Source organism: Shewanella sp. 10N.286.51.B2, from assembly GCF_041469265.1.
Lineage (GTDB): Bacteria > Pseudomonadota > Gammaproteobacteria > Enterobacterales > Shewanellaceae > Shewanella.
This window is the reverse complement of sequence record NZ_JBFRKH010000016.1, coordinates 110,226-153,224: the sequence shown is the minus strand read 5'-3', so window position 1 is coordinate 153,224 and position 42,999 is coordinate 110,226. Positions and strand designations below refer to the sequence as shown.

Annotated in this window: 36 protein-coding genes; 22 read left to right on the top strand and 14 right to left on the bottom strand. The window is 42.4% G+C overall.

Features of this window, described 5'->3' with window-relative positions:
- Positions 1–246: 246 nt before the first annotated feature.
- The 3 genes from AB4140_RS05175 to fadI form a co-directional block, all read right to left on the bottom strand.
- Positions 247–435: a hypothetical protein gene (locus AB4140_RS05175; RefSeq protein WP_241901111.1), complete on the bottom strand. Its 189-nt coding sequence runs from the start codon at positions 433–435 to the stop codon at positions 247–249.
- Positions 436–698: 263 nt separating this feature from the next.
- Entirely contained in the window at positions 699–2,819 is a 2,121-nt protein-coding gene (gene fadJ / locus AB4140_RS05170) for a fatty acid oxidation complex subunit alpha FadJ (RefSeq protein ID WP_102530714.1), read from the bottom strand.
- 5 nt (positions 2,820–2,824) lie between these two features.
- The gene (fadI, locus tag AB4140_RS05165; protein WP_076537168.1) at positions 2,825–4,135 is read right to left on the bottom strand and encodes an acetyl-CoA C-acyltransferase FadI; all 1,311 of its coding nucleotides are present in this window, start codon (positions 4,133–4,135) and stop codon (positions 2,825–2,827) included.
- Between the two features lie 400 nt (positions 4,136–4,535).
- Between fadI and AB4140_RS05160 the strand changes: the two genes are divergently transcribed.
- The 14 genes from AB4140_RS05160 (at position 4,536) to AB4140_RS05095 (ending at position 21,469) form a co-directional block, all read left to right on the top strand.
- Entirely contained in the window at positions 4,536–5,492 is a 957-nt protein-coding gene (locus AB4140_RS05160) for a MoxR family ATPase (protein ID WP_102437486.1), read from the top strand.
- Between the two features lie 18 nt (positions 5,493–5,510).
- Positions 5,511–6,458 carry a DUF58 domain-containing protein gene (locus AB4140_RS05155; protein WP_241904013.1) on the top strand — a complete coding sequence of 316 codons (948 nt, stop codon included), beginning with the start codon at positions 5,511–5,513 and terminating at the stop codon, positions 6,456–6,458.
- Positions 6,459–7,010, top strand: a complete 552-nt coding sequence (locus AB4140_RS05150) for a DUF4381 domain-containing protein (protein WP_303461349.1) — start codon at positions 6,459–6,461, stop codon at positions 7,008–7,010.
- Positions 6,998–8,002, top strand: coding sequence for a VWA domain-containing protein (locus tag AB4140_RS05145; protein WP_102475692.1), 1,005 nt, complete (start codon positions 6,998–7,000; stop codon positions 8,000–8,002). The genes AB4140_RS05150 and AB4140_RS05145 overlap by 13 nt, the downstream gene beginning before the upstream one ends.
- On the top strand, positions 8,002–9,990 hold the full coding sequence (locus tag AB4140_RS05140; RefSeq protein WP_372000041.1) for a VWA domain-containing protein: 1,989 nt from the start codon (positions 8,002–8,004) through the stop codon (positions 9,988–9,990). The genes AB4140_RS05145 and AB4140_RS05140 overlap by 1 nt, the downstream gene beginning before the upstream one ends.
- Positions 9,984–11,606: a BatD family protein gene (locus AB4140_RS05135; protein ID WP_372000040.1), complete on the top strand. Its 1,623-nt coding sequence runs from the start codon at positions 9,984–9,986 to the stop codon at positions 11,604–11,606. The genes AB4140_RS05140 and AB4140_RS05135 overlap by 7 nt, the downstream gene beginning before the upstream one ends.
- Before the next feature lie 96 nt (positions 11,607–11,702).
- Positions 11,703–12,266, top strand: coding sequence for a sigma-70 family RNA polymerase sigma factor (locus tag AB4140_RS05130; RefSeq protein WP_102437495.1), 564 nt, complete (start codon positions 11,703–11,705; stop codon positions 12,264–12,266).
- Positions 12,259–12,963, top strand: coding sequence for a DUF3379 domain-containing protein (locus AB4140_RS05125; RefSeq protein WP_102437497.1), 705 nt, complete (start codon positions 12,259–12,261; stop codon positions 12,961–12,963). The genes AB4140_RS05130 and AB4140_RS05125 overlap by 8 nt, the downstream gene beginning before the upstream one ends.
- 161 nt (positions 12,964–13,124) lie before the next feature.
- On the top strand, positions 13,125–14,576 hold the full coding sequence (gene putP / locus AB4140_RS05120; RefSeq protein ID WP_372000038.1) for a sodium/proline symporter PutP: 1,452 nt from the start codon (positions 13,125–13,127) through the stop codon (positions 14,574–14,576).
- Between the two features lie 404 nt (positions 14,577–14,980).
- Positions 14,981–16,252 (top strand): OmpP1/FadL family transporter, encoded by a 1,272-nt coding sequence (locus tag AB4140_RS05115; RefSeq protein ID WP_372000037.1) that lies wholly within the window; start codon positions 14,981–14,983, stop codon positions 16,250–16,252.
- A gap of 214 nt (positions 16,253–16,466) precedes the next feature.
- A complete protein-coding gene (locus tag AB4140_RS05110; RefSeq protein ID WP_372000036.1) occupies positions 16,467–17,540 on the top strand; it encodes an efflux RND transporter periplasmic adaptor subunit in 1,074 nt (357 codons plus the stop codon).
- 3 nt (positions 17,541–17,543) lie between these two features.
- Positions 17,544–20,807 carry an efflux RND transporter permease subunit gene (locus AB4140_RS05105; protein ID WP_372000035.1) on the top strand — a complete coding sequence of 1,088 codons (3,264 nt, stop codon included), beginning with the start codon at positions 17,544–17,546 and terminating at the stop codon, positions 20,805–20,807.
- A gap of 22 nt (positions 20,808–20,829) precedes the next feature.
- A complete protein-coding gene (locus tag AB4140_RS05100) occupies positions 20,830–21,039 on the top strand; it encodes a DUF2892 domain-containing protein (protein WP_102437507.1) in 210 nt (69 codons plus the stop codon).
- A 61-nt stretch (positions 21,040–21,100) separates the two neighbouring features.
- Positions 21,101–21,469 (top strand): rhodanese-like domain-containing protein, encoded by a 369-nt coding sequence (locus tag AB4140_RS05095; protein ID WP_102437595.1) that lies wholly within the window; start codon positions 21,101–21,103, stop codon positions 21,467–21,469.
- 100 nt (positions 21,470–21,569) lie between these two features.
- Here AB4140_RS05095 and purU read toward each other — a convergent pair whose 3' ends face one another.
- The 5 genes from purU to AB4140_RS05070 form a co-directional block, all read right to left on the bottom strand.
- Positions 21,570–22,442, bottom strand: a complete 873-nt coding sequence (gene purU, locus AB4140_RS05090) for a formyltetrahydrofolate deformylase (protein ID WP_102530720.1) — start codon at positions 22,440–22,442, stop codon at positions 21,570–21,572.
- Between the two features lie 200 nt (positions 22,443–22,642).
- Positions 22,643–24,115, bottom strand: coding sequence for a PTS transporter subunit EIIC (locus AB4140_RS05085; RefSeq protein WP_372000033.1), 1,473 nt, complete (start codon positions 24,113–24,115; stop codon positions 22,643–22,645).
- Positions 24,067–24,531, bottom strand: coding sequence for a flavodoxin (locus AB4140_RS05080; protein ID WP_102520704.1), 465 nt, complete (start codon positions 24,529–24,531; stop codon positions 24,067–24,069). Before AB4140_RS05080 ends, AB4140_RS05085 begins: the two co-directional genes overlap by 49 nt.
- 440 nt (positions 24,532–24,971) lie before the next feature.
- Complete coding sequence (gene truC / locus AB4140_RS05075; protein WP_303461367.1) at positions 24,972–25,817, bottom strand: tRNA pseudouridine(65) synthase TruC; 846 nt, start codon at positions 25,815–25,817, stop codon at positions 24,972–24,974.
- Position 25,818: 1 nt separating this feature from the next.
- On the bottom strand, positions 25,819–26,136 hold the full coding sequence (locus AB4140_RS05070; RefSeq protein ID WP_102520705.1) for a YqcC family protein: 318 nt from the start codon (positions 26,134–26,136) through the stop codon (positions 25,819–25,821).
- Positions 26,137–26,255: 119 nt separating this feature from the next.
- On the opposite strand from AB4140_RS05070, the gene AB4140_RS05065 reads away from it, so the two are divergent.
- Positions 26,256–27,284, top strand: a complete 1,029-nt coding sequence (locus AB4140_RS05065; RefSeq protein ID WP_102437518.1) for a DUF3549 family protein — start codon at positions 26,256–26,258, stop codon at positions 27,282–27,284.
- On the top strand, positions 27,281–27,667 hold the full coding sequence (locus AB4140_RS05060) for a DUF3301 domain-containing protein (RefSeq protein ID WP_102437520.1): 387 nt from the start codon (positions 27,281–27,283) through the stop codon (positions 27,665–27,667). The genes AB4140_RS05065 and AB4140_RS05060 overlap by 4 nt, the downstream gene beginning before the upstream one ends.
- Before the next feature lie 1,607 nt (positions 27,668–29,274).
- On the opposite strand, the gene AB4140_RS05055 is transcribed toward AB4140_RS05060, so the two are convergent.
- Both AB4140_RS05055 and AB4140_RS05050 read right to left on the bottom strand, forming a co-directional pair.
- A complete protein-coding gene (locus AB4140_RS05055; protein ID WP_372000032.1) occupies positions 29,275–29,589 on the bottom strand; it encodes an Mpo1-like protein in 315 nt (104 codons plus the stop codon).
- On the bottom strand, positions 29,590–30,228 hold the full coding sequence (locus tag AB4140_RS05050; protein ID WP_372000045.1) for a GNAT family N-acetyltransferase: 639 nt from the start codon (positions 30,226–30,228) through the stop codon (positions 29,590–29,592). It abuts the gene before it with no gap.
- A 165-nt stretch (positions 30,229–30,393) separates the two neighbouring features.
- Between AB4140_RS05050 and AB4140_RS05045 the strand changes: the two genes are divergently transcribed.
- Entirely contained in the window at positions 30,394–30,624 is a 231-nt protein-coding gene (locus tag AB4140_RS05045) for a DUF2789 domain-containing protein (RefSeq protein ID WP_102437524.1), read from the top strand.
- Here the strand turns inward: AB4140_RS05045 and AB4140_RS05040 are convergent.
- Positions 30,621–31,007, bottom strand: a complete 387-nt coding sequence (locus AB4140_RS05040) for a DUF3192 domain-containing protein (protein WP_102475704.1) — start codon at positions 31,005–31,007, stop codon at positions 30,621–30,623. The two genes, AB4140_RS05045 and AB4140_RS05040, sit on opposite strands and share 4 nt — an antisense overlap.
- A 191-nt stretch (positions 31,008–31,198) precedes the next feature.
- On the opposite strand from AB4140_RS05040, the gene AB4140_RS05035 reads away from it, so the two are divergent.
- Both AB4140_RS05035 and AB4140_RS05030 read left to right on the top strand, forming a co-directional pair.
- Positions 31,199–31,531: a hypothetical protein gene (locus AB4140_RS05035; RefSeq protein ID WP_102437528.1), complete on the top strand. Its 333-nt coding sequence runs from the start codon at positions 31,199–31,201 to the stop codon at positions 31,529–31,531.
- Between the two features lie 44 nt (positions 31,532–31,575).
- A complete protein-coding gene (locus tag AB4140_RS05030) occupies positions 31,576–32,349 on the top strand; it encodes a Zn-ribbon-containing protein (RefSeq protein ID WP_303501539.1) in 774 nt (257 codons plus the stop codon).
- 139 nt (positions 32,350–32,488) lie between these two features.
- On the opposite strand, the gene syd is transcribed toward AB4140_RS05030, so the two are convergent.
- A complete protein-coding gene (gene syd, locus AB4140_RS05025; RefSeq protein ID WP_102520708.1) occupies positions 32,489–33,142 on the bottom strand; it encodes a SecY-interacting protein in 654 nt (217 codons plus the stop codon).
- A 121-nt stretch (positions 33,143–33,263) separates the two neighbouring features.
- Here syd and queF point away from each other — a divergent pair, with 121 nt between their 5' ends.
- Positions 33,264–34,118, top strand: a complete 855-nt coding sequence (gene queF, locus AB4140_RS05020; protein ID WP_102437534.1) for an NADPH-dependent 7-cyano-7-deazaguanine reductase QueF — start codon at positions 33,264–33,266, stop codon at positions 34,116–34,118.
- A 106-nt stretch (positions 34,119–34,224) separates the two neighbouring features.
- Here queF and AB4140_RS05015 read toward each other — a convergent pair whose 3' ends face one another.
- Entirely contained in the window at positions 34,225–35,052 is an 828-nt protein-coding gene (locus tag AB4140_RS05015; protein WP_277869087.1) for a 4'-phosphopantetheinyl transferase superfamily protein, read from the bottom strand.
- 192 nt (positions 35,053–35,244) lie between these two features.
- Positions 35,245–37,275 carry an elongation factor G gene (fusA, locus tag AB4140_RS05010; protein WP_372000031.1) on the bottom strand — a complete coding sequence of 677 codons (2,031 nt, stop codon included), beginning with the start codon at positions 37,273–37,275 and terminating at the stop codon, positions 35,245–35,247.
- Between the two features lie 519 nt (positions 37,276–37,794).
- Between fusA and AB4140_RS05005 the strand changes: the two genes are divergently transcribed.
- Both AB4140_RS05005 and AB4140_RS05000 read left to right on the top strand, forming a co-directional pair.
- Positions 37,795–38,652 (top strand): transcriptional regulator, encoded by an 858-nt coding sequence (locus tag AB4140_RS05005; protein ID WP_241901113.1) that lies wholly within the window; start codon positions 37,795–37,797, stop codon positions 38,650–38,652.
- Positions 38,649–42,999 (top strand): beta-ketoacyl synthase N-terminal-like domain-containing protein (locus tag AB4140_RS05000; RefSeq protein ID WP_372000030.1); only part of this gene is annotated, 4,351 nt, incomplete at its 3' end. The genes AB4140_RS05005 and AB4140_RS05000, both read left to right, overlap by 4 nt.

Below are 42,999 nucleotides of genomic sequence, written 5' to 3'. Positions count from 1 at the left end.
CTAGCCAGCAGCCCTTATATTAAATACACCAATTCAAGCATCGCTTAAGGAGATAAAATTATGTTTAACTCTTTATTAAAAGCACTAGGAATTGCACAGCCGCAACGTAAGAAAGTTAAATTACCTGAAGGCCTTGAGCATCTAGAGGTCATCCCAGCTAAAGCATGGTGGAACTAAGTCTTGTAGTGATATTTTACAGGCAAAGAAAAAGGGAGCATTAGCTCCCTTTTTAATACGCGGAATTTGCTAAAAGTATTGTTGCTGTTCATTACTAACCGCTAGTTTACGGGTTAATAAATATTTATGACTGTTGAACAATGGGTAAGCCAGAGGGCCCATCAACAAACCGGCAAATGACCATCTTTTTACTGCCATACCTTGAGCAAAAGCACAATTGCCAAGATAAATCGCCGATAAGATTGAAATAATAAACACTAGAAATACCACTGAAACCTCTACAATTCATTCAGTTAACATCATTTCTTAAGCTCGTAGCATTAAGTTTTTGTGTTCAATGCTAGCTTTGGTCGCATTATAACCAAGCCAAATACTCAAAGCTATGGGGATTTTTAATTGAGCCACAGTCAAAACATTCCGCAGTGTACATAAAACAGGCAAACCTCTGCCACTTTAGAATGAAAAAGCGGCACCATGTTGCCGCTTTGTTAAATGCGTAATCCTTAAAGTCTTAGTTTAGACTAATAAAAACTCGCTCCCTCATCAGCCATTTTGACTAATCTTTCACAAGGGGCAAATCTTTCGCCATGTAATTGCTGATACTGACGTAATTTTGACACTAGATTATTGATCCCCATGGTATCCATATAACGGAAAGGACCGCCTAAGAATGGCGGAAAACCAATTCCAAAAATAGCACCGATATCACCGTCTCTTGCATTGGCAATAATGCCTTCATCTAAACAACGAACAGCTTCGTTTAGCATCTGCACAACACAACGCATAGCAATATCGCTTTCACTACCACTTAACTGATTATTAATGCCTAGTACTTGATATACACTTTCATCCACTAGCTTAGCTTTGTTTTTCTTGTTGCCGTATTGGTAAAAACCTTTGCCGTTTTTACGGCCTTTACGGTCATCTGCAAGTAACTTATCAAATGCACTTGGAGCTTCAAAGCGCTCACCCAGTTCTTTAGTTAAGATCGGCGCGATCTTAGCACCAACATCAATACCTACCTCGTCTAGCAAAGTAATAGGTCCTACAGGGAAACCAAACTTAACTAACGCTTTATCTAAAAATTCAATTTTTTGCCCTTCAAGAAGCACTTGCGCAGCTTCATTCATGTATAAGGCTAAAATACGATTTACATAAAAACCGGCTCCGTCTTGAACAACAATCGGTGTCTTACCTTGCTTACGAGCAAAGGCCACTGTCGTAGCAATGGTTTCTGGAGAGGTTTTCTTGTGCGCAATCACTTCCACTAACGGCATTTTCTCAACTGGCGAGAAATAATGCAGACCAATCACATTTTCAGGTCGACTGGCCGCTTCGGCAATTTGGCTGATTGGTAATGAAGATGTGTTAGATGCAAAGATAGTATTTTCATGACATTCACGTTCTACATCTTTCACCATTTGATGTTTTAATGCTAAATCTTCAAATACTGCTTCTACTACGATATCAGCATCTTTTACGCCGCTATATTCAGTGGTTGTCGTCATTAACGCCATTAGATTATCTCTAACTGCCGGAGTCATATGACGACGCTTAACGCCTTTGGCTAACAACTTATAAGCATAAGCCAACGCATTACTTAAGCCGGTTTCATTGATATCTTTAACACGAGCAGGAATTTTAGCTTTGGTTGTCGTCACAGAGGCTATTCCGCCACCCATTAAGCCACCACCAATAACCAGTGCCTTGTTCACTTTGCGAGGTTTGCCCCCTTCTGCACCGGTTTCTTTTTTCATTTCTGTGGTTGCAAGGAATATACTACGAAGCGCTTCTGACTCTGGTGACATAATAAGTTCAGCAAAATGACTTGCTTCAACTTCTAAGCCTTTGATCATGCCTTTATTCATACCCTGCTTAACACAATCAATGATTTTAGCAGGAGCTGGATAATTACCCTGGGTTTTCTTCATCACTTGTTTAGCGGCTTGATCAAAAATAATGTCACGAGTCGTACTGGTTGATTCAAGCAACTTGTTTAAAGCAGACTTTTTAACCACTTTAGCAGCAGACTTGCCTTTTTTTGCCATGGCAACTGCAGTCTCAAGCAAAATAGACTCTGGGACAACGTCATCAACCAAGGCTATTTTCAGTGCTTGTTTCGGACGCAGCTGCTTACCTGTTAGCATCATATCGAGCGCTGTAGTAATACCGACTTTTCTTGGTAAACGTTGGGTTCCCCCGCCACCTGGTAATAACCCAAGTTGAACTTCAGGCACACCCATAATAGTTTTCTTACTGTCGCTGCACACACGCAAATGACACGCTAGCGCTAGCTCTAATCCACCACCTAAGCAGGCACCGTTAATAGCAGCAACAACCGGTATAGTGAGGTTTTCTAATTCATTAAATACCACATGCCCTTGTTGTGATAGTTCTTTGGCAGCAGCAACACTGGTACAGGCATCTAACATGGTGATGTCAGCGCCAGCAACAAAAGAGTCAGATTTTCCTGAAATAATCACTAAACCTTTAATGCTAGCGTCAGTTTTTATCTCGGTAAGAATGTCACTAATTTCTGGGCCAAATTCTGCTTTTAAGGTGTTCATGGTTTCACCAGGAACATCCATAGTCAAAACCGCAATACCGTCTTCACGGCGTTGTAAATTAAATGTCTTTTCCATCAGAATTACTCCACTTCTACTATCATTGCAGCGCCAAGACCACCTGCTGCGCAGGCTGTGGCTAAACCGGTTCCACCACCACGGCGTTTAAGTTCACGACATACTTGAGTGATCAAACGCGTACCCGTAGCCGCAAATGGATGCCCATAAGCTAATGAACCACCTAGTACGTTAAATTTACTCATATCGATTTCACCAATCGCACGATTTTGGCCTAACTTTTCTGCAGCAAACTTTTTAGAGCCAAACATTTGCATGTTGGCTAAGGTTTGCGCTGCAAATGCTTCATGCATTTCAATTAAGGTTAAATCTTCTAACTGCATACCAGCACGCTTTAGTGCTAGCGGCGTAGCATAAGATGGCCCCATTAACATATCTTGCCAAACATCAATGGCAGTAAAGGCATAGCTCTTAATGTAACCAATAGGCTGATAACCTAATGCTTTGGCACGGCCTTCACTCATTAAGATAATTGCTGATGCGCCATCAGTTAGCGGCGTACTGTTGGCTGCGGTAACTGAACCATGTTTGCGATCAAAAGCTGGACGTAATTTCGCGTAAGACTCTAAAACTGAGTTTTCACGAATGTTGTTATCACGATCAATAAACTGCTTATAAGGAGGCACATGAGCCGTCATCACTTCATCGCGTAAATTACCTGAGTTCCAAGTTTCTGTTGCCAGAGTATGTGAGCGATGAGCCAGTGCATCTTGATCGGCGCGGCTAATTGAATAGGTCTTAGCCATTTGCTCAGCCGTTTGCCCCATTGACAAACCGGTAGAATATTCTGCAACCGCTGGCGGTACCGGCATTAAGTCTTTTAAACCCAAACGACGTGCAATGGCAAATTTTTGTTTAAAGGTACGGGCCTTATTTAAGTCCACTAGCGCATGAGCCAGCTTTTTTGACACGCCAATCGGTAAAACAGAAGATGAATCTGCGCCGCCAGCAATACCAATTTCAACATTACCAGTCATGATTGACTCAGCCACATTCACTGCCGATTGAAAACTTGTCGCACAAGCACGAGTGACACTGTAAGCATCCGTTGATACATCCATGCCAGTGCCTAATACGATTTCACGAGCAATATTTGGCGCAGCAGGCATTTGCACAACTTGACCATAAACTAATTGCTCAATGGTTTTTGGGTCTAACTCTGAGCGAGAAAGCAATTCATTAACCACCATTTTGCCCATATCTAAAGCTGAAACGCCATGAAATGCGGTGGCTTGTTTGGCAAAAGGCGTTCGTAAACCCGCTACAATTGCAATGCGCTCGCCGCGGGCATTGGTTACTTGTTGTCTATCACTCATTGTTCACCCTCTTTTAATTGTTTAGCCTTTATAGGCTTTTCAGTGAAAATCCATTTTGTCAGCGTTATCTGGTCTGACCATAAAAGTGTGATCTGATTCTAACTTTTAATTAGCAAGTTTAAAACACCCGTATGAAAATAACCTGACAATTTCCAACAAAATTAACAACCCAATTGAGATTTATATATTAAATACAGAAGGTTAAACTTTAGAGCATTAGCTTTATTAATATATTTAAGTATCGATTAAAGCTAGCTAACGCACCTTTAGTTGCAGCTAATGAACACCACGAATAAATAAAAATGAAATTCTGTTAATGCTACTAGCCAAAGGCCAATAAAATTCATTAACATAGAGTGAATTAGATAACGTTTTTTAGACAACAAATTTGAGTATCATCATGCCTTTGAGTCGATTTCATTCTTTACGCGCTTATTTAGATAATGTCATTTTGGGACAACCGGTTTTAACTGAAAATATGCTCATCGCACTTATTGCCGATGGTCATTTACTGGTTGAAGGCCCTCCAGGTTTAGCCAAAACCCGTGCAGTAAAAGCATTATGTGATGGCGTTGAAGGCGACTTTCATCGCATCCAGTTCACGCCTGATTTATTACCAGCGGATTTGACCGGCACCGATATCTATCGCGCTCAAACGGGTACCTTTGAATTTGAAGCGGGGCCGATTTTCCATAACTTAATCCTTGCCGATGAAATTAACCGCGCTCCAGCGAAGGTACAATCCGCATTACTTGAAGCCATGGCTGAAGGACAAGTGACCGTAGGTAAACACAGTTACCCGCTGCCAAAACTCTTTTTAGTGATGGCAACCCAAAACCCACTTGAAAACGAAGGGACTTACCCGCTACCTGAAGCGCAATTAGATCGCTTCTTAATGCACTTAAATTTAGATTACCCAAGTGCCGATACCGAGCGTCAGATTTTGCGTCAGTCTCGTAACGAAGCACTGACTCATCAGTTACCGACCATCGAGCCTGTGGTACAAGCAGATGTATTTTCTGCCCGTGAACAAGCGATGGAACTGTACTTAGCTGAGCCCCTTGAAAGCTATATCGTAGAAATTATTATGGCCACTCGTCAGCCAGAGCGTTATAGCCCAGAACTAGCCAAGTGGCTTGAATACGGCGTGAGTCCCCGCGCTTCAATTTCATTAGAGCGCTGCGCGCGAGCCAGAGCCTGGTTACATCAACGCGATTTTGTCTCACCTGAAGATATTCAAGCTGTGGCGCCTAATGTTTTACGCCACCGTCTACTGTTGAGTTATCAGGCACAGGCAGAAGGGATTAGTGCAGATCACGTCATAAATCATATTTTAAGCCAAGTGGCTGTACCTTAATGTTGAGTTATAGCCACTATGTCAGTAACCGCTATGTCAATTGAAAAAGAGTTGCCGCTATTTAGTAATGGCGTCAACCTTAATGAGCAAGAGCTAATAAGTTGCCAGAGTATTGCCCGTGCGATGCCTGAGAAACGTAGCCGCGCAAAAGCCAGCCTTGCAGGCCATAGAAGCAGCCTCATAAAAGGGCGTGGAATGGAATTTGCCGAAGTGCGACATTATCAAAATGGTGATGATGTGCGCACCATAGACTGGCGCGTTACGGCCAGAACTGGCAAGGCCCACACCAAATTATTTATTGAAGAACGTGAACGCCCTATTATCTTGCTGGTCGATCTAAGTCATAGCTTATTTTTTGGCTCGAGTTTGCTTTTACAGTCTCTGCAAGCCGCCCATGTCGCAGCAACACTTGGCTGGAACGCCATTAACCACGGTGACCGTTTGGGGGCATTGATTGCCAGTGAAACCGAACATGTGGAGTTAAAACCCCGCAGTCGCCGACAAGGTATTTTGCAGCTCACATCAGCATTAATCAAAGTGCATCAAAACCAGTTAAATCACTTTGATGAATTACCCCAAGATCCCCAGCATATTTTACGAGCTTGCCAGCGATTGCAACGCATCGCTAAACCCGGCTCACTGGTATGGATAATTACTGATGGCCAGCACTTTAGCCAAGAATGTTTAGCGGCACTCACCGAGCTTAAACGCCATTGTGATGTGGGTGCCTTTATTATTACAGACCCATTACGACAAGGCACATTAGCGTTACCAAAGCGATTTTCACTGCCTGTACGTGATGGTAAGCAACAACTTACCTTAACTCGCCATAGCTACGATGTGTGGTTAAATGAACAGTTAGCTCGTCAACAACAGTTTATTGAATTAATGAAAATGCTCAAAGTTCAAACCCGCTTTATCGATGCAGGTAAGAGTCTTAGCGATCAATTGGAACTATTACGTTAGATGAATGCTCCTCAAATCAATCCCGCATTAATGCAAATGGAAGATATCGTGCTGCCGCAGCCAATATCACAATTTCCCATTGCCCCCGGTTATTGGCTAGTTGCGATTATCATTATCGCGGCTGGTGTCATCACTTTCATCAAGCTGCGAAAACGTGCCAAATATCACGCCCCGAGAAAGGCCGCATTAGCGCAACTACAGCAACTTGATATAAATGACAGTCAATACCCAAGCCAGATTAATAGCTTACTAAAACGAACTGCCTTGAGTTATTTACCCAGACAGGATTTTGCACAACTTGATGGCGACCAATGGTTCAAATGGCTTGAGCTAAGGTTACCGCAAGCAGAGCAAGGCCAAATTGGCTTGTTATTAGCCAAGCGTTATCAAGCTTGTGGCTTAAATGCAGCTGAAAAGCAGCAGTTATTTAAGTTAGCCAAGTCTTGGTTAACTAAAAAAGCTCGCTTTGCGCCCCTTAATGCCATCAAAAGCATCGCTAACAGCGCAAATACTCAAGCAAATAGTCCACAGGAGGCATCATGTTCTCAATAGCATGGCCGTGGTTATTGCTTTTATTGCCATTACCTTGGCTGTTAAAACCAAAGCGCGTTTCAAAAAATAATGGCGGTCACCTGCAGCTTCCAGGTATAGCCAATGCTGATCAGGTCATATCAAGCCATGCTGACAAACCATCCCGTAAATTGTATTGGTTAATGTGGGCATGTTTATTGTGCGCACTTGTCAGGCCCCAATGGTTAGGCGAGCCTATAGAGCTGCCATCTGAAGGGCGCGACTTAATGCTGGCAGTCGATTTATCCGGCAGTATGCAAATTGAAGACATGGTTGTTGAAGGCAAAACGGTTGATAGATTGACCCTTATTAAACATGTGATTGGCGACTTTATCGAACGTCGTAATGGCGATCGCCTTGGGTTAATTTTATTTGCCGATCACGCCTATTTACAAGCGCCACTGACCCAAGATAGACGCTCGGTGGCAAAGTTTCTCGCCGATAGTCAAATTGGCCTAGTGGGCAAACAAACCGCCATTGGTGAATCAATTGCATTGGCGGTGAGACGCTTTGATAACGTTAACGACAGTAACCGAGTGCTCATTTTACTCACCGATGGTTCAAATAACGCAGGTAACATAGAACCTGAAGTGGCAGCTCGCATCGCTGCAGAGCGCAATGTCACTATTTATACCGTCGGTGTTGGCGCTGAAATACTGGAAAGACGCAGTATTTTCGGTACTGAAAAAGTAAACCCGTCAGCAGATCTTGATGAAGCGCAATTACAACAGCTTGCAGAAATGACCAATGGTCATTACTTTAGAGCCCGTAATAGCGAAGAGCTAGAAGAGATTTATCAAAAAATTGATGAATTAGAGCCAGTCAGTCGCGACCAATTAACCTACCGCCCCCAAAGCGAGTTATTTTACTGGCCATTGTTGTTAGCGTTATTAATCAGTTTAAGTATTAGTCTACGTAGTCAAATGAATTTACCTAAAAATCTGACTTCAGCCTTTTACAAGGAGGATAAATAATGAGTTTGCATTTTATCCGCCTTGAATGGCTATTGGCCTTAATTCCATTAACCATTATTGGACTATTTTTGTGGCGCCAGAGTAAAAATAACTCTGCATGGCAACACTATATTGCCCCTCACCTTGCTAGCACCCTGATCAGTGAGTCTGCACACATCAAAAAACAACCCAAATGGTTATTAATGCTGTGTTGGTTTATTGCGGTTGTGGCCATATCGGGCCCTGCCGTGAATAAACAAAGCCTACCTGTGTTCGCTAGCGAGCAAGGGCGTGTACTGGTAATGGATATGTCTTTATCCATGTATGCAACCGATCAAAAACCTAATCGACTATCCCAGGCCAAATATCGAGCCACCGATTTTTTAACCAATTTAAAAGAAGGTGAAACTGGGTTAATCGCTTTTGCGGGAGATGCATTTACTATTAGTCCGTTAACCCGTGATAGCTCTACCCTATTAAATCTGCTCCCAACCTTAAGCCCGGACATTATGCCCGTTAGAGGCTCAGATTTAGCCGCCGCCCTTACCCTTGCCCAACAGTTATTAGGTCAAGGCGGGCATATCAGCGGTGATATTATTGTGATGACCGATGGTGTTAATGCAGCCCAATATGCGCAGGCAGCAAAAGCGCTGGATGGCAGTCGATATCGAGTATCGGTGATGGCATTTGGTAGCCAACAAGGCGCAGCAATACAGCTGCCAGATGGTCAGCTCATGCGCGATAATGCCGGTGAGATCGTGGTTGATAAAACTGACTTTTCATTGCTTGATAAATTGGTTACTCCCACTGGCGGTTTAATGTTACCAGCACGGGCAGACGGCGCAGCACTGGGCCAACTCGAAGCATGGCTTGCTAATGATGGTAATGCAAAAGCCACCGAACTTGAAGGTGAAGCTTGGCAAGATTTAGGCCCTTATATTGCCCTCCTGTTGATTATTCCAGTACTGCTGAGTTTTAGGTTTACAGTACTGCCTATGGTGAGTGTCCTCACGCTAGGCTTATTGATGCAGCCAACTCCTGCTTCAGCTAATAGCTGGGATGATTTATGGCAAACCGCCGATCAACAAGCCTCAGAGCAATTTAATCAGGCTCAATCAGCAGAAGACTATTCTAAAGCTGCCGAGCAATTTGACCAGCCTCAATGGCAAGCTAGCGCCCAATATAAGGCTGGTGACTATGAAAATGCCTTAAGCGGTTTTGAGCAAGATGACTCTGCCAATGGTTTATATAATCAAGCCAATAGTTTACTGCAGCTGAATAAAATTGATGAGGCGATAAAGCGTTATAAGCAAGCATTAACTCAACAAGCAGATTTTCCTCAGGCAGAGAAAAACCTCGCTTTGGCTGAGCAAATGAAGCAGCAACAAGAGCAACAGTCGGAGCAGGATCAGCAAAGTGATGACAACCAATCATCTGACCAGAAGCCAAATGATGAGCAGTCATCAAATGATCAATCTCAAGGAGATCAATCACAGCAAGATCAATCTCAAAGTGATGAGTCTAGCTCTGAGCAATCTCAACAGCAGCAGTCTCAAAATGACCCGTCACAAGAAGAGCAATCTGCGAATGATTCTCAGCAGGATCAGCAATCTAGTGACTCTCAACAAGATGACAGCCCCAATGAGACTGACGAAAGTTCATCAGCTTCATCTCAACAAAATGAGCAACAAGCCGATAATAATGAAGCTGAAATGCAAGCTAACAGTCAAGATAACCAAGCTCAAGCTGAGCCTGAAACTGCTGAGCAACAAGACAAGACTCAACAACAAGCTCAAGCTGCTGAAACATCAGAACAACAGCCAGAATCTGAGTCTGGCACACCAGTGGCCTCATCGGCTTTATCTGAAGAGCCGCTGCCAGCAGATTTAGAAAGAGCACTTCGCGCAGTCAGTGAAGATCCACAAGTATTAATTAGAAACAAAATGCTATTGGAATATCAAAAGCGTCGTCAAAACGGCCAACTTCCTAAGGATAAACAACAGTGGTAAACAGAATCATTTTAGCCCTAGTCGCTATTCTTTTTACAGGGCAAGCACTCGCGGTCACTAACATTCAAGCAACGGTGGACCGTAACCCCGTCATGCAAGGTGAGTATTTTGTATTAAACGTCACCGCAGATGATGATGTTAATGCAGGCTCATTAGACACCTCAATATTGCTAAAAGACTTTGTTGTCGGCCGCACTAGCGTAGGACGAAGCACGCAAATCGTTAACTTCAACTCCAGTAAAGAAACCCGCTGGCAAGTATTATTATCGGCTAAAAATAGCGGCACTGTGACTATTCCTGCCTTTACTATGGAAGGTATTCAATCTAATCCCATCGAGTTAACGGTTTTAGATGCTGGCTCCCAGCCTCAGCAAATGCGCAATTTGTTTGTGGAAGGCGAAGTTAGCACTCAAGAAGCTTATGTGGGCCAATTAATTACCTATAAAGTTAAGCTATTTTTAGCTGCTGAATTACAGCGTGGTGTCATTAGCGCCCCAGAAATATCAGGTGCTGAGATCAAGCAGCTTGGCGAAGATCAAGACAGTGTTGAAGTGGTTAATGGCCGCCGTTTTCGCGTAATTGAGCGAACCTATGCCATGATTGCCGATACTCCAGGTAAACTCGCCATTAAAGGTGCGAGTTTTTCAGGTGATATTTTAGTTGAAGCACCACGACGTGGCGGCATGTTTGGCTTTAATGAAAGCCGTCCGATGCAAGCTGCTGCTGAAGATACTGAAATCATAATTAAACCCATACCTGACAGCTATCAAGGTGATTGGCTCGTCAGTGATTTATTAATCGCTAAAGAAGTGTGGCCTGAAGACAGCAGTGAATTTGAAGTGGGTAGCCCAATCACCCGCACCATTAATATCATCGCATCTAATGCTGACAGTAATAGCCTGCCTGACATTGAATTAGCTATGCCAAGTGCGCTGAAATCATATCCAGAAAAACCAGTTAGACAAACTGTACTTAGAGAAAACCATGTAGTGGCCCAGTACAGCCTTACCACGGCTATCGTGCCAACCAAAGCTGGAACATTTACCCTTCCTGAAATTACAATTCCGTGGTGGAACTCGCAGCTACGTCAGCAGCAATTTACCACCATTCCAGCAAGAACAGTGACCATTGCGGCTAATCCAGAACAAGCACCAACGCCAATTACACCTGAGGTTACAAAGCCCAGCAATAATCCTGGTTTTTGGCCTTGGTTAACACTGCTATTTGCCGCATTATGGCTTATCACAATCGCCCTGTGGTTAAACGCCCGTAAGCAAAAGTCGCTAACAGTTACCTCTGAAAATGTTGATGTTCAGTCCTCCTCTGCTCGAGTGAGCATCAAAGACATCAGCCTCGCCTGTGATAAAAATGATGTATCTCAAGTCATTACATTACTGCAGCAGCATTTTTCTACATTACTAAACAAACCAATGAACTTGGCTGATATTAGCCAGTTATCAACTGCGCTAGCTCAAGCAACTCATCAATTACAGCAGGCTAAATACAGCCAATCTTCAACATTTGTTGATAAAGCGGCTTTATTAAAAGCCATTGAGAGTTACAGTCATAATTCTGCAGTAAACTCCCCATCTGCACTGAGTTCGTTAAACCCTTAACGAATAAACTGATTGAATAGCAAGCATAATTATACTTGCTATTCATCAGTAACCTTTTAAGCTATCGAACATAATATTTTTAACAAAAAGATAAAAATGTTTGATAGCTTGCGAAATAAAAAGTCCGAACCCACGGTCATATCTGACATGTTAACTAAACAGCGACGATACGACAGCCTCGTCCGGGCACTTCACGCAGATATCTTCCGATATGCCTATTGGCTTATCGGCGATAAACATGTTGCTGAAGACGTCACTCAAGAAACCTTTTTACGTGCATGGCGTGCGCTTGACTCTTTAAAAGATGACAAAGCCGCTAAAGCATGGCTGATCACTATCTTGCGCCGAGAGAATGCCCGTCGATTTGAACGTAAGCAGTTTGACTACAGTGATGTAGAGCAAGAGTTGCTTGAAGACCAAAAGTCTTCCACTACCGAAGAGCAAACAGAGCAATATTGGCTACGTAAACAGATCGGCTTATTAGAGATTGAATATCGAGAGCCATTACTGCTGCAACTCATTGGCGGTTTTAGTGGTGAAGAAATTGCAGAGTTGCTTGAACTTAATAGAAACACCGTCATGACGCGATTATTTCGTGCCCGTAATCAATTAAAAGACGCTTTAGAGTCTCCTGAAGTTAGAGGTCAATCAAATGGATGATCTACAATTTCGTCGCCATGCCTATGACGACCCCAACAGCCAAGATGAAGATTTCTTGGCACAAATTGCTGCGTCTGAGTCTGATGCAAAGTTAGTCAGTGAATTAAAAACATTAGACAGTAAGCTTACCCATGCGCTTAATATTGATGTGCCTAATGATTTAGCAGATAAATTATTATTACGTCAGCAACTGAATAAACATCAGGAGCAAAAAAAGCATACTCGTTATTTAATGGCTATGGCTGCATCCGTGGCATTAGTCATCGGTTTAAGTTTTAGCATGTTAAAATTTGCCCCCGTTGACTTAGCTGAGCATGCGCTCGCTCATGTATACCATGAACCCAAATCAATGCTGGTTGATCAAAATGTTGGCTTTGAAGATGTTAATTTTAAACTGGCTGGTATTGGCGGTTTAGAAAACGCCAAATTCATTCAACAGCCCGGAAAAGTGTTTTATACCTCCTATTGTGACTTTCAAGGAGTTAAAAGCTTGCACTTAGTGATGGAAGGTAAAGACGGTAAAGTCACCCTCTTTATTGTCCCGGCTGAAAATAGAATGGTCACCGAAGAAACTTTTGCAGATCAACACTATCAGGGCTTGGGCTTTCAAACAGCTGGGGCATTCATGATGTTAGTTGCAGAGCAAGATACTGATTTACAGTTTGTTAAATCTGAAATAGAGCAAACCTTTATCTAGTTATAGTCACAACCTGTAACCATCTCCTATCAATTAGATAATAAGCAGTCAATGTAAACTTATTGAGTGCTTGTTATCACATCAAATTTACTTCCCAAATTGTGCACTGGCTCATACATCTGCTAGCATATGCGCCACAATAATAAAAATACGGAAGTATCATGACCATAGAAACCCCCATTCTAATCACTTTTATCGGCTACCTCGCGTTAATGATGGGGATTGGCTACTGGGCTTATCGTAAAACAGATACCGTTGACGACTATATTCTGGGTGGCCGAAAAATGGGCCCTGCTGTCACCGCCTTAAGTGTTGGTGCATCAGATATGTCAGGTTGGTTATTACTTGGCTTACCTGGTGCAGTGTATTTAGGCGGCTTAGGTGAAGCTTGGATTGGTTTTGGACTGATATTTGGTGCCTGGCTCAACTGGCTTTTTGTCGCCAAACGTTTACGTATTTACACTGAACTGGCTGACAACTCGCTGACATTACCTGACTTTTTTGAAAATCGCTTTCATGATAACCAAGGCGTATTAAAAATGGTTGCTGCGGTCACCATCTTAGTCTTTTTCACCTTTTATACCTCATCAGGTATGGTTGGCGGCGCAATATTATTTGAAAAAGTATTTGGCCTTGATTACACCTTAGCACTCATTATAGGTTCAGTAATCATCGTTTCTTACACTTTTGTAGGCGGTTTCTTTGCCGTCAGTTGGACTGACTTTTTCCAAGGCTGTTTAATGTTAGTGGCCTTACTTATTGTACCTGTAGCCATCTTCAGCCAACCTGAGACTCAAGAAAACCTGCAGCAACTTGACCCTGCCATGCTGTCGTTTGTCAGTGAAAACACCACAGTCATCGGCTTAGTGTCATTACTGGCTTGGGGTTTAGGCTATTTTGGCCAGCCACATATTCTATCTCGCTTTATGGCCATTGGCAGCGCTAAAGACAGTAAGTTATCTCGTCGCATTGCTATGAGCTGGATGGGTATTTCTCTGATTGGTGCATTGGCAACGGGTATCGCTGGTACCTTGTATTTTGCCGACACTCCCCTAGATAACCCTGAAACTGTATTTATTCACCTTGCCCATGCTGCGTTTAATCCATGGGTTGGCGGCTTGTTAATTGCAGCAATTTTATCAGCGATCATGAGCACCATTGATTCACAGCTTTTGGTTTGTTCAAGCGTAATAACTGAAGACTTTTATCGCAAATGGATTAAACCCGATGCGAGTAATAAAGAGTTAATGCTCGTGGGCCGTTTGGGGGTTATCGCCATTGCTATTGTGGCCGCAGTCATTGCACTTAATCCTGAAAGCAGTGTCCTAGGGTTAGTGAGCTACGCATGGGCAGGCTTTGGCGCAGCATTTGGCCCTGTGGTATTACTATCACTATTTTGGCAGCAATATAGTCGTAACGGCGCTGTAGCAACAATTGTTGTCGGTGCGGTGACCGTGGTGGTCTGGAAACAACTCTCTGGTGGTATTTTTGACTTGTACGAAATAGTCCCTGGATTTTTGCTCGCCTCATTGGCAGGTATCTTAGTCAGTAAGCTATTTCCTGCAAGCACAGAGACGGTGGCCTCATTCAAGGTCTTTCGCCAGTCACTTTAGTGCTTTACAAGGTTAACCCTTAGTAAACACCTGCCGACTTTTTCGTTAACAACAATTAGTCGGCTGGCTCATTTCTAGAGTAAAGATTCTAAACTCAGCGTACAGGTGTTAGCTAAAAAGCAGCCCTAGTCACAATTCTTAATTACAGCAACCTAACAAAGTTATCATTATAAAATCAAACTCAAACCACTGAAATTACAGCGTTAACTCCCACAAAGGTTTGTAAGACCTTCTCACAATTATATTTAACAGCTCAAATTATTAACAAAAATGCAACACCAAAAGTCACTGGTCGGAGTTGTATAGCTTACTTGTGTTACCTAAGATGCGCTCAAATATAAGTGGCAGTGATATGAACACATGCAGTATTCATGCATATGCGACAATAAAGATGAGCAATAATTATGACTAAATTCAACAAGACACTACTGGCAGCAGCTGTAGCTTTGGCAAGTACACAAACATTCGCAGCTGGTTTCCAACTAAACAGCCAGTCAGCAACCGGTTTAGGCCGTGCTATGGCGGGTGATGCCATCATTGCAGACAATGCTTCAGTACTAGCACGCAACCCAGCGGCGATGGCATTATTTGATAAGACAGCAATTTCGGTTGTTGGTACTTATGCTGATGTGAATGTTGAAGTGACTGATGCCATGATTGGTGATGGTTCTGGTGATGGTCAATATTTAGGCGCTATGGATAATGCAGCAGAAGGTAAGCCTATCCCGAGTTTTTATTACATCAACCCAATTAATGATAAATGGGCTTTTGGTATTGCTGCATTCAGTAACTATGGTACTGGCACTGATTTAGCCCCACTCAATTCAGGTCACGACTTTAATACTCCAATCGATTTATTGGGTAACACTGAAGTTACTACCATTAACTTCAATGCCAGTGTGTCATATCGTATCAATGATTCACTAAGCCTTGGCCTTGGTATTGATGCCATTAAAGGTATGGGCACATTAACTCGACAAGGTGATTTTACAGTTCCTGTTTTTGGTGAAATACCACTAAACCTTGTTGATATTGATGCTGATGGCTGGGGCTTTGGCGCCATTTTCGGTCTTGCTTATGAAATTAATGAAAATAACAGAATCGGCTTAAGCTATCGTAAAAGCCCGAACATGAAGGCTTCAGGTGATATTGCTTATAACCCACCATTTGCTGCTGAAAACTTTGGTGAAATTGATATTCCTTTAGCTGATATTGCTCAGCTTGCTGGTTTTCACCAGTTAACTGACAAATTTGCTATCCATTATACAGCCCAGTGGACTAACTGGAGTAATTTCGACAACATCGAGCTTACTGACGGTGAAAATGGTACAGACAGCCATATCCTCAAGCATTATAACTGGGAAAACTCTTGGTTCTTAAGTTTGGGTGCAACATACGACATCAATGATAAATGGACCGTTAGAGCGGGTATTGCCAAAGACCAAGGTGTAGTCGGTGAAGTATCATCACTTTCTATTCCTGATTCAGACCGTACTTGGTATTCAGCAGGTTTTAGCTACCACATCAATGAAAAATCAAGCATTGATTTCGGTTACACCCTAGTGGCTGGCGAGAAAGTACATGTAATTGAAACCAGTGAGCTAGTAGGTCCTGTTAGTGCTTATACTGAATCAGGTGCTAACTACTACTCTTTACAGTACAACTACACATTTTAAGCAGACTGTTACTTAAACAGACTGCATTAAACAGATTGAGTAGTTAAAACTTATTCTGTATCACTAAAACGGTTGATAATTTAAAAACCATCGATGATCCATCGGTGGTTTTTTTATATCTGCTATACTTTCATTAGATTTTTCTCATAAATAAATTGCGCTTAATACTAAAGTCCATTAGAATTTTCTCATAAACAAATTTTTGAGGTGGAACATGGCAACCTTTCACAAACGCTTATCTTTATTTAGTGCAGTAATTCCTACGCTGCTGGCTATTGTTAGCTATAGCGCTATAGCTGATACAGCCAAGCTAAAAACCGATAAAGCTTTTGATACCCTAACAGTCACTGAAACAGAGTCTGTTTCATCAATAATCATTGATGGACAAGTGGAAGCGATTAAAGCCGCTACCGTTTCAGCACAAACCTCAGGGCGCATTATTCAAGTCAATTATGATGTCAATGATGTGGTCACCGCGGGCGCGTCTTTACTTGAAATTACCAGTGATGAGCAGACAGCAGAATTTAATGCGGCAGAGGCTCAGCTTGCCAGTTCAGAAGCCATGAACTTTGAAGCACAAGCGACACTGACTCGTTATGCGGCGCTGTTTCCTCAAGGGGCCATATCTCAAGGGCAAATGGATGAAGCAACCGCCAATGCCAAATCCAGTAAGCAAGCGGTATCAGCTGCAAAAGCTCAGCTTAATAAAGCAAAACAAAGTTTAAATTACACTGTGGTTTCTGCGCCATTTGAAGGCCGAGTGACTGAACGCTTTATTGAACTCGGTGAAACCATTTCATACGGTCAGCCATTATTTTCCGGTTTTGATACCCGAGAGTTACGCGCAACTTTTAATGTACCCTCTCGATACTTAGCCAACCTGCAAGCGGCTAAACAGCTTGAATTAACCTTAACTAATGGTGAAAAAGTTATCAGTAACCATATCAATGTTTACCAATTTGCCGATGCCAACAGTCACCAGCATCAAGTAAGAGTAAATTTTAGTCACCCTCAAGCTCTCACCGGCCAATGGGTTAAAATCGCGGTACCCGTTAAAACCAGTAACGTGGTCATTATTCCCTTAAGTGCCCTTTATCAGGTCAATGATCTGGATGGCGTGTATCGAAAAGTTGGCCAGCACACCTTGTTAACACAAATTCGCCTCGGAAAAATTGACAAGCAACTGCAAACTGTTGAAGTGTTATCAGGTCTTGATAAAGGTGATGAAATTATCCTTAACGCTAGTCGCTACGTGTTACTGCGTGCAGCTAACCAAAGTAAGGAGTAGTTCATGGCTAACTCAGAACCTCGTTTAGGTATTTCTGGCACTATTGCTAAGAACTTTCAAACCAGTGCTATCACCCCTTTACTGGCTATTTTGGCATTACTACTCGGCTTATTTGCGGTGCTCATTACCCCTAAAGAAGAAGAGCCGCAAATCGATGTCACCTTTGCTGATGTGTTTATCCCCTATCCTGGTGCAACTCCTACTCAAGTCGCTAATCAGGTTACCTTACCTGCCGAAAAAATTATTTCAGAAATTAAAGGTGTTGATACCCTTTACTCATTCTCACAGCCTGACGGCGCCTTAATCATTGCCATCTTCAAAGTGGGCATTCCTCGAGAACAAGCTGTTGTCGATTTATACAATAAAATTTATTCCAACCTTGATAAATTCAATCAAGCTGCAGGAATTGGTGAGCCGCTGATTAAACCTCGCGGTATTGATGACGTACCTATTTTTGGTCTCACCTTATGGTCAGATGATCCCACCATGAACCCTGAGCAACTCACTAAAGTCGCTACGGTACTAGAAACTGAACTAAAACGTATCCCAGGCACCCGTGAGATATATTCTCAAGGTAGGCATGAGCTTATTGCCAATGTTCGCTTAGATCCTAGTAAGCTAAACAGTTTTGGGATCACGATTGAACAAATTGAGCAAGTGCTAAACAGTAATAATTCCGTCTCAACAACAGGTTCATTAACCCAAAATAATCAAGAGATTAAGGTTCAAACTGGACAGTTTTTAGACTCAATTGACGATCTTAAAAACCTGGTTATCAAAGTAATACCCGCTAATAACTCAATCACTGAGCCTGCCAGCGCCAAGGTGGTTTATTTAGCCGATGTTGCTGATATCACCTTAAAAAGCGATATTCAAAAGCAGCAGGTCTGGCATGCTAATCAGCAAGGTCAATTCCCTGCTGTAACCATTGCTATTGGTAAGCAAGCCGGTGAAAACGCGGTAGATATTGCCAATTTAATTACAGATAAAGTTGCCAAACTCGATAACTTACTTATTCCTGATAACGTCAATGTCGCCGTTTCCCGTAACTATGGTGCTACCGCAGGTGACAAAGCCAGCACACTGATATTTAAATTAATCTTTGCTACTGCAGCAGTGGTGATATTGGTGCTATTAACCATGGGCGCCCGCGAGTCAGCCATTGTTGGCGTCGCGATTATCATTACCTTAGCACTAACGCTATTTGCCTCATGGGCATGGGGCTTTACCCTTAACCGTATTTCACTTTTTGCACTGATATTTTCAATTGGGATCTTAGTGGATGACGCCATTGTTGTGGTAGAAAACATTCACCGTCATATGGCGATGAGTAATAAACCGCTCACAGAATTAATCCCACAGGCTGTGGATGAAGTGGGCGGTCCGACAATTTTGGCCACCTTTACCGTTATTGCGGCATTACTGCCAATGGCGTTTGTTTCTGGCTTAATGGGCCCTTACATGAGCCCTATTCCCATCAATGCCAGTATGGGCATGCTTATCTCGCTATTGATTGCTTTTGTGATGACCCCATGGCTGAGTAATAAATGGCTTAATGCCAAAGCTCACCGAGGTAACACCAGCAGTGACCTAAATGAGCAACCCCATACAGAAACAGCCTCAACTAAATTACTGAGCTTTTTCACTTTCATCATGAAACCATTTCTTGATGGTGAACACGCCAGTAAGGCGCGTAAAGCTATGGCGTTAGGCATTTCGCTGTTAATCGCATTGGCAGTGTCATTACCCTTCATGCAAGCCGTTGTGCTTAAAATGCTGCCTTTTGATAATAAATCGGAGTTTCAGGTGATTGTTGATCTACCTGAAGGCACGCCGTTTGAGCAAAATCAAAAACTGCTACAAGAGCTTGGACTTTATCTGACGACTGTTGAAGAAGTTGAACACTTGCAGTTGTACGCAGGCACCCACTCGCCAATGAATTTTAACGGCCTAGTGAGACATTACTTTTTACGTGAAAGCCAAGAAGTGGCTGATATTCAAGTCAATCTGGTTGAAAAGTCAGAACGTGATAGAAACAGTCATGATATTGCTATGTCAGTGAGAGAGCCTTTGCAAGCCATTGGTGTCGCTTACAATGCCAATATCAAAATTGTTGAAGTGCCTCCTGGCCCACCAGTATGGTCGCCGATTGTAGCTGAAGTTTACGCGCCAACCACAGCGCTGCGCGAACAAGCGGCTAACGATTTAATGAGCCGTTTTCAGCAAACTGAGCATGTTGTAGATGTGGATATTTATTTACCCGCACAGCAAAGCAAATGGCAAGTGAGTATTGATCGTAATCGCGCTGCAATTGCTGGGGTGGCTTACTCAAGTATTGTTAATACTATTCAAGCGGCAATTGATGGCAAAGATGCCAGTTACCTTTATCAAAGCAACTTGCACCTGCCAACACCAATCAGGCTGCAGCTTGATGAAGCCGCCAAGGTGGATATGCATCAGGTGATGTTATTAAAAATCCCTTCAGCCTCAGGAGCAATGGTCACCCTTGCTGATGTGGCTTCAATTAAACAAACCAGCATTGATACCACTATTATCCATAAAAATATGGTGCCCATGATCATGGTCATTGCCGATATGGCAGGCCCGACAGGCAGCCCTTTGTATGGCATGTTTGATATGGTAGGCCAAATAAACCATGAGCAAGAAAGTGGTGAAGCAGCATACCCAATGAGCCAATACTTTGCCAATCAGCCCGACGGCTTAGATGAAGTTGCCGTACTATGGGATGGCGAGTGGAAAATAACTTATGAAACCTTCCGCGATATGGGTATTGCTTATGCGGTGGGTATGATTGCGATTTACTTATTAGTAGTCGCACAATTTAAATCTTATACCGTGCCACTGATTATTATGGCGCCCATTCCATTAACCATTATTGGGGTCATGCCAGGGCACGCAATACTCGGGGCGCAATTCACCGCCCCATCAATGATAGGCATGATCGCGCTGGCCGGTATCATAGTGCGAAACTCAATTTTGCTGGTTGATTTTATCCATCAACAGGCAACCGAAGGTGTACCGTTTGAACAAGCCGTGATCAACGCCGCCGCAGTGCGCGCCAAACCAATTATGTTAACGGCCTTTGCCGCCATGATTGGCGCACTATTTATCATTGATGACCCGATTTTTAGTGGGCTAGCAATCAGCCTTATTTTCGGGATATTTATTTCAACCATTTTAACCTTGGTCGTTATCCCAGTACTGTATTACGCAGTAATGAAAAACCGCCAAGGGATCCACAACTAATCTAACGTTTAAGGAGTTACTTATGTCTATTGAAAGATCAATTATGGCTTTTGCCGGCTTTATGGTGCTGTTATCTTTAGTGCTTACCGCTACCGTCAGTCACCATTTTATTTGGCTGACAGCATTTGTTGGTGCTAATCTATTTCAAAGTGCTTTTACTGGTTTTTGTCCCGCCGCTATGGTGATGAAAAAACTCGGTCTAAAAACCGAAGCTGAAAAAGCAACCCAATAGCATTGCAAAAATATATCAATAAGGAGCCACAGTGCAGCTATTAGATTGTAATAAATTGACCATGCAAACAGTTAAAGCGCTCACCCTACTTGCCATGTGCTTAATGGTATTAACAGTGAGTAAAATCAGCGTTGCCCAAGATATGAATCCCGTTATTGCGTGGGAAAAAATTAACAAGGGTGCGATGATATTGGATGTAAGAACCGCTGAAGAGTTTGCCGCAGGTCACCTTGAGGGCGCGATTAATATTCCCTTTAATATCGCCCTTAAAGAGCTAAATAAACAAAATATTGCCAAAGATACAGCCATCGTATTGTATTGCCGCAGCGGCCGCAGAAGCGGTATTGCCAACGATGAGTTAGCAGCTGCAGGCTACACTCAAACTTATAACGGTGGCGGCATTGCTACTTTATCAGCAAATAAGCAATAACCCGCTTTATTAACGCTTACAGCTAAATGAGCCCCTTATTGGATATAAAAAAGGTCTGCCAGATAACTCTGACAGACCTTTTTGTTACTTCATTAAAAGTCTAAAAAACCACGGTTTTGTTACCATAGACTACTACTTGTTCATCAAGGACAAGCTGCAGGGCTTTACTCAGGACGCTTTTTTCAACATCGCGGCCATTATGGGCTAGTTCTTCTGCGCTGAAACTATGATCAACATTAATCACATCTTGTTTGATAATAGGCCCTTCATCTAAGCAATTATTGACAAAGTGGGCTGTCGCACCAATGATTTTTACCCCACGCTCCCACGCTTGACGATAAGGTGAGGCGCCAATAAATGCCGGTAAAAATGAGTGATGAATATTGATAATGGTATTGGGAAACTCAGCGACAAACTCAGGAGTTAAAATTCGCATATATTTTGCCAATACAATGTAATCAGCATTATAGGTTTTTATAACCTCAAGCATCGCTTGCTCGTGCTGGGCTCGGTCTAAACCTTCATGACTAACATGATGAAATGGAATATCAAACTTTTCAGTTAAGCCTTGCAACACATCGTAGTTACCCACCACTGCAGCGATCTCAACATCTAAACCGCCATAATAGGACTTCATTAAAATATCACCTAAACAATGGGCTTCTTTGGTGACTAAAATGACTATACGTTTTCGGCCTGCATCCACCAGCTTCATGTGATTTTGTAGAGGCAGCACCTCAGTTAAGTCGGCCAATAACTGCTGATCGTTAATTTGTCCTTCAAGGACTGTACGCATAAAAAAGCGCCCTTGTTCATGGTCAACAAACTCGGTGTTTTTAATAATATTTAGCTTATGGGCAAAACACACCCCGGTAATTTTAGCGATAAGGCCTTTTGCATCTTCACAATCAGTGATCAAAATTTTTCGCTCTAGGCTTGCTGTATTGTTAACTGGGTTACTTTTAGACTTCATAAACTATTGGCTCACAAGAATTAAATCGATGACGTTTACATTCAAATAAAATGCAGCTGGCTAAAAACTATATTTTACTTTTAACATAGCTTTTATGGGAGATGTAATTAAATAACCAGATATATCAATAATTGATTTTTTTATAGCAACCTAATTATTAAATAGTTAAAAGAGTTGCTATATTTATGAGGTTTTAATAATCATTTACGGGTGTCGAGGTACTTTTGCAGTAGTTTGCGCAAACTTTCCGCCTTAGTCCCAAATACCACCTGTACTCCATGCCCCACTTTGATCACCCCTTTCGCGCCTAAGCGCATCAACCTGGGTTTATCGACAAGTTTTGGATTCACGACTGTAATGCGTAAGCGGGTTAAACAAGCATTTAATTCAACAATATTGTCAGCCCCGCCAAGAGCACTAATCATGCTGCGTAGGCTTTCTTTATTGCCGTGACCATCAGCTTCTAACCGCCCAGGGGTTTTTAAGTTAAATGCTACAATACTCACCCTAAATAAAAGATAATAAACAAACCCCGTTAATGGCCCTAAAAACCAAATCCATTGAGTATTACTTGATTGAGCAAACAACAAACTGAAATCAATCAGTCCGTGGGAAAACACCACACTATGTTTTACTTCAAGCAAAACACAAACGCTATAGGCCACACCAGTCAGAATGGCGTGAATTAAAAACAATATCGGCGCCACAAACATAAAGGCAAATTCAATGGGTTCGGTGATCCCAGTTAACCAACTTGCGGTTGCCGCTGACAGCATAATCCCGGCAATGCGATTACGTTCAGATTTATCCGCGCTACGCCAAATAGCCAACGCTGCAGCAGGGAGTCCCCACATTTTTATGAGGTAACCCCCAGCAAAATTACCCGCAGCAGGATCACCAGCAAGATAGCGAGCTATTTCACCTCTCACCAATTTACCGTCATCAATATATTGTCCCACTTCCAAGTAAAATGGCGCGTTCCAAATGTGGTGTAGGCCCAATGGAATAAGTAATCGTTCAATGGCGCCATAAACACCAAAGGCGACAGCAGGCTCTTGATATACAGCCCATAAGGATAAAGAATCGATTTCATAGGCCAGTGTGGGCCAAATATGGGCCAAGATAAACGCCATCAGCATGGAAAATGGAATAATGATTAACGCAGCGCTTCGATGGCCTTCAAAAAATGAGAACACTGCTGGCAGTTTTACATTTTCACTCAATCGCACCACCAAACAAGTCAGCGCGCCAATCAGCACACCACCAGCAATTCCGGTATCCATTGTCTCCATCCCCCAAATGGGCCTCGAGGGTAAGTGATAAAGGGTTGTCATTGCTCCAAGGCTTGAAATATAAACGCCAAAGCCAAAAACTGCGACAAAGGCGGCAATACCTTGGTCTTGACAAAAGCCAATGGCAATAGCTATCGCAAATAATAGCGGCATCATGGTAAAAATTAGATTACCCACATTCGAAAGCACGATGGCGAGTTCGGTAGATATAAAAGGAAGGGGATTGGCAGAAAGCCCGAGCATGACACCTGCAGCGGGTAAAATGGCGATGGGAATTAACAGCGCCTGACTAAGACGCTGAGCAAATTTAAACCACCGCTGGCTTAATAACCTTAACTGTCTTGCGACTGGGTTACTGCGGTTTGCCAAGTTGTTATCCATTGTGTGGCTTCTGTTTCTGGTTCCATGGTTTCACAGGCATCAATTTCAAGGCGCGGCGTAATACTGGTTGCACCGAGTTCAGTAAGCAGTTCATCAAATTGTTTTCCTCCGCCGCAGAATGTTTCATAGCTTGAGTCACCTAAGGCAATAACGCTGTAGTTAAGCTTAGGCAAATAAGGCGCTATTGAGCGCAACTCATTAAACCATGGCGCAATATCTTCAGGTAAGTCACCGTGACCAGTGGTAGAGGTCACTATGATCAGTAATTCATCTTCAGCTGGAACATAGCCTAATAGCTCAGTTGGCTGAAACAATTGGGTATTAAAATCCAATTGTGCGATCTTATCGGTTAATGTTTCAGCAACAAATTGTGCACTTCCATACACTGTTCCGAACACTATATTAACTTTATCCATGATATACTTTTCCCCAAGCTCACTGACTGCATTGATTATTACAGCTTAAATGCTGACTAATTTGAGTTAATAGCTTCACCATACTGCATTCCAGCGCTGGGCTGCAAGTATGAAATACAAACAAAAGTAACAACTTATCTAAACGTTAAGGTTATTGTTATGCGCCAAGCCAACCGGCATAGATTGTTCAAACTCCAGCATAAGGCCGCCCATATTAGGCGAAACTTTTACTTTAGATGTGAACAACAAGATACTAGCGAGCCACTTGCAAAAATTGATGAGTTCGAGAAGTTGAAGGCATTATTGTTAAAACACAATAAAACCCCTTTAAAACAAAGTACTTAATAAGCGCACTTACCAAGTACTTGGATTTATCTTTAAGATTCTTACGTAACTTATTATTACGTGATAGTTTTTACGTAAGAATTTTTTATAGCCTACTAAGCAATATCCATAGGTGCTGAGCAATCAAGCGCATCATCCCAGCCAAACTGCTCAAATATCCTCAGCCATTCTTGCTCCAATTCTGTTTCTATATGCATTTTCTCTAAGGTCACAGGATGAGTAAAACGAATTGACTTAGCGATAAGCCATAAACGATTTATCTCAAAGTGCGATCTAAAAAACTTATTCTGCTTACCATCACCATGGGTGGTATCACCAATAATAGGATGACGTAAATGTGCCATATGTCGTCTCAGTTGATGTTTACGGCCCGTTTGCGGTGTAAGGTTAATTAAGCAAAAGCGGCTACTGGGATAACGTCCAGAACTGTATGGGATCTCTGCATTCATTAACGGCTTATAATCAGTTACCGCTTCTTGTGCGGGCTTATCTTTATTGGCCTTTTTGTCGGCAACATCATCTAGTTCTACTTTTAAAGCGTAATCTAAACGATCTGACTCATGCATATTGCCTCGAACCAAAGCGATATATTCTTTCGTCACTTGATGATGTTCAAACTGCTCACAAAGCGCTCTGGCGACTTCACTGCTTTTGGCAAAAACTAACACTCCAGATGTGGGTCTATCTAATCTGTGCACCGGAAACACATGGCAGCCCACTAGGTCTCGAGTCAGTTGCATCGCAAAAAAGCGCTCCTTTCTTGCAAGGTAACTGCGGTGCACCAACAAACCAGCCGGCTTATGAATAACCACCAGATGCTCATCTTCAAAAAGAATTTCTAACTCAGGCGGTGTTTCATCTTCAAGCCCCTCCGCTGCTAGCGTTTCAGCTTGAAGGCTCGCTGCATCTTCTTGGTCATCGAAATATTCATCATCTATCATGTTATTGCTCACTTAAAAAGGTGTCTAACTCAGCCAATAAACGTATCAAAGGATTAAGATCATCACGCTGACTCCACACATGTGCCGCCATAGGGGCTAAGGCTATTTGAGTAGGTAAAGCCTGCTTCATACAAATAAGCTGTTGCATCTTAGGGATAAAAATAAACTGCAACCATTGCTCAAACCCCATGGTATCGCAGGCAAAAGGAGAACTGCTCGCAAGCGCTTGAGCAGAAGGTTTAGTCGATGACCAAAGGTTTGCATCTTTAAGGTTTTGTTCTATCTGAATTAAGTATTGCTCTGTTTTAATATACGGCATAACTGTGATTTATCGCTCACACAAGTTTGAAATAACACGATTGTTTGTGCGACTAATTATATCATCAGGAGGCAGTTAACCCTATAATACGCACAAGTTAATCGCTATATAAAAACACCATGACACAACTCGAAACCCTAAGTGAATTTTTAGACACCGCTAATACTCAATTTCAGGTTTATGATTTAGGCCGCAGAGTCGAAAACATCGATATGATGTTGTTTAATCAAATTGAAGCATTAAAAACCCCTTACCCTTTTCCAACTCAAGGTCATGCACAATTTGCCATCGTGTTTTGGCGCGAAGCACAGCCACCTTTTATTTGGTTTTTAAAGCTGCCACTGGATGAGCAAGGCTTGTTGTCTCCAGCGCAGCGCAGTCAATTCATCAAAATGATCCTCGAAGCTCTAGGGCAAGATCCAACCAAAGCATTAAGTGATGAAGAACAAGAGCGCTATGCTAATCACCCTTTTAGCTTCAAGCCTAGCCAGGAAAAGCTAGCGCTATTTAATGCCTTAGTAAAACGTCAATTAAGCCAGCAACCATCAGCGCAATATCAATTTGCCGCTAGCTACTTTGCTGCGCTGATAGCAAGTCCAAAGAAAGTGGATGACTCGTGGCAGCAATTAGGGCTTCAAGGCATTGCCGACATCTGTGTGCGCCTAGATCAACATAACCACGCTGCAGAAATTAATGCCGCTTTTGAATTTGCCCCAGTTGAAGTTCAAGCAGCTATTTGCCAATGCTTAGAACATGTGACCATTGATGCAGTGCTTGCACAAACCTTGTTTGATAAGTTATCTCAAGCGCCGGTTGAGCATAAGCATATCTATCTTAGAGCCCTTGCTTCACAAGCTGAGTTAACTCAAAAAGCCATTAAGCAATTGGTTAATTACCAACAACTTGATGAAAACTTATTGATCACCATTGCTGCCAGAAACTGGATTGCATTAAAAGATGACCAAACTCGCAAACTTTATCTAGAAGTCTTAGCAAATCAGCCACAAATCTTCTTTAACCAAGTATTTGCTGATATCGTGTCTATACCGAGTTTACGCCAGCCGCTGTTGCTTGAACTAAGAAATACCGAACGAAGTGAGAAACTATCAGCGGCTATTGGCGGTTTATTTAAGGCACTAAGCCAATGATGTCAGATTTTATTTTAATCGTAGCAGTCGTGGTTGTGGGCGCATTCTTTTGGCAATTACGACAAATGGCAGAAATTAGCCGTAAGTATGCTGAAAGCGCCTGCGGCAAGCAAAAAGTACAACTCCTTGCTATCGCAATGGAGTCAGCAAGACCTAGCCTGGGTGGTACTACTGGCCTTTGTTGGCGTGCTAAATTTTTGTTTGAATTTAGCACCGATGGCATGAACCAATATCGCGCGCATATCCAAATGCATGGTAAAAAAATAGAAAAAATAAATTGGCCTATTTTCCCAGAGCCAGAATGGATGGATGCGCCGATGGCAAAAGGTAAGTTTGGTGGTTGTGGCGGCGCATCTAGCTGCAACTCCGGAAAGTGTAAGTAATTTATTGGCTTAACGACTCAATAGGTAAGCCATACTGCATAAACCATTTTTTACTGGAAAATCGTTATTTATTAAACGCTAGCCAAAAGAAAGACCGCGACAAATCATTGCCGCGGTCTCTTGTGCTTTTGTTAAGCCATCCAGCTATTGTTGTGCTCCCTGCACCATCCATGCGTCTAACTTGCTCCGAGCGCTATCCTTATTCAATCCTTGATATTCCTTGTACACTTAAGTACTTTCCATTTTACTCGATTATCCATTGACCGAGCCTGCTCAAATCCTTAAGCGTGTCCTTAATTCATCCTTGGGGTTCTTCCATGACATCCTTTAATCAAGTTATTGCATCCAATGCAATCACCATAAATCCCTTATGGCGTAAATCCCTTAATTGATGTCCTTCAATCTAATAAAGTCGCTTATATCCATAAACTGCAGTGATGGGGTATTAGTTAACTCCTTGTCACTAACCTTTTAATCATGCCACTGTCCATAGCGTACATTTTACCTTGATTTGAAAGTCACTGTAGAGCAGAAAATACTTTACTTATAATCCTATTGATACAACTTAAGCACTTCCTGTGCATATTTGCTTTCTTGGTATCTATTATAGTTCATATGGTTCAACAGGTAAGTCATAAGTATTCACATTACAGCGTAATTACAAAGTAGTAACACCACTAAACCAGCAGGCGTCAAATTAAAATCAATAAAAACAACAGCTTTAAAATAAACCTAATTTAAGGCGCGTTTCAAATGCGATAAGGCTTACACCCCTTGTGAGATATATCGCACAAACACTCTAGCTATTAGGGAAATTAACCACTGCAAAAAAATTCACATATTTAACATTTGTATTTCTGAAATGTAAAAAGCGCAATCCTAATAAATTAAGATTGCGCCTATTTTACGCTCTGTTAGCTTATCCGGCTAAATTGTGCTTCCCTGCTCCATCCATGCGATTATTTGCTCCCTGCTCCCTTTATTCCCTGTTACTCAATTTCCTTGTATTCTTGCCAGTTGCTGAATACTTGAGTTTTCAATCCATTGAACAGTCTATCCCTTTGACTGACAGTTTTACTCCTAGATTACCATCCTGGTATGATGCATCCTGCAATCCGTCATCATCCTGATGAGGGTTCATCCTAGTTTCAGTTATCCATAACTGAGCTTATGCCCTTTCCTTGAGCGTGTCCTGACTTCGTCCTGAATTCATATTTTGAGATAGCTAATAAGAGGTTTTCTCATATAAATATCTCAATGAATAACCAGCCCCCTTCCTTTAATTTTCATCTCATCCTGAGACATTAACGACCAAAGGTTGTTGGCTTTACAATATGACTATTCATTATAAGTGCAATATTAAACAAAACACCCTGTTTTATTTATGTTGCGACCTTGTGGAATATTTTAGCTAAATTCATTGGCGAGAAAACACCCCATTTACTCACAAACCAATAAATTCTCGTCACCAAAACAGACCTGAAAACTTAAGGCTATGTTTTAATTGGTAAAAAACAAATTCAGCTAGAGAATGCATACAGACTAAAGTTAGATAACTTACAGGGTATGTGAGATAAGTCTTACACGCCAAAGTGAAACTTGCCTGTTTATGACTTTGAGAGGAATAGCTTTTTTAACATTTGCGCAAACATTACCCAGTCAGCGAGCAAACTGTATAGCGGGTATTCAAAAGTAGCAGGTTTGTTTTTTTCAAATACAAAGTGACCAATCCATGCAAATCCATAACCGATGACAGGGATAAATAATAGTTGCCACCATTGCTGGCTAACTAGAGTCACCAACAGCAATAACACTATCAGTCCAGAGCCGAGGTAATGTAAGCGCCGACATGTGGCATTTTGATGTTGTGATAAATAAAAAGGATAAAACGACTTAAAGTCTTGACACTGTTTATCAGCCATTTATTGCTCCGATTTACTTTGATAAATTAATATCTCACCATCAACAGAGCCAATGGTTTGATCAGACAAATGGCCAAAACCTTCACCAATAAAAAGCGCTGCATGTTTATCGTTGTTAACAAATACTCCGATCCCATCGAGCCCTAACTGCTCATCGCACCAACTTAACACCGCTTGAATTAATTTTGCCCCATTACCTTTTCTTTGCTCATTAGGGCTCAAAGCGATAAATTGTAAAATACCGTATTGTTTACTCGGTAAACTTTCTAAGATGGTATGCTCTTTTTTAATAAATGCTTGGGTTGAACTCCAACCAGTGCCGAGTACCATTTTTAAACGCCAGTGCCAGTAACGACTTTCACCAAGAGGCACTTGATGGGTGATCACACAGGCGACACCGATGAGACGTTTGCCTTCAAACCAACCAATTAATGGTTGCTCTTGCTGCCATAACTCTGTGAGCTCTTCTCTGATTGCAGCCCGCAGTTTTTGTTCGTAATTGGCTTTATTAGCAGTGGCTAAAGCTTCAATAAAAAATGGATCATCATGATAGGCATTATAAATAATCGATGCTGCAACTCTTAGATCTTCCGCAGTCAAATAAACCGCTCTAGGTTGATCGTTAGTTTGTTCATCCAAAGACGGCGCAGCTTGAGTTTTCGGGGGCAAAGTGTTGTTTTCCATGATGTCACTCTTAACTAATCCAGTTGATAGTCTCAACTTAACAACTTTGAAACATATTGCAATTTAAATAGGGTCACCTAATCTTAGTAAAGTAATATCATTCATACATGGTGAAAGCTCATGGATACGACAACGACAACATTTGAACACTTATTTCAGCAATTAGGATTAAGTTCATCTAAGGAAGATATTAACCAGTTTATCGAACAACATAAACTGGCTAAAAATAGCACCATTGCACAGGCTGGATTTTGGTCAGAATCGCAAAGACACTTTATTGAAGAGGCCTTACATCAAGACGGCCAGTGGTCTGAATTAATAGACCAACTGGACGTTTTATTAAGAAATTAAATGTTTTGGTAAGCAGTTTCACCCCAACCCACTAATTTATTGTCACTTATTACAACTGGGGTACATTCACTTTTTGTGGTTTTGCCGTCACCTTTACTCCATTGAGTACGGTAGAAAAACACCTGAACCTCTTTCTTTGGACTTTCAGCGTCAGCTTGGGTCACATAAGCCTCACTGAAATCAGCCGTTCCCATCAAAATGGTGACTTGATCTTTTGCCATTCCGATTGAAAGTTTCGCTAAGTTATTACGATTAGTTTGTTGTTGTTTTTGCCAATATGAATCACTACGCTTACCTTCGTGATCGCCCACATTCAATACGCAACCAGTTAGTGAAGTCGCTGCTATAGCCATAATTAATGCTGCACCCAATTTTGCTTTCATAATACGTCCCTTTCAAATGGTTCTAATGTAATTTCTACTGAAACTGTTTTTCAGAGTAAGTTATACTGTTCTCAATACTGATTAAGCTAAAAGTGTGCCAAAAATTAAAGCCTTGATTTTATTCACCATTTAAAACCATGTCTCACTTTTTGAGTAATTTCACTACCGATATTTAAGGATTTTCACTAATTATGAGTCCAATTGAACAAGTCCTTGCGGCGGCAAAATCCATTGCTGTAGCAGGTCATACGCCAACATTAGCGTTAATAAAAGGTAAATTAGGTACGCGGATAGCCATGCCAACCCTTATTCAGGGGTTGCAGCAATTTAAAGCCATCCCCAAAGAGCAATGGCAAGACTTACCCGATTTAGCAGCCATGATACAGCCAGCTAATACTGAAACGGCTCAAGACCCATTAACGGCGCTAGAACAAAAATGGCAGGCTAAATTTGACGCTGTCGAAAGTGAATTTGCCCTAAAGATAGCAGCACTTGAAAAACGAATTGTACAATTAGAAAGTTAAGCACCACATCCTCAATACATTTAACCAGCTAAAAACGGAAAACCATGTTTGTCACTGAACTCAGATTTGAATGTTTCGCCGATACCACTATCACAGCGGCAGAAAAAGCCATTAATAACTTTCTAGAAGCACTCAGAGCCAATGGCCAAGTATTAGGACGAGAATTTGCTGTCGCATTTAATGAAGGTGAGTTTAAAGTCAGGCTATTAATACCTGAAAAAAACAGTTTATCAGCCCGTAACAACAGCCCATGGGTCAAGCAAGCATTAACTATGCTAACTGAAGCAAAGTTATTGGCGCCACGTGAAAAGTTTATCGGCCAAGATATCAATTCAGAGCAAAGTAATATCGACACTCCCAGCTGGCAGGTGCTTTACACCAGCTATGTACATATGTGCTCACCATTAAGAAGTGGCGACAACCTTCTCCCTATTCCGCTATATCAAATTCCAGCAAGCTTTAATGGCGACCATAAGCGAGTTATTCGCTGGCAAACAGAGTGGCAAGCTTGTGATGAACTGCAAATGGCGGCGGCAACCAAAGCTGAATTTGCAGCATTAGAAGAACTGACTAGTCATAAAAGTGATTTATTTAGACGAGGCTGGGATATCCGCGGCAGAATTGAATTTATTACCAAAATTCCGACTTACTATTATCTTTATCGCGTTGGTGGCGAAAGTTTACAGTCTGAAAAAAAACGAGCCTGTCCACGCTGTGGATCGAAACAGTGGTTATTGGATGAGCCATTATTGGATATGTTTCACTTCAGATGTGAGCCATGCAGAATTGTGTCGAATATCTCATGGGATCATCAGTAATAATTTCAAACGTTATTGTTCTGAAGTATCTAACATCGATCAGAACAGCTGCATCATTAACCTTCTTTTCAACAAAAAGCCTGACTTAATTAATCTATAAGTCAGGCTTTTTGGTTTATCGCAAATTAATAACGTTGATCTATGACTTTCGTCTCAATAAGTCATTCCACATCATTTTCATTCGCTGCCAAATCCCCGGATGTGGCACATGGCCATGATCTTCTTCTACAGGTTCAATTGCTGGTGTGACTCTTGGCGTTAGGCTATCGATAAACCCAGCTAGGCTATCAGCAAGCTTTTCATGGGGCTTATTGCCTGGCACTTCAATCCACACACTGCCATCTTCATTATCAACCGTTAGCATGTTATCGCCATCACCCAATACACCGATAAACCAGGTTGGTGCTTGTTTGAGTTTTTTCTTCATCATCAAGTGGCCAATGATATTTTGCTGCAAAGATTCAAAGTCTTGCTGATTCCAAACTTGCAGTAATTCGCCTTCACCCCAGTTTGAATCAAAATACAGTGATGCTGAAAAGAAGTGGCCGTAAAAATCATTGATATCATCATGCAGCTTAAGCTCTAAAGCATGTTCGACATTACTAAAGTCTGCGGTGCTTTTACGCTTAACAGTCTGCCAAAATACCGCTTCATCAGATTCAAGATCATACTGGCCCTCAATACAACTAGACCCTTGACCCATTGGGTAAAATCGCGGTAATTCCCCTAAGGTATCTTGGTAAGCTTGAATATAACGGTTAGAAAATTGATCCAATGATGTTGAACAAGACACTTAAGATGCTCCAATATTGTTTGTGACCAAATAGATTGGTGTATTTGTCACGTACAGTGATTACCTAATTATATAAATTGGTATTATAATAAAGGCCTATTTTGACACGGAAACACACTAGATGACACACAATCACGATCCCTATAGTGATGCTGAAGCACTTAAAGGTTTAACTTTAGGTCAAGCGACGCAATATCAAGCTGAATATGATGCATCATTGCTGCAAGGGGTTCCTCGTAAGCTAAATAGAGATGCCATTGCATTAACGGCTGAGTTACCTTTTCAAGGTGCTGATATTTGGACTGGCTATGAACTATCTTGGCTTAATGCCAAAGGCAAGCCTATGGTAGCCATCATTGAAGTTTACCTTGCCATCGAAAGTGATAACTTAATTGAATCGAAGTCATTTAAGCTTTATTTAAATAGCTTTAATCAAACCCGCTTTGACAGTGTTGAACTAGTACAACAAACTTTACAACAAGATCTTAGCCGCTGTGCCAATGGCGAGGTCACGGTAAAAATCATCGAGCCAAAACATTTTAATACCCAGCGCATTGTCGAGTTACCGGGTAACTGTATTGATGAACTTGATATTGAAGTTGATGATTATCAATTTAAACCTGAGTACCTTGAAGACAGCACTGAAGAGAAACATGTTGCTGAGACACTTACATCCAACTTGCTAAAGTCGAATTGTTTAATTACCTCTCAGCCTGATTGGGGTAGCGTGATGATCCGCTACCAAGGTCCTAAAATCGATCGAGAGAAGTTACTGCGTTATTTGATTTCATTCCGTCAACACAATGAATTTCACGAGCAATGTGTTGAGCGTATTTTTACTGACTTAAAACGTTATTGCCAATGTTCTAAATTAACGGTTTATGCCCGTTATACTCGCCGTGGAGGTTTAGATATTAATCCATTTAGAAGTGATTTTGAGCAGCCGCCTGAGACACATCGTTTAGCGAGACAGTAATTTCAAAAATGATATTACAACTTAAAAGGCACTTTTTAGTGCCTTTTTTGATCTGCAGGTAAACCGACTTAGCTAACGATCAATTTAGGCATGCCTTTAAGGCAACTTAATGAGAATCAATAATAAGCTCAGCCCAATCTATTACTTCAGCGTTATATTCAGGCTCGTTCGCAACACATCCACTATAAAAGCTAATGGCAAACCGATAGCTCTCATTAAGCTTACCTAAACTACAATGCCATTGGTTTTCAATCTCAAAGCGCTCTTTGTCATCATTTATCAGCCGCAAAGAGACATTGAATTGTAAAGGTATGACAGCGCCTTTATTCAGCTTAAGCTCGCTTTTTTCAGCCGATTGAAAATCAAATGCGAATGATTTAAGCGATAAAGCTAAGCCTAAGCCTTTGGCCTTAATGTAAGACTCTTTTAAGGTCCATAAATCAAAGAAACGTTCCCTATGCTCCACTGCTGGTAAAGCTAATAAAGCTGCCGCTTCAGGTTCAGAAAAGTAATGATTTAATATCGAATGAATATTGGTGCTATCACGGCGCCGCTCAATATCCGCCCCCAGCTCAAACGCTTGCATTGGGGCATTAGTTTGATAAATAGCCACCAATAACCAGTCACCACTGTGACTGATGTTGAAACCTAAACCCGTTTGCTGAAATTGCAGATCAGTTAAACGCGGTTTGCCTTTTTCGCCATATTCAAATACCCATTCATTGGGCTTTATATCGGCAAAACGCGACAACAAAGCCCGCAAGTAACCTCTAACCATTAAGCCTTTTTCACGGGCTGATTGTTGAATATAGCGATTCACTTTTTGGGTTTCATCTGCAGGCAACCAAGATGACACCAATGAGGTGGTTTCTTGATCCAATACTGCCGTGGTAAGCGGACAGAAAAATAGATTTATCTTGGTGTCAGAATTCAAAATCAACTCAATAGTAAAACAAAAAGCCATTGTCGCTTGTTTCTAACTGAATTTATAGTCTGTGTAATACACCAAATAAATAAAAACGGCTGGAACATTACAGCCCCTGCCGTTTTAATCCTATTAGCTTGCGATTAAGACCCGTTTATTGCCGTTGGCAACGATTAACTACTCATAGTGAACCCTTGGCGATTAAGCCATCGCGGTGGTCTTTGCCGCTTGCTGAGGTTGTACGTCATAGCGACTAAAGCTCATCGAGAACTGACCGTCACCACCCGTCATCGATTTTAGTCTAGTAGAATAGTCACTGACATTAGCCAAGGGCACTTCGACTTCAACTGTAACCATGCCAGAGCTATCGGCTTGTGTGCCGCACACCATACCTCGCTCGCTACTGATATCGGCGGTGATATCGCCCACATGTTGCTGAGCAACACAAATATTCATTTCAACGATAGGCTCTAAAACCACTGGCTGAGCAAGTTTAACGGCTTCCATAAAGGCTTTTTTACCCGCCATCACAAAGGCAATCTCTTTAGAGTCCACACTGTGATGTTTGCCATCTAATACAGTAACTTTGATGTCTTGCATCGGAAACCCACCAAGCTCACCAGCTGTCATAGCTTCTTTAATTCCCTTTTCAACCGCGGGAATATATTGAGTGGGTACCGAGCCCCCGACCACTTTGCTGACAAACTCAAAACCTTGACCACGCTCAAGGGGCTCAACTTTAAGCTCTACTTCTCCAAATTGGCCAGAGCCACCGGATTGCTTCTTATGACGATATCTAAAGCTCGCCTCACCCATTATGGTTTCACGATAAGCAATGGCTGGAGTGTCAGTGTCCATATCAACATTGAACAGCGTTTGCGCTTTTTCTAATGCAATTTGCAGATGTAAATCACCTTGGCCTTGCAGCACAGTTTGTCCTTCTGCCTCATTACGGGCAATCTGTAAGCTTGGGTCTTCTGCCACTAACTTATGTAGCACTTCCGATATTTTTTGTTCATCACCGCGGCGCTTTGCAGACACGGCCAAGCCAAAAATAGGTTGCGGCAATACCAGCTCAGGTAAATGAAATTCATCTTCATCATGGTTGTCATGCAGCACAGCGCCAACTTCTAACTCATCAATTTTAGCAATGGCGCAGATATCACCCGGGATAGCCTGATTGACGTTACTATGCTGGTCCCCTTGTAACTTAAGAATGTTAGTCACTTTAAAGGGTTTACGGCTATGACCGATAAACAGTTTCATGCCCACTTCTATGGTGCCTTGGTATAAACGAAAAACGCCCATGCGGCCTAAAAATGGATCGATTGACACTCTAAAGATATGGGCTAATACATGGTCATCAGCTTTTTGGCTAACATCAATAGGGGTGGCATTTTCAGTAAAGCCTTTGATAAATTGCGGCGGATTAGCTTCAAGAGGGCTTGGCATCAACTTAGTCAGCATTTCCAGTAACGAGCTAATACCAATGTCTTGTTCTGCACTGGTAAAACACACTGGTACTAAATGACCCATTCGCAATGCGGCTTCTAGCGGCGCATGCAATTGCTCTGGGGTTAATGAATCACCTTGCTCTAAATACAACTCCATTAACCGATCATCTTCTTCAAGCACGGTATCAATGAGTTCATCACGGGCAGTTTCCACATCGCTGAATAAGGTTTTCGCTTTTAGATCGCAATGCAGATAACAATCCACCACATCATTAGCCATTTCATTGGGGAGATTAACGGGTAAGCAGCGATGACCAAATTGCTGCTGGATATCAGTCAGCAATTCAGCAACTAAAGTTTCGTTGCCATCTAAGTGGTTAATGGCAATGATCACTGCTTTGCCCTGCGCTCGGGCTGCTTCAAAGGCTCTTTTGGTTACCGATTCAATCCCAGTGCTGGCATTGACCACCAATAATACCGATTCAACGGCAGAAAGAGGCAATAATGCTCTGCCAATAAAATCAGGTAAACCTGGAGTATCAATAACGTTTAAATGGTGGTTTTGGAAGTCAAAATTAAGAAAGGAAGGTTCTAGGCTGTGGTGGTGGGCTTTTTCTTGGGCAGTGAAATCGGCATGATTTGTGCCCTTGTCGACCCTGCCTTTTAAGGTTATTGCATTGGCGCTAAACAGTAATGCTTCGAGTAAAGAGGATTTGCCTGCGTTGGTGTGACCCATTACAGCCAAATTACGGATTTGCTCAGTGGTGAAATCAGCCATTGTGGCCTCCCTTTATCACATAGTTAATCAATCCATTTCGCTTTAAGCACTGTTAGCTTCACATGTTTAGCTGTAATAACTCAATCTCAGTAAAAGTATGCCGACAGGATTAACTGATTAGTCAGTGAAACCTTGCTGTTCACCTTTTAAGAGCCTGTCCGCCTTGCAAATCAAGTGAGATAATTCATGTCATTTAAAGCAAGTGCCTAGCGCTATTTAAATTCAGTATAGAACTGTAACTATGATTAAAAGTTGACCTAGATCAGGCTTTAACTCACCAATTAAATTTCATAACAAATACTCATTTGAGCTTACAACTGCTCGCTAGTTATGGTCTGATCTGTGAATAATCAGTCTCGGGTGATTGTATCGACCCGAAACCTCAGGTACTCTGCTTGCTCGATTGTGCTAAAACGATGATTATGAAGATTAACTATTGTTCATCTTTACTAGTCCCAACAGATTGTATTGCAAAAATACAGACCAAGGTTAAGCCTTAATGACAGTAGCATTATATAAATGACAGCAGAGCCAAGCGCAAAAGCTGCGATAAAGAAATCAGTGACGACAGACACTAGCACGCCAGTGGTGCGTCACCGTAATGCCACCACCACCCCTGAAATGCGTCAGTTCATTCAAACGTCTGACTTTAGCGTGAGCCAATTAGCTAAAATCCTCAATATTTCAGAGGCCACCGTGAGAAAGTGGCGTAAGCGTGATTCTGTCAGCGATACCCCCACCACGCCACATCACCTCAAAACCACATTGTCGCCAATGGAAGAGTATGTGGTGATCGGTTTGCGCTACCAATTAAAAATGCCGTTGGACAGACTGCTTAAGGTAACCCAGCAGTTTATTAATAAGGATGTCTCTCGCTCAGGGCTTGCCCGCTGCTTAAAACGCTACGGGGTATCAAAGCTTGATGAATTCGAAAGCCCCTATGTGCCCGAGCGCTATTTCAACCAGTTACCTATTGTTCAAGGCACTGATGTCGCCACTTATACTTTGAACCCAGAAACCTTAGCCAAAACCTTATCCTTACCTGAAGCCACTCAAGACAATGTGGTGCAAGTGGTGTCACTGACGATTCCACCACAATTAACGGATAAAGAAAGTTACTCGATTTTACTGGGTGTTGATTTCGCAACTGACTGGGTTTATCTCGACATCTATCAAGACAGCCATACCCAAGCGACTAATCGCTATATCGCTTATGTGTTAAAGCACGGCCCGTTTCATTTAAGAAAATTACTCGTAAAAAATTACCACACTTTTTTAGCTCGCTTCCCGGGCGCTAAAACCATGCATGCTTCGGAAGCAGCACACTCTACAAATAATTCAGCTATGGATAGACTGAACAACGGAGACTCAAAATGAGCCAAGAACCGACCCCACAAGAGTTAGTTGAAGACAAACGACTCAATAAGCGTCTTAAAGATATGCCTATCGCCATTGTCGGCATGGCAAGTATCTTTGCTAATTCGCGTTACTTGAATAAGTTTTGGGACTTAATCAGTGAAAAAATTGATGCCATTACTGAAGTACCTAAGTCGCACTGGCGCCCTGAAGATTACTTCGATGCAGACAAAACAACCCCAGATAAAAGTTACTGTAAGCGCGGTGGCTTCATCCCTGACGTTGACTTTAACCCTATGGAGTTTGGCCTACCGCCAAATATCCTAGAACTCACTGACACCTCACAATTATTATCATTGGTTATCGCCAAAGAGGTGCTTGCCGATGCGGGTGTAACACCTGAATATGACACCGATAAAATCGGTATTACGCTCGGCGTGGGCGGCGGTCAAAAAATCAATGCTAGCCTAACTGCGCGCCTACAATATCCTGTACTTAAAAAGGTATTTAAAAGTAGCGGCTTAAGTGATGCTGACAGCGATATGCTGATCAAGAAATTCCAAGACCAATATGTTCACTGGGAAGAAAACTCATTCCCGGGGTCTTTAGGTAATGTTATCGCTGGTCGTATTGCTAACCGCTTTGATTTAGGTGGCATGAACTGTGTGGTTGATGCAGCATGTGCAGGCTCACTAGCCGCTATGCGTATGGCATTAACAGAGCTGGTTGAAGGCCGCAGTGAAATGATGATCACCGGTGGTGTGTGTACTGATAACTCACCTTCTATGTATATGAGTTTCTCTAAAACGCCTGCATTTACCACTAACGAAACCATTCAACCATTTGATATCGATTCAAAAGGTATGATGATCGGTGAAGGTATCGGCATGGTGGCGCTGAAGCGTCTTGAAGATGCTGAACGTGATGGCGATAGAATCTACTCTGTTATTAAAGGTGTGGGCGCGTCATCAGATGGTAAATTTAAATCAATTTATGCGCCACGCCCAGAAGGCCAAGCAAAAGCATTAAAACGAGCTTATGATGATGCCGGTTTTGAGCCTCACACTGTTGGTTTAATTGAAGCACATGGTACAGGTACTGCTGCAGGTGACGTAGCTGAATTTAACGGTCTTAAGTCCGTTTTTGGCGAGTTTAATGACACTAAACAACACATTGCTTTAGGTTCAGTTAAGTCTCAAGTGGGTCACACTAAGTCAACAGCTGGCACGGCAGGTGTTATTAAAGCAGCCCTAGCCCTGCATCATAAAGTGCTGCCACCAACCATAAACGTGTCTAAGCCTAATCCCAAACTAAATGTTGAAGATTCGCCGTTTTTCTTAAATACCGAAACCCGTCCTTGGATGCCGCGCCCTGATGGCACCCCGCGTCGTGCTGGTATTAGCTCATTTGGTTTCGGCGGTACTAACTTCCATATGGTGCTTGAAGAATACACAGCAGAACATGCTCGTGATGCGAAATACCGTCAACGCCAAGTACCTCAAAGTGTGTTAATTAGCGCCGATAATAAAGCGGCACTTCAAACTGAAGTTAGCACGTTAATCGCTGCCATCGCTAAGCTAACTGATACTGACAACACCAGTATTGCTCAAGCTGAACTTACCCGCATTGCTAAGCAATATGCCGTTAGAACATTAGATGTAAACGCGCCACGTTTAGGCTTAGTTGCTGCGAATTTAGCAGAGCTAACGGCTCAATTACAATTGGCATTAAAACAGCTTGAAAGCCAAAACAGTGATGCTTGGCAATTGCCGTCTGGCACTAGCTACCGCTCTGCAGCATTGATAACTGCTGCTAAAGCTAGCAAGTCTGCTAATAGTCCAAAAGTCGCTGCGTTATTTGCAGGCCAAGGTTCTCAATACTTAAACATGGGTATTGAAGTCGCTTGTCATTTCCCAGAAATGCGTCAGCAACTTAACAAGGCTGATAAAGTCTTCGCTAGCTTTAACAAAACGCCGCTTTCACAAGTCTTATTTCCAATCCCTGCATTTGAAAAAGCAGATAAAGAGGCTCAAGCAGCGTTACTGACGAGCACTGATAACGCCCAAAGCGCCATTGGTGTCGTCAGCATGAGTCAATACCAGTTATTCACTCAAGCAGGATTTGCTGCTGACATGTTTGCGGGTCACAGCTTTGGTGAGCTTTCTGCATTATGTGCAGCGGGTGTTATCTCTAATGATGACTACTACCAATTATCTTTTGCACGCGGCGAGTCAATGGCAGCATCTGCTGTTGATAAAGACGGTAATGCACTTGATAAAGGCACCATGTACGCCATTATCTTGCCAGCAAATGATGCTGACGCGGCCAATGCTGAAAATATCGCAAAATTAGAAAGCTGCATCAGTGATTTTGATGGCGTAAAAGTGGCTAACTACAACTCAGCGACTCAGCTTGTTATTGCAGGTCCTACTGAAAGTTGCGCAGCTGCGGCTAAAGCCATTAGCGCATTAGGCTTTAAAGCAATTGCACTGCCAGTATCTGGCGCCTTCCATACTCCGCTTGTGGGTCATGCACAAAAGCCATTTGCTAAAGCGATCGATAAAGCCAAATTTAGCGCAAGTAAAGTGGCCTTGTTCTCAAATGCTAGCGGTGAGCAACACCCAACAGATGCTAAATCAATTAAAGCGGCATTCAAGCAACATATGCTGCAATCAGTGCGCTTTACTGATCAGCTAAATAATATGTATGACGCGGGTGCACGGGTATTTGTTGAATTTGGTCCTAAGAACATTCTTCAAAAACTGGTACAAGCCACCTTGGGCGATAAAGCTGAGTCAGTTTCTGTTGTCAGCATAAACCCGAATCCTAAAGGTAATAGTGATACCCAGCTTCGCATTGCTGCTATGCAACTTTGTGTATTGGGCGCACCCTTGACTGAAATTGATCCATACCAAGCTGACATTGCAGCGCCTGCTAAACCTAAAGGCATGAACGTCAAACTGAATGCATCGAACCATATTAGCGCGCCAACCCTTGCAAAAATGGAAAAATCATTGGCGACAGGCCAAGTAACATCACAAGTGGTTGAAACCATCGTTGAGAAGATTGTTGAAAAGCCAGTTGAGAAAATCGTAGAAAAGATTGTGGAAAAAGAAGTGATAAAAACTGAATATATTGAAGTGGCCTCAGCCAATGCCAACGCACCAGCTGTTAGCAATACAGTAACCACTGCGCCTGTAGCTGGCAATGCACTAGCGCAACCTGCTGCAGGAACTGGTAGCTTAGAAGCATTTTTCAATGCCCAGCAACAAGCTGCAAACTTACATCAGCAGTTCTTGGCTATTCCTCAACAATACGGTGATACCTTTACTCACCTGATGACAGAGCAAAGCAAAATGGTTGCGGCAGGACTCGCTATTCCAGAGAGCTTACAGCGCTCAATGGAGCTATTCCACCAGCATCAAGCACAAACACTACAAAGCCATACATTGTTCCTTGAGCAGCAAGCACAATCAAGCCAGTCTGCCCTTGCTATGCTAACAGGCACTTCGCTGCCAGTTCAGCCGCAGACAGTAGCAACAACAGCAGCTCCAGCAATGACTCAGGCTGTTGCAGCAACAGCGACAGTTCAAACGCCAACTCAAGTACCTGCGCCTGTTGCAGCGCCAGTAGCAAAAGCTCCGGTAACACAATCACAGATAGCACAAGAGCCTGCAGCAAAAGTAACAGCCCCATTAGCACCAGCAAGAACCGTTACTGCAGAACCTATTTCAGCGTCAGCAGCTCCAGTGCAATTAATGCCTGCTGGTTTATCAGCAGAAACAGTCTTGAACACTATGTTAGAAGTGGTTGCTGAAAAAACTGGCTACCCCACTGAAATGCTAGAACTTGGCATGGATATGGAAGCGGATTTAGGTATCGATTCAATCAAGCGTGTTGAAATCTTAGGCACGGTACAAGATGAGCTACCTGGTTTACCAGAGCTTAGCCCAGAAGATTTAACTGAGTGTCGTACCCTTGGCGAAATCGTAGCTTATATGAACAGCAAACTGCCCGCCGCGGGCGCTATGAACTCTGCGCCACCAGCAATTTCAGTAGCTCAAGCCGCACCAGTAGCTTCAGGTTTATCGGCTGAAACAGTATTGAATACCATGCTAGAAGTGGTTGCTGAAAAAACCGGTTACCCAACTGAAATGCTAGAACTTAGCATGGATATGGAAGCCGATTTAGGTATCGATTCAATCAAGCGTGTTGAGATTTTAGGCACAGTACAAGATGAGCTACCGGGTTTACCAGAGCTTAGCCCAGAAGATTTAGCTGAGTGTCGTACCCTTGGCGAAATCGTATCTTACATGAACAGCAAACTGCCCGCCGCGGGCGCTATGAACTCTAAGTTACCCGCTGAAG

Bases quoted from the DNA above. Each gene is read 5' to 3' on its own strand.
- putP (WP_372000038.1), top strand. From the start codon at position 13,125: ATGACCATAGAAACCCCCATTCTAATCACTTTTATCGGCTACCTCGCG.
- queF (WP_102437534.1), top strand. From the start codon at position 33,264: ATGACACACAATCACGATCCCTATAGTGATGCTGAAGCACTTAAAGGT.
- AB4140_RS05140 (WP_372000041.1), top strand. From the start codon at position 8,002: ATGAGTTTGCATTTTATCCGCCTTGAATGGCTATTGGCCTTAATTCCA.
- AB4140_RS05115 (WP_372000037.1), top strand. From the start codon at position 14,981: ATGACTAAATTCAACAAGACACTACTGGCAGCAGCTGTAGCTTTGGCA.
- AB4140_RS05105 (WP_372000035.1), top strand. From the start codon at position 17,544: ATGGCTAACTCAGAACCTCGTTTAGGTATTTCTGGCACTATTGCTAAG.
- AB4140_RS05030 (WP_303501539.1), top strand. From the start codon at position 31,576: ATGTTTGTCACTGAACTCAGATTTGAATGTTTCGCCGATACCACTATC.
- AB4140_RS05080 (WP_102520704.1), bottom strand. From the start codon at position 24,531: ATGGATAAAGTTAATATAGTGTTCGGAACAGTGTATGGAAGTGCACAA.
- AB4140_RS05145 (WP_102475692.1), top strand. From the start codon at position 6,998: ATGTTCTCAATAGCATGGCCGTGGTTATTGCTTTTATTGCCATTACCT.
- fadJ (WP_102530714.1), bottom strand. From the start codon at position 2,819: ATGGAAAAGACATTTAATTTACAACGCCGTGAAGACGGTATTGCGGTT.
- AB4140_RS05110 (WP_372000036.1), top strand. From the start codon at position 16,467: ATGGCAACCTTTCACAAACGCTTATCTTTATTTAGTGCAGTAATTCCT.
- purU (WP_102530720.1), bottom strand. From the start codon at position 22,442: ATGAAGTCTAAAAGTAACCCAGTTAACAATACAGCAAGCCTAGAGCGA.
- truC (WP_303461367.1), bottom strand. From the start codon at position 25,817: ATGATAGATGATGAATATTTCGATGACCAAGAAGATGCAGCGAGCCTT.
- fusA (WP_372000031.1), bottom strand. From the start codon at position 37,275: ATGGCTGATTTCACCACTGAGCAAATCCGTAATTTGGCTGTAATGGGT.
- AB4140_RS05055 (WP_372000032.1), bottom strand. From the start codon at position 29,589: ATGGCTGATAAACAGTGTCAAGACTTTAAGTCGTTTTATCCTTTTTAT.
- AB4140_RS05040 (WP_102475704.1), bottom strand. From the start codon at position 31,007: ATGAAAGCAAAATTGGGTGCAGCATTAATTATGGCTATAGCAGCGACT.
- AB4140_RS05070 (WP_102520705.1), bottom strand. From the start codon at position 26,136: ATGCCGTATATTAAAACAGAGCAATACTTAATTCAGATAGAACAAAAC.
- AB4140_RS05065 (WP_102437518.1), top strand. From the start codon at position 26,256: ATGACACAACTCGAAACCCTAAGTGAATTTTTAGACACCGCTAATACT.
- AB4140_RS05130 (WP_102437495.1), top strand. From the start codon at position 11,703: ATGTTTGATAGCTTGCGAAATAAAAAGTCCGAACCCACGGTCATATCT.
- AB4140_RS05160 (WP_102437486.1), top strand. From the start codon at position 4,536: ATGCCTTTGAGTCGATTTCATTCTTTACGCGCTTATTTAGATAATGTC.
- AB4140_RS05005 (WP_241901113.1), top strand. From the start codon at position 37,795: ATGACAGCAGAGCCAAGCGCAAAAGCTGCGATAAAGAAATCAGTGACG.
- AB4140_RS05100 (WP_102437507.1), top strand. From the start codon at position 20,830: ATGTCTATTGAAAGATCAATTATGGCTTTTGCCGGCTTTATGGTGCTG.
- AB4140_RS05095 (WP_102437595.1), top strand. From the start codon at position 21,101: ATGCAAACAGTTAAAGCGCTCACCCTACTTGCCATGTGCTTAATGGTA.
- fadI (WP_076537168.1), bottom strand. From the start codon at position 4,135: ATGAGTGATAGACAACAAGTAACCAATGCCCGCGGCGAGCGCATTGCA.
- AB4140_RS05045 (WP_102437524.1), top strand. From the start codon at position 30,394: ATGGATACGACAACGACAACATTTGAACACTTATTTCAGCAATTAGGA.
- AB4140_RS05035 (WP_102437528.1), top strand. From the start codon at position 31,199: ATGAGTCCAATTGAACAAGTCCTTGCGGCGGCAAAATCCATTGCTGTA.
- AB4140_RS05085 (WP_372000033.1), bottom strand. From the start codon at position 24,115: ATGGATAACAACTTGGCAAACCGCAGTAACCCAGTCGCAAGACAGTTA.
- AB4140_RS05150 (WP_303461349.1), top strand. From the start codon at position 6,459: ATGAATGCTCCTCAAATCAATCCCGCATTAATGCAAATGGAAGATATC.
- AB4140_RS05155 (WP_241904013.1), top strand. From the start codon at position 5,511: ATGTCAGTAACCGCTATGTCAATTGAAAAAGAGTTGCCGCTATTTAGT.
- AB4140_RS05125 (WP_102437497.1), top strand. From the start codon at position 12,259: ATGGATGATCTACAATTTCGTCGCCATGCCTATGACGACCCCAACAGC.
- AB4140_RS05060 (WP_102437520.1), top strand. From the start codon at position 27,281: ATGATGTCAGATTTTATTTTAATCGTAGCAGTCGTGGTTGTGGGCGCA.